This window comes from Spirillospora sp. CA-142024 (assembly GCF_050942325.1).
Taxonomy (GTDB): Bacteria; Actinomycetota; Actinomycetes; order Streptosporangiales; family Streptosporangiaceae; genus Spirillospora.
The window spans coordinates 2,640,867-2,696,403 of record NZ_CP192077.1 but is presented as its reverse complement, the minus strand read 5'-3'; the positions used below and the strand labels follow the sequence as shown (position 1 = coordinate 2,696,403).

At 72.3% G+C, this 55,537-nt stretch carries 57 protein-coding genes and 3 tRNA genes (2 of these 60 only partly in view); 11 read left to right on the top strand and 49 right to left on the bottom strand.

Annotated features, from left to right (window positions below):
• Window positions 1-138: the 5' end (the start) of a tyrosine recombinase XerC gene (locus tag ACQPZP_RS13075; protein ID WP_433477884.1), read on the bottom strand. 783 nt of this gene lie to the left of the window's left edge; only the first 138 of its 921 coding nucleotides appear in the window; it begins with the start codon at window positions 136-138; the stop codon falls past the left edge of the window.
• Between the two features lie 148 nt (window positions 139-286).
• On the opposite strand from ACQPZP_RS13075, the gene ACQPZP_RS13070 reads away from it, so the two are divergent.
• From ACQPZP_RS13070 to dprA, 3 genes are read left to right on the top strand one after another with little or no spacing between them, the layout of a single operon-like run.
• Complete coding sequence (locus ACQPZP_RS13070) at window positions 287-640, top strand: YraN family protein (protein ID WP_433468026.1); 354 nt, start codon at window positions 287-289, stop codon at window positions 638-640.
• Window positions 641-2,194: a YifB family Mg chelatase-like AAA ATPase gene (locus ACQPZP_RS13065; protein ID WP_433477883.1), complete on the top strand. Its 1,554-nt coding sequence runs from the start codon at window positions 641-643 to the stop codon at window positions 2,192-2,194.
• Window positions 2,191-3,375, top strand: coding sequence for a DNA-processing protein DprA (gene dprA, locus ACQPZP_RS13060; RefSeq protein ID WP_433477882.1), 1,185 nt, complete (start codon window positions 2,191-2,193; stop codon window positions 3,373-3,375). The genes ACQPZP_RS13065 and dprA overlap by 4 nt, the downstream gene beginning before the upstream one ends.
• Window positions 3,376-3,465: 90 nt before the next feature.
• On the opposite strand, the gene ACQPZP_RS13055 is transcribed toward dprA, so the two are convergent.
• The 26 genes from ACQPZP_RS13055 to rsmD form a co-directional block, all read right to left on the bottom strand.
• Window positions 3,466-3,780 (bottom strand): DUF2469 domain-containing protein, encoded by a 315-nt coding sequence (locus ACQPZP_RS13055; RefSeq protein ID WP_433468023.1) that lies wholly within the window; start codon window positions 3,778-3,780, stop codon window positions 3,466-3,468.
• A complete protein-coding gene (locus tag ACQPZP_RS13050; protein ID WP_433477881.1) occupies window positions 3,777-4,502 on the bottom strand; it encodes a ribonuclease HII in 726 nt (241 codons plus the stop codon). The genes ACQPZP_RS13055 and ACQPZP_RS13050 overlap by 4 nt, the downstream gene beginning before the upstream one ends.
• A gap of 195 nt (window positions 4,503-4,697) precedes the next feature.
• Window positions 4,698-5,582 (bottom strand): signal peptidase I, encoded by an 885-nt coding sequence (lepB, locus tag ACQPZP_RS13045; protein WP_433477880.1) that lies wholly within the window; start codon window positions 5,580-5,582, stop codon window positions 4,698-4,700.
• Between the two features lie 168 nt (window positions 5,583-5,750).
• Window positions 5,751-6,101: a 50S ribosomal protein L19 gene (gene rplS, locus ACQPZP_RS13040; RefSeq protein WP_433468020.1), complete on the bottom strand. Its 351-nt coding sequence runs from the start codon at window positions 6,099-6,101 to the stop codon at window positions 5,751-5,753.
• A 118-nt stretch (window positions 6,102-6,219) separates the two neighbouring features.
• Complete coding sequence (gene trmD, locus ACQPZP_RS13035) at window positions 6,220-7,266, bottom strand: tRNA (guanine(37)-N(1))-methyltransferase (protein WP_433477879.1); 1,047 nt, start codon at window positions 7,264-7,266, stop codon at window positions 6,220-6,222.
• Entirely contained in the window at window positions 7,263-7,775 is a 513-nt protein-coding gene (gene rimM, locus ACQPZP_RS13030; protein ID WP_433477878.1) for a ribosome maturation factor RimM, read from the bottom strand. Before rimM ends, trmD begins: the two co-directional genes overlap by 4 nt.
• A gap of 11 nt (window positions 7,776-7,786) precedes the next feature.
• Window positions 7,787-8,029, bottom strand: coding sequence for an RNA-binding protein (locus tag ACQPZP_RS13025; protein ID WP_021598307.1), 243 nt, complete (start codon window positions 8,027-8,029; stop codon window positions 7,787-7,789).
• Window position 8,030: 1 nt separating this feature from the next.
• The gene (rpsP, locus tag ACQPZP_RS13020) at window positions 8,031-8,480 is read right to left on the bottom strand and encodes a 30S ribosomal protein S16 (RefSeq protein WP_433477877.1); all 450 of its coding nucleotides are present in this window, start codon (window positions 8,478-8,480) and stop codon (window positions 8,031-8,033) included.
• 277 nt (window positions 8,481-8,757) lie between these two features.
• The gene (ffh, locus tag ACQPZP_RS13015) at window positions 8,758-10,341 is read right to left on the bottom strand and encodes a signal recognition particle protein (RefSeq protein ID WP_433477876.1); all 1,584 of its coding nucleotides are present in this window, start codon (window positions 10,339-10,341) and stop codon (window positions 8,758-8,760) included.
• A 135-nt stretch (window positions 10,342-10,476) separates the two neighbouring features.
• Window positions 10,477-13,017, bottom strand: a complete 2,541-nt coding sequence (locus ACQPZP_RS13010) for a [protein-PII] uridylyltransferase (RefSeq protein ID WP_433477875.1) — start codon at window positions 13,015-13,017, stop codon at window positions 10,477-10,479.
• An 8-nt stretch (window positions 13,018-13,025) separates the two neighbouring features.
• Entirely contained in the window at window positions 13,026-13,364 is a 339-nt protein-coding gene (locus ACQPZP_RS13005) for a P-II family nitrogen regulator (protein WP_347636836.1), read from the bottom strand.
• The gene (locus ACQPZP_RS13000; RefSeq protein ID WP_433477874.1) at window positions 13,361-14,710 is read right to left on the bottom strand and encodes an ammonium transporter; all 1,350 of its coding nucleotides are present in this window, start codon (window positions 14,708-14,710) and stop codon (window positions 13,361-13,363) included. The genes ACQPZP_RS13005 and ACQPZP_RS13000 overlap by 4 nt, the downstream gene beginning before the upstream one ends.
• A gap of 179 nt (window positions 14,711-14,889) precedes the next feature.
• Window positions 14,890-16,044: a signal recognition particle-docking protein FtsY gene (ftsY, locus tag ACQPZP_RS12995; protein ID WP_433477873.1), complete on the bottom strand. Its 1,155-nt coding sequence runs from the start codon at window positions 16,042-16,044 to the stop codon at window positions 14,890-14,892.
• Window positions 16,045-16,138: 94 nt separating this feature from the next.
• Window positions 16,139-16,804 carry a DivIVA domain-containing protein gene (locus ACQPZP_RS12990; RefSeq protein WP_433477872.1) on the bottom strand — a complete coding sequence of 222 codons (666 nt, stop codon included), beginning with the start codon at window positions 16,802-16,804 and terminating at the stop codon, window positions 16,139-16,141.
• A 5-nt stretch (window positions 16,805-16,809) separates the two neighbouring features.
• Window positions 16,810-17,961: a globin domain-containing protein gene (locus tag ACQPZP_RS12985; protein WP_433477871.1), complete on the bottom strand. Its 1,152-nt coding sequence runs from the start codon at window positions 17,959-17,961 to the stop codon at window positions 16,810-16,812.
• Window positions 17,962-17,966: 5 nt separating this feature from the next.
• Window positions 17,967-18,374, bottom strand: coding sequence for a globin domain-containing protein (locus tag ACQPZP_RS12980; protein ID WP_433477870.1), 408 nt, complete (start codon window positions 18,372-18,374; stop codon window positions 17,967-17,969).
• A gap of 320 nt (window positions 18,375-18,694) precedes the next feature.
• Window positions 18,695-22,357, bottom strand: a complete 3,663-nt coding sequence (gene smc, locus ACQPZP_RS12975; RefSeq protein WP_433477869.1) for a chromosome segregation protein SMC — start codon at window positions 22,355-22,357, stop codon at window positions 18,695-18,697.
• A 730-nt stretch (window positions 22,358-23,087) separates the two neighbouring features.
• The gene (locus ACQPZP_RS12970; protein WP_021598747.1) at window positions 23,088-23,285 is read right to left on the bottom strand and encodes a hypothetical protein; all 198 of its coding nucleotides are present in this window, start codon (window positions 23,283-23,285) and stop codon (window positions 23,088-23,090) included.
• Window positions 23,286-23,463: 178 nt separating this feature from the next.
• Window positions 23,464-23,769 (bottom strand): acylphosphatase, encoded by a 306-nt coding sequence (locus tag ACQPZP_RS12965; RefSeq protein ID WP_433468008.1) that lies wholly within the window; start codon window positions 23,767-23,769, stop codon window positions 23,464-23,466.
• Window positions 23,770-23,794: 25 nt separating this feature from the next.
• On the bottom strand, window positions 23,795-24,688 hold the full coding sequence (gene mutM / locus ACQPZP_RS12960) for a bifunctional DNA-formamidopyrimidine glycosylase/DNA-(apurinic or apyrimidinic site) lyase (RefSeq protein WP_433468007.1): 894 nt from the start codon (window positions 24,686-24,688) through the stop codon (window positions 23,795-23,797).
• Window positions 24,681-25,487 carry a ribonuclease III gene (gene rnc / locus ACQPZP_RS12955; protein WP_433468006.1) on the bottom strand — a complete coding sequence of 269 codons (807 nt, stop codon included), beginning with the start codon at window positions 25,485-25,487 and terminating at the stop codon, window positions 24,681-24,683. Before rnc ends, mutM begins: the two co-directional genes overlap by 8 nt.
• 281 nt (window positions 25,488-25,768) lie before the next feature.
• Window positions 25,769-25,948 carry a 50S ribosomal protein L32 gene (rpmF, locus tag ACQPZP_RS12950; protein WP_067632153.1) on the bottom strand — a complete coding sequence of 60 codons (180 nt, stop codon included), beginning with the start codon at window positions 25,946-25,948 and terminating at the stop codon, window positions 25,769-25,771.
• Between the two features lies 1 nt (window position 25,949).
• A complete protein-coding gene (locus tag ACQPZP_RS12945) occupies window positions 25,950-26,597 on the bottom strand; it encodes a YceD family protein (protein ID WP_433477868.1) in 648 nt (215 codons plus the stop codon).
• A 105-nt stretch (window positions 26,598-26,702) separates the two neighbouring features.
• A complete protein-coding gene (coaD, locus tag ACQPZP_RS12940) occupies window positions 26,703-27,185 on the bottom strand; it encodes a pantetheine-phosphate adenylyltransferase (protein WP_433468004.1) in 483 nt (160 codons plus the stop codon).
• 93 nt (window positions 27,186-27,278) lie between these two features.
• Complete coding sequence (locus ACQPZP_RS12935; RefSeq protein WP_433477867.1) at window positions 27,279-28,718, bottom strand: penicillin-binding transpeptidase domain-containing protein; 1,440 nt, start codon at window positions 28,716-28,718, stop codon at window positions 27,279-27,281.
• 42 nt (window positions 28,719-28,760) lie between these two features.
• Window positions 28,761-29,327, bottom strand: coding sequence for a 16S rRNA (guanine(966)-N(2))-methyltransferase RsmD (gene rsmD, locus ACQPZP_RS12930; protein ID WP_433477866.1), 567 nt, complete (start codon window positions 29,325-29,327; stop codon window positions 28,761-28,763).
• Window positions 29,328-29,633: 306 nt separating this feature from the next.
• Here rsmD and ACQPZP_RS12925 point away from each other — a divergent pair, with 306 nt between their 5' ends.
• Complete coding sequence (locus tag ACQPZP_RS12925; RefSeq protein WP_433477865.1) at window positions 29,634-30,380, top strand: hypothetical protein; 747 nt, start codon at window positions 29,634-29,636, stop codon at window positions 30,378-30,380.
• 51 nt (window positions 30,381-30,431) lie between these two features.
• Here the strand turns inward: ACQPZP_RS12925 and ACQPZP_RS12920 are convergent, their stop codons facing one another.
• The 4 genes from ACQPZP_RS12920 to ACQPZP_RS12905 form a co-directional block, all read right to left on the bottom strand.
• Entirely contained in the window at window positions 30,432-32,192 is a 1,761-nt protein-coding gene (locus tag ACQPZP_RS12920) for a serine/threonine protein kinase (RefSeq protein WP_433477864.1), read from the bottom strand.
• Window positions 32,193-32,417: 225 nt separating this feature from the next.
• On the bottom strand, window positions 32,418-33,287 hold the full coding sequence (locus ACQPZP_RS12915) for a HEAT repeat domain-containing protein (RefSeq protein WP_433477863.1): 870 nt from the start codon (window positions 33,285-33,287) through the stop codon (window positions 32,418-32,420).
• A gap of 183 nt (window positions 33,288-33,470) precedes the next feature.
• Window positions 33,471-35,669, bottom strand: coding sequence for an ATP-dependent DNA helicase RecG (gene recG, locus ACQPZP_RS12910; protein WP_433477862.1), 2,199 nt, complete (start codon window positions 35,667-35,669; stop codon window positions 33,471-33,473).
• Between the two features lie 33 nt (window positions 35,670-35,702).
• A complete protein-coding gene (locus tag ACQPZP_RS12905) occupies window positions 35,703-37,304 on the bottom strand; it encodes a DAK2 domain-containing protein (protein ID WP_433477861.1) in 1,602 nt (533 codons plus the stop codon).
• Window positions 37,305-37,521: 217 nt separating this feature from the next.
• Here ACQPZP_RS12905 and rpmB point away from each other — a divergent pair, with 217 nt between their 5' ends.
• A complete protein-coding gene (gene rpmB / locus ACQPZP_RS12900) occupies window positions 37,522-37,716 on the top strand; it encodes a 50S ribosomal protein L28 (protein WP_030164391.1) in 195 nt (64 codons plus the stop codon).
• Between the two features lie 280 nt (window positions 37,717-37,996).
• Here the strand turns inward: rpmB and thiD are convergent, their stop codons facing one another.
• The 3 genes from thiD to ACQPZP_RS12885 form a co-directional block, all read right to left on the bottom strand.
• Window positions 37,997-38,800, bottom strand: coding sequence for a bifunctional hydroxymethylpyrimidine kinase/phosphomethylpyrimidine kinase (thiD, locus tag ACQPZP_RS12895; RefSeq protein ID WP_433477860.1), 804 nt, complete (start codon window positions 38,798-38,800; stop codon window positions 37,997-37,999).
• A gap of 38 nt (window positions 38,801-38,838) precedes the next feature.
• Window positions 38,839-39,726: a cellulose binding domain-containing protein gene (locus tag ACQPZP_RS12890; RefSeq protein WP_433477859.1), complete on the bottom strand. Its 888-nt coding sequence runs from the start codon at window positions 39,724-39,726 to the stop codon at window positions 38,839-38,841.
• A 102-nt stretch (window positions 39,727-39,828) separates the two neighbouring features.
• Window positions 39,829-40,749, bottom strand: coding sequence for a thiamine-phosphate kinase (locus ACQPZP_RS12885; protein WP_433477858.1), 921 nt, complete (start codon window positions 40,747-40,749; stop codon window positions 39,829-39,831).
• Between the two features lie 133 nt (window positions 40,750-40,882).
• Here ACQPZP_RS12885 and ACQPZP_RS12880 point away from each other — a divergent pair, with 133 nt between their 5' ends.
• Window positions 40,883-41,116 carry an Lrp/AsnC family transcriptional regulator gene (locus ACQPZP_RS12880; RefSeq protein WP_433477857.1) on the top strand — a complete coding sequence of 78 codons (234 nt, stop codon included), beginning with the start codon at window positions 40,883-40,885 and terminating at the stop codon, window positions 41,114-41,116.
• Window positions 41,103-41,564, top strand: coding sequence for a DUF3515 domain-containing protein (locus tag ACQPZP_RS12875; RefSeq protein WP_433477856.1), 462 nt, complete (start codon window positions 41,103-41,105; stop codon window positions 41,562-41,564). The genes ACQPZP_RS12880 and ACQPZP_RS12875 overlap by 14 nt, the downstream gene beginning before the upstream one ends.
• Here ACQPZP_RS12875 and ACQPZP_RS12870 read toward each other — a convergent pair whose 3' ends face one another.
• From ACQPZP_RS12870 to ACQPZP_RS12835, 8 genes are read right to left on the bottom strand one after another with little or no spacing between them, the layout of a single operon-like run.
• On the bottom strand, window positions 41,565-42,116 hold the full coding sequence (locus ACQPZP_RS12870; RefSeq protein WP_433477855.1) for a hypothetical protein: 552 nt from the start codon (window positions 42,114-42,116) through the stop codon (window positions 41,565-41,567). It lies immediately after the preceding gene.
• The gene (locus tag ACQPZP_RS12865) at window positions 42,116-42,310 is read right to left on the bottom strand and encodes a ferredoxin (protein ID WP_433477854.1); all 195 of its coding nucleotides are present in this window, start codon (window positions 42,308-42,310) and stop codon (window positions 42,116-42,118) included. Before ACQPZP_RS12865 ends, ACQPZP_RS12870 begins: the two co-directional genes overlap by 1 nt.
• Complete coding sequence (locus ACQPZP_RS12860) at window positions 42,307-43,647, bottom strand: cytochrome P450 (protein ID WP_433477853.1); 1,341 nt, start codon at window positions 43,645-43,647, stop codon at window positions 42,307-42,309. The genes ACQPZP_RS12865 and ACQPZP_RS12860 overlap by 4 nt, the downstream gene beginning before the upstream one ends.
• Complete coding sequence (locus ACQPZP_RS12855) at window positions 43,644-44,423, bottom strand: SDR family oxidoreductase (RefSeq protein WP_433477852.1); 780 nt, start codon at window positions 44,421-44,423, stop codon at window positions 43,644-43,646. The genes ACQPZP_RS12860 and ACQPZP_RS12855 overlap by 4 nt, the downstream gene beginning before the upstream one ends.
• Window positions 44,423-45,634, bottom strand: a complete 1,212-nt coding sequence (locus ACQPZP_RS12850; protein WP_433477851.1) for a cytochrome P450 — start codon at window positions 45,632-45,634, stop codon at window positions 44,423-44,425. The genes ACQPZP_RS12855 and ACQPZP_RS12850 overlap by 1 nt, the downstream gene beginning before the upstream one ends.
• Window positions 45,635-45,644: 10 nt before the next feature.
• Complete coding sequence (locus ACQPZP_RS12845; RefSeq protein WP_433477850.1) at window positions 45,645-46,232, bottom strand: TetR/AcrR family transcriptional regulator; 588 nt, start codon at window positions 46,230-46,232, stop codon at window positions 45,645-45,647.
• A gap of 50 nt (window positions 46,233-46,282) precedes the next feature.
• Window positions 46,283-47,203, bottom strand: a complete 921-nt coding sequence (locus ACQPZP_RS12840; RefSeq protein ID WP_433477849.1) for a hypothetical protein — start codon at window positions 47,201-47,203, stop codon at window positions 46,283-46,285.
• 4 nt (window positions 47,204-47,207) lie between these two features.
• Entirely contained in the window at window positions 47,208-47,849 is a 642-nt protein-coding gene (locus ACQPZP_RS12835; protein WP_433477848.1) for a hypothetical protein, read from the bottom strand.
• A 228-nt stretch (window positions 47,850-48,077) separates the two neighbouring features.
• Here ACQPZP_RS12835 and ACQPZP_RS12830 point away from each other — a divergent pair, with 228 nt between their 5' ends.
• On the top strand, window positions 48,078-48,539 hold the full coding sequence (locus ACQPZP_RS12830; protein WP_433477847.1) for a hypothetical protein: 462 nt from the start codon (window positions 48,078-48,080) through the stop codon (window positions 48,537-48,539).
• Window positions 48,540-48,554: 15 nt separating this feature from the next.
• On the opposite strand, the gene ACQPZP_RS12825 is transcribed toward ACQPZP_RS12830, so the two are convergent.
• The 6 genes from ACQPZP_RS12825 to ACQPZP_RS12800 form a co-directional block, all read right to left on the bottom strand.
• The gene (locus ACQPZP_RS12825) at window positions 48,555-49,370 is read right to left on the bottom strand and encodes an AfsR/SARP family transcriptional regulator (protein WP_433477846.1); all 816 of its coding nucleotides are present in this window, start codon (window positions 49,368-49,370) and stop codon (window positions 48,555-48,557) included.
• Window positions 49,371-49,524: 154 nt separating this feature from the next.
• A tRNA-Tyr gene (locus ACQPZP_RS12820) sits at window positions 49,525-49,607 on the bottom strand.
• Window positions 49,608-49,631: 24 nt separating this feature from the next.
• Window positions 49,632-49,704: transfer RNA gene (locus tag ACQPZP_RS12815), tRNA-Leu, on the bottom strand.
• Window positions 49,705-49,709: 5 nt separating this feature from the next.
• Window positions 49,710-49,783 (bottom strand) — tRNA-Leu (locus ACQPZP_RS12810).
• A gap of 209 nt (window positions 49,784-49,992) precedes the next feature.
• Window positions 49,993-51,417: a protein kinase domain-containing protein gene (locus ACQPZP_RS12805; RefSeq protein ID WP_433477845.1), complete on the bottom strand. Its 1,425-nt coding sequence runs from the start codon at window positions 51,415-51,417 to the stop codon at window positions 49,993-49,995.
• A 105-nt stretch (window positions 51,418-51,522) separates the two neighbouring features.
• Window positions 51,523-52,098, bottom strand: coding sequence for a TetR/AcrR family transcriptional regulator (locus tag ACQPZP_RS12800; protein ID WP_433477844.1), 576 nt, complete (start codon window positions 52,096-52,098; stop codon window positions 51,523-51,525).
• Between the two features lie 73 nt (window positions 52,099-52,171).
• Between ACQPZP_RS12800 and ACQPZP_RS12795 the strand changes: the two genes are divergently transcribed.
• Complete coding sequence (locus ACQPZP_RS12795) at window positions 52,172-52,879, top strand: enoyl-CoA hydratase-related protein (protein WP_433477843.1); 708 nt, start codon at window positions 52,172-52,174, stop codon at window positions 52,877-52,879.
• A 1-nt stretch (window position 52,880) separates the two neighbouring features.
• Here ACQPZP_RS12795 and ACQPZP_RS12790 read toward each other — a convergent pair whose 3' ends face one another.
• The gene (locus ACQPZP_RS12790; protein ID WP_433477842.1) at window positions 52,881-53,552 is read right to left on the bottom strand and encodes a hypothetical protein; all 672 of its coding nucleotides are present in this window, start codon (window positions 53,550-53,552) and stop codon (window positions 52,881-52,883) included.
• A gap of 23 nt (window positions 53,553-53,575) precedes the next feature.
• Between ACQPZP_RS12790 and ACQPZP_RS12785 the strand changes: the two genes are divergently transcribed.
• Entirely contained in the window at window positions 53,576-55,036 is a 1,461-nt protein-coding gene (locus ACQPZP_RS12785) for an aldehyde dehydrogenase (RefSeq protein WP_433477841.1), read from the top strand.
• Window positions 55,033-55,537, top strand: partial view of an SDR family oxidoreductase gene (locus tag ACQPZP_RS12780; RefSeq protein ID WP_433477840.1) — the 5' portion only. 230 nt of this gene lie beyond the right edge of the window; the window shows 505 of its 735 coding nt (coding positions 1-505); it begins with the start codon at window positions 55,033-55,035; its stop codon lies beyond the right edge, outside the window. Before ACQPZP_RS12785 ends, ACQPZP_RS12780 begins: the two co-directional genes overlap by 4 nt.

The following is a 55,537-nucleotide window of genomic DNA, read 5'->3' as shown; positions in this document are numbered from 1 at the left end:
TGCGGCCGCGTAGCCGCACAGGTCGGCCAGGTCCCCGAGATAGGCCCGCAGTGTGTGCGGTGAGACGTCCCGTTCGGCGCGTAGCCGGCGCCCGAAATCCGAGACGGCGTCCTCCAGCGCGTTCGTCACAGGCGCCACGCTGCGCCACCGTCCCGGCCGAAGCAAGCACCGAACACCGGTTTCCGGCGGATCGCCGCATTTGCTCTCTCGCGTTATCCACAGAACGTCGTTCTATCGATACGCACCGTGACGTCCCGGCACTGTCGGAGACCGGAGGTGAGGCCCCATGAACGCCCACATCAGTCTCGGCCGCCGCGGCGAGGACGCCGCCGCCGAATACCTGTCCAAGCTCGGCTGGACGATCCTCGACCGCAACTGGCGGTGCCGCGAGGGCGAACTCGACATCGTCGCCCATGACGGCCGGCGGCACGTGGTCTGCGAGGTGAAGACCCGCCGATCGGCCAGGTTCGGAGACCCCCTCGAAGCGATCACCGCCGACAAGGCGGCCCGGTTACGCCGGCTGGCCTGGAAGTGGGCCGCCGCACACGGTGTCGGCGGCGCACCCGTGCGGGTGGACGTCCTCGGCCTGATCGGCGACGGCGACGGCTTCTCGATCGATCACCTGCGGGAGGTGTGCTAGATGACGCTCGCCAAGACGCGCTCGGTGTCACTGGTCGGGGTCGACGGCCTCGTCGTGGACGTGGAGGCGGCCATCACCAGCGGGGTCCCCGGCCTGCATCTGGTCGGCCTGCCCGACACCGCGCTCAGCGAGGCGCGCGACCGCGTCCGCGCCGCGATCTTCAACTCCGGCGAGGACTGGCCCAACCGCCATGTCACGGTCTCGCTGTTCCCGGCGAGCGTGCCCAAGAAGGGCTCGACCTTTGACGTCGCCATCGCGGTAGCCCTGCTGGCGGCGGCCGAGGTCGTACCGCCGCGCAGTTGCGCGGGGCTGGTGCTGATCGGCGAGCTTGGCCTGGACGGACGCATCCGTCCCATTCAGGGCGTGCTGCCCGCAGTGCTGGCCGCCGCCAACCGGGGCTGCCGCAGGGTGGTCGTCCCACAGGCGAACGCTGCGGAGGCCGAACTCGTCCCGGAAATGGAAGTGGTGTCCGCGAGCACTCTGCGCGGCCTCCTGTGCTATCTGCGGGACGAACCACCGCCCATAGAAGAGGCAGACGAAGACGACACGGACACAGTGGCCAACAACTTCGCCCTACGGCAGCAGGAGATCCCGCCCGACCTCGACCTGTCCGACGTCCGGGGCCAGGCAGAGGCCCGGCGCGCCCTGGAGATCAGCGCCGCGGGCGGCCATCATCTTTTCTTCGCGGGCCCTCCGGGATGCGGCAAGACGATGCTGGCGGAGCGGCTTCCGACCCTCATGCCGCCCCTGGAACCCGAGATCGCGCTCGAGGTCACGGCGATCCACTCCGTCGCCGGAACCCTCCGGCCGGGCCAGCCGCTGGTCACCCAGCCGCCGTTCTACGCGCCGCATCACACCGCCTCCCGCGCCTCGATGGTCGGCGGCGGCTCGGGCCGCGTGCTCCAGCCGGGCGCCGTGTCCCTCGCGCACCGCGGCATCCTCTTCCTGGACGAGGCCCCGGAGTTCATGCACGGGACGCTCGACGCCCTCCGCCAGCCACTCGAAGAGGGCGTGGTGCGGATCAACCGCATCGAAGGGATGGCGCACTTCCCCGCACGGTTCACGCTCGTCCTCGCGGCGAACCCGTGCCCGTGCGCCGCGGCGAAGCAGATCGACTGCTCCTGCGCCCCGGGCATCCGCCGCAAGTACACCAGCCGCGTCTCCGGCCCCCTTCTCGACCGCATCGACCTCAAACTGGAGCTCACCCCGGCCAGCCGCGCCGAACTCCGCTACGACCTGGAGTTCGCGGAATCCAGCAAGGTGGTGGCCGAACGCGTCCTGCTCGCCCGCGAACGGACGCTCAGCCGCCTGGCCGGCACCCCGTGGCGGTCCAACTCCGAGGTCCCCGGGCCGGAACTGCGCCGCCGCTTCACCCCGCCCCAGGAGGCGATGCGGGGGGCCGACGAAGCCCTGCAGAGAGGAGCGCTCAGCGCGCGGGGGCTGGACCGCGTCCTGCGGGTCGCCTGGACGATCGCCGACCTGGCCGGCCACGACGAGCCCGGGCCGGACGACATCGGCGGGGCCCTCGCCCTGTGGTCGGCGGGGCGCCAGTGAGCGACGAGCGAACCGCCCGCGCCACCCTGACCGCGGTCGCGGAACCCGGCGACGCCTTCCTCAACCGGATCATCGACCACTGCGGTCCCGAGGAGGCGCTCGAAACGATCCGTACCACCCGGCTCCCCGACGGTCTGCCGGCCACCCCCAAGGAGCTCCAGCGTCTCGGCAACTGGCGGATCCGCCTCATCGCCGCGGAGCCCGACCAGGACATGGCCGTCTGCGCACAGTTCCGCGGCCGCCTCATCTGCCCGGGAGACCCCGAATGGCCGACGACCCTCGACGATCTCGGCGCCGGCCGGCCGTACGCCCTGTGGCTGCGCGGTCCCGGCGACCTGCGCTACGGCTGCCTGCGTTCGGTCGCCATCGTCGGTTCCCGCGCCGCGTCCCCCTACGGCCTGCGCACCGCCGCCGACTTCGCGTCCGAGCTCGCCGACGACGGCTGGACGGTGATCTCCGGCGGCGCCCTCGGGATCGACGCGGCCGCCCATCGCGGCTCGCTGGCCGCCGACGGGCCCACCGTCGCGGTCCTCGCCAACGGCGTCGACGTCCCCTACCCGGCGTCCAACGAGGGCCTCTTCGCGGAGATGGCACGGCGGTCGCTGCTGGTGAGCGAGTCACCGCCGGGTACCCATCCGCACCGGCTCCGCTTCCTCGTCCGCAACCGCGTGATCGCGGCCCTCTCCAGGGGCACGGTCATCGTCGAGGCGGAGGCGCGCAGCGGCGCGCTCAACACCGCGAACTGGGCGGCGAAGCTCGGCCGCATCGTCATGGCGGTGCCGGGCCCGATCACGTCCCGCTCGTCGGCCGGCTGCCACCGGCTCCTGCGTGAGGAGGGCACCACCCTGGTCACCCGCCCCGAGGAGATCATCGAGGCCGTCGGCCGAATCGGCGCCGACCTGGCCCCGCTCCCGGACACACCCGTCCTGCCGCGCGACCGCCTGGAACCGGTCACCCGGTCCGTCCTGGAGGCATTCCCGGCCCGGGGCGCGACCGGGCCCGCCCAGCTCGCCGTCAAGGCGGGCGTGGACCTGAACACCGTCAACGCCAAACTCGGCCTCTTGGCCGCCGCCGGCTTCATAGAACGCGCCCCCGCCGGCTGGCGCCTGACAAAGTCCGCCAAATCCCCCACCGGTCCCCCGGCGAAGCAACCACCCGACCCCGGCGAGGCACCGCAATGAACCGCGCCCAATTCCGCCCTCGCAACCCGGATCACGCCCGGTCGGGGCAGGCGCGGTCGGGGGCGCTGGCGCAGGGGGAGGGCGGGGCGGTTATTGGTCGGAGGGGAGTTCGAAGTCGCTCTTTGCCAGTTCCTCGACGTTGACGTCCTTGAAGGTGACGACGCGGACGTTCTTGACGAAGCGGGCGGGGCGGTACATGTCCCAGACCCAGGCGTCCTGCATCGTGACCTCGAAGAAGACCTCACCGTTGTCGACACTGCGCACCTGGAGGTCGACGGAGTTGGTGAGGTAGAACCTGCGCTCGGTCTCGACGACGTAGCTGAAAAGGCCGAGGACGTCCCGGTACTCGCGATAGAGCTGCAGCTCCATCTCGGTCTCGTACTTCTCGAGATCCTCGGCGCTCACGCTCGTGCCCCTTCCGTGCGGTCCTCTCCAGGGAGCTCCCCCTCGGCCTCCTCCTCCAGGACCACATCTCCATTGTTACGCAAGGCACGTCCGACGTTGACGTAGGAGAACCGATGCTCCGCACAAGGTCCGTGCAAGTCGAGCGCCTTGCCGTGCGCGCGGGTGACGTAGCCCTTGTGGACGTCGAAGCCGTACTCCGGGTAGCGCTCGTGGAGTTCGACCATGATCCGGTCCCGGGTGACCTTCGCGATGATGGACGCCGCGGCCACACAGGCGGCGGCCTGGTCTCCCTTGATCATGGCAAGGCCGGGGACGTCCAGGCCTGGGACCGGGAAGCCGTCACTGAGCACGTAGGCGGGCCGCTCGTCCAGGGCGGCCAGGGCCCGCCGCATCCCGGTGATGTTGCACCGGTGGAGGCCGATCCGGTCGATGTCATGACAGGGGATGACGATCGCGCTCCACGCGTACGCACGCTCGGTGATCTCCGCGTACAGCTCCTCGCGGCGTGCGGGGGTGAGCAGCTTGGAGTCCGCAAGGCCGTCGATCCTGCCGCGTCCACCCTGAAGGATCACCGCTCCGACGACCATGGGCCCCGCGCAGGCGCCCCGTCCCGCCTCATCGACTCCGGCGACGGGGCTGAACCCGGCGTGGCCCAGGGCACGCTCGTACGCGAAAAGCCCTGCGTCCCGGCGCGGCGTGAAGCGGAGTGGACGACCCTTCATGCTCCGCAGCGTACGTCCCCGGGGGCCCCGGCCGCTCCCCGAACACCCCTTGCCGCCATATGTCCCACTACGTCGAGACCCGCCGGCCGCCGGAGACCTGAGACACGGCCGCTCACCGCATGCCTACCGGTCCCGTTGAAGCCCCAAAGTCCGTCAGGTGCCGGGTCGGACCCCGTCGGGTGGTGTTCGCTTCCGTCAGGTGTTTCTCAGGCGATGGCGGCGACGGAGGTAGGCGAAGGGAAGGGTGCCGAGGATGCCCAGCGCGTAGGGGGTGGCGGGCAGGGCGGCTGCGGCCGGCTTCTCCAGGGCGTGCTGCTTGAAGGTGCCGGGGATCGGGAGCGTGTCCATGCGGTTCAGCGGCCAGACGATTACGAAGGCGCGGCCGATGACCCGGTCGATGGGGATGGTGCCGCCGCCGGGGTCGCCGCGGTGGGAGCGGGAGTCGTAGGACAGTTCCCGGTGGTCGCCCATCACCCAGAGCTGGCCCGGCTTCACGGTGACGTCGAAGGGGTCGTTCGACGGCTTGTTCTGCTCGTGCGTGATCGGGTCGGTGAAGATGTAGGACTTCTCGTCCAGCGGGACGCCGTTGACGGTGACGCGGCCCTGCGCGTCACAGCATTTGACATGGTCGCCGGGGATGCCGATGACGCGCTTGATGTAGTCCTTCTCGTTGGGCGCCACGCCGAAGGCGGTGCCGACCGCGCGCAGGGCCTTGGAGATCGGGTTGCTCGGCTCCTCGACCTGGACCTCGGGGTCCCAGGAGTCCAGGCCGTTGAAGACGATGACGTCGCCGCGGGCGATGTCCCGGGTGTGGTAGACGATCTTGTTGACGAGGACGCGGTCGCCGACCTGGAGGGTGTTCTCCATGGAGCCGGACGGGATGTAGAACGCCTGGACCGCGAACGCCTTGATGACGAGGGCGAGCACGACGGCCACCACGATGAGGACGGGAAGCTCTTTCCAGAAGGAGCCCTGCTTCTTCTTGCGCTTGCCGTCCTCTTCGGAGCCATCGGCCGTCTCCTCGGCCGAGTCCACGGGCTCCTTCTCTTCGGGCACCGCGCCCTCGGCTTCGGATCGCACGTCTCTCCGATCGTCCTCGTCAGTCATCAGAGCGAAAGCCTAGCGGCGCGGGGCCCATGGGACGCTGCGCCTGGGCGTGTCGCCGACGGCCAAGCCGATCTTCTCCGTCCAGAACGGGCAACGCCCCGGTCACCGTCGAGGGTTCCCGGGGCGTCGGCGTTCATCGGCTCAGTGCTCGCGCTTCTCCTTGATGCGCGCGGCCTTGCCGCGCAGGTTGCGCAGGTAGTAGAGCTTGGCGCGGCGGACGTCGCCGCGGGTGACGACCTCGATCTTGTCGATGGAGGGGCTGTTGATCGGGAACGTCCGCTCGACGCCGACGCTGTAGCTGACCTTCCGGACGGTGAAGGTCTCGCGGGCGCCGCCGCCCTGCCGCCGGATCACCACGCCCTGGAACACCTGGATACGGCTCCGGTTGCCCTCGGTGACGCGCACGTGCACCTTCAGCGTGTCGCCCGGGCGGAAGTCCGGGACGTCGGCGCGCATGGCGGCCTTCTCGATCTCCTGGATCAGGGTGTGCATCGCAGCGGTTCCTCGTGGTCGAACGCGGGCGTCGAGAGGCCCCGGTGGGTCTTTCGTGGGGGCGTCGCGCCGCGGAAAGTGGTCTTGGGGTGCCGTGCAGTCTGCACGCACGGACGCTCTAGTCTGCCATATCTTCGCCGTCAACCGGAAAACCGGCCTCGCGCAGCACGGCCCGGTCGTGCTTGTCGAGGACCTCCCGGTCGAGGCGATCGAGCAGTTCGGGACGGTGCCGCGCCGTCCGCCGGAGCGCCTCGTCGCGCCGCCAGCGGGCGATCGCGCCGTGGTGGCCCGACAGGAGAATGTCCGGAACAGGCCGCCCACGCCAGACGGGAGGCTTGGTGTAGACGGGCCCTTCCAGGAGCGACTCCATGGCGCCGGGAGCGAAGGAGTCGTCCGCGATGGAGTCGGCGTTGCCGAGGACACCGGGCAGGAGACGCCCGATCGCCTCCACCATGACCAGGACGGCGACCTCTCCCCCGGCGAGCACGAAGTCGCCGAGGCTGACCTCGTTCACGGGCATCCGCGTGCGGGCCTCCTCGGCGACACGGGAGTCGATGCCCTCGTAGCGCCCGCAGGCGAACACCAGCCAGGGCTCGGCCGCGTACCGGACCGCGTCGGCCTGCGTGAACGGACGTCCGCTCGGCGTCGGAATGATCAGCCGCGGCACCTCCCCCGCCCCCGCACCCGCCGACCCCTGCGACCCCGCACCGACCGCCTCACCGGATGACGGACGCTCGGAGGACACCCCACCAAGTGACGGACGCTCGGAGGATGGCCCGCCAGGTGACGGACGGTCGGAAGGTGGCGCGCTTGGGGAAGGGTGGTGGGATGGCATTTCGCGCGGGAGCGGGGCGTCGGGTGGTGACCAGCCTGGGGGGACACGTTCGGGCTGTGGGCCGCCAGGAGGTGGGGTCGGGGTTTCGGCTGGGGCCGAGGGCGGGGGGAAGAGGGTGTCGAGGGCTTCGCCCCAGGGGTCGGGTTTCATGACCATGCCGGGGCCGCCGCCGTACGGGGTGTCGTCGACGGTGCGGTGCCGGTCGCGGGTCCACTCGCGCAGGTCGTGGACGTGGACGTCCAGCAGCCCGGCGCGCCGGGCCTTGCCGAGGAGGGAGATCTCCAGCGGAGCGAAGTACTCGGGGAAGATCGTGACGATGTCGAGTCTCATGATGGGTCGAGCAGTCCGGGGGGCGGGTCGATCACGAGCCGCCCCCCGGAAACGTCCACCTCGGGGACGAGCGCGGTCACGAAGGGGACCAGCGTCTCCCCGGCGGTTCCGCGCACGACCAGGAGGTCCTGGCCGTGGTGCAGGACCTCCGCGACCCGGCCGACATCGGCCCCGTCCGCGGTGACCACGGCGAGCCCGATCAGTTCCTGGTCGTGGAAGTCGTCCGGGTCGGCGGACGGGGGGATGTCGCCGGGGTCGACGACGAGCCAGGCGCCGCGGAGGGCCTCCGCGGCGTCACGGTCGCCGATCCCGGCGAAGCGCACGAGCAGGCGTCCCGAATGCCGGCGTGCCCGCTCGATGGTGAGCGGACCGGCGGTGACGGGGTCGGTGGCGATCACCACGCCGACGGCGAACCGGGACTCCGGATCGTCCGTGCGGACGTCGATGGCGACCTCACCGCGAACCCCGTGCGGCCGTCCGATCCGTCCCACCACGAGCGGTTCGCTCATCGGGACGCCACTCAGCGGACCTCGTTGACGTCGAGGAGGTCGACCCGCACGTAGCGGCCCCCGGACAGGGCGCTGATCACCGTGCGGAGGGCCTTGGCGGTGCGACCGCTCCGGCCGATGACCTTCCCGAGGTCCTCAGGGTGCACGCGCACCTCGAGGACCCGGCCGCCCCTGATCCGGCGGGCGCGGACCCGGACGTCGTCCGGGTTCTCCACGATCCCGCGGACCAGGTGCTCGAGCGCTTCTTCGAGCACGTCAGCCCTCGCTCTTGGCTTCGTCGGTCTCGGCGGCCTTCGCCTCGGACTTCTTCGGCTCGGCCTTCTTCTTGCCCCGGGTCGCGGTGCCGGCGGCCTCGTCGTCGCCCAGCGACTCCTTGACGGCGGCCTCGAACGTGGCCTTCTTGTCGGCCTTCGGCTCGGCGACCTTGAGGGTGCCCTCGGCGCCCGGCTCGCCCTTGAACTTCTGCCAGTCGCCGGTGATCTTCAGCAGGTTGAGGACGGGCTCGGTCGGCTGCGCGCCGACGCCGAGCCAGTACTGCGCCCGCTCGGAGTCGATCTGGATGAGCGACGGCTCCTGCTTGGGCTGGTAGAGCCCGATCTCCTCGATGGCGCGCCCGTCACGCTTGGTGCGGGCGTCGGCGACGACGATCCGGTACTGCGGGTTCCGGATCTTCCCCAGACGCTTGAGCTTGATCTTGACTGCCACGGGTGTGGTGTACTCCAACTTCATTACGGATGGACGAGCCCGCGCCAGGTGGGGAACACCGGCTCGCGGCCGTCCGATGGACTCCGGCCGCGCAGGACGAGAGAGGGCGCCTCGCGAGTCCGGGTTTCCAGCCTGTCATTCTGCCAGACGCCCGGCGCAAAAGCGCAATCGCATGCGCGGGTGTCGCCCCTGCCGCACCATCGGTCAACCGGACATCAAAGCGATACCCGGCCCCACCGGAACCCGGCGGCTCACAAGGCGGCCGCCGGGCGGCGGTTCACTTCTTCTTGCGGCCCTGGAGCTTGTTCAGGTCGGGCATCTGGAAGCCGGGCGGGAGCTGACCGCCGAGACCCGGCGGGAGCCCGCCCGCCGGGCCGCCGCCGAGGCCGGGCGGGAGGCCCTGCGGCGTGCCGTCGGCCGCCGGCTGCTGGTCCGGCCGGCCCTTGCCCCCGGCGCGCTTGCGCGGGTCGCCGCTGCGCTGCTTGCCCTTCTTGCTCTTGGCCGCCTTCGCCGCCTTGGCCGCCTTGCGGCGTCCGCCGGGCATGCCGGGCAGGCCCATGCCGCCGGCCATCTGCCGCATCATCTTCTGCGCGTCGAAGAAGCGGGTGACGAGGCTGTTGACCTCGCCGACGCCGACGCCCGAGCCGCGCGCGATGCGGGCCCGCCGGGAGCCATTGATGATCTTGGGCTGGGCGCGTTCCTGCGGGGTCATCGAGCGGATGATCGCGGCGATCCGGTCCAGGTCCCTGTCGTCGATCTGGCTGATCTGGTCGCGGACCTGCCCCATGCCCGGCATCATCCCGAGCAGGTTGCCGATCGGGCCGAGCTTGCGGATCATCATCATCTGCTCGAGGAAGTCCTCCAGCGTGAAGTCCTCGCCCGAGGCGAACTTGCTGGACATCTTCTCGGCCTGCTCGGCGTCGAACGCCTGCTCGGCCTGCTCGATCAGGGTGAGGATGTCGCCCATGTCGAGGATCCGGCCCGCCATGCGGTCCGGGTGGAAGACGCTGAAGTCCTCCAGCTTCTCGCCCGTCGAGGCGAACATGATGGGACGCCCGGTGACATGCCGGACCGACAGCGCCGCGCCACCCCGCGCGTCGCCGTCGAGCTTGGTGAGGACGACGCCGTCGAAGCCGACACCGTCCATGAACGCCTGGGCGGTGTTGACCGCGTCCTGGCCGACCATGGCGTCGACGACGAACAGCACGTCGTCCGGCTTGACGGCGTCGCGGATGTCGATGGCCTGCTGCATCATCTCGGCGTCGATGCCGAGCCGGCCGGCGGTGTCGATGACGACGAAGTCGTGCTGTGCGTGCCTGGCCTGGTCGATCGAGCGGCGCGCCACGTCCACCGGGTCGCCGACGCCGCTGCCCGGCTCGGGCGCGAACACCGGCACCCCGGCCCGCTCGCCCACGACCTGGAGCTGCTGGACGGCGTTGGGCCGCTGCAGGTCGGCGGCCACCAGCATCGGCGTGTGGCCCTCCTGCTTCAGCCACCGGGCCAGCTTGCCGGCGAGGGTGGTCTTGCCGGCGCCCTGCAGGCCGGCGAGCATGATCACGGTCGGCGGAGTCTTGGCCAGCCGGATCCGCCGGGTCTCGCCGCCGAGGATGGTGATGAGCTCCTCGTTGACGATCTTGACGACCTGCTGCGCGGGGTTCAGCGCCTGCGAGACCTCCGAGCCCCGCGCCCGCTCCTTGACCCGCGCGATGAAGTCCTTGACCACGGGGAGCGCGACGTCGGCCTCGAGCAGCGCGATCCGGATCTCGCGGGCCGTCGCGTTGATGTCTGCCTCGGAGAGCCGGCCCTTGCTGCGCAGCGACGAGAAGACCGTCGTCAACCGGTCGGAGAGCGTCTCGAACACGTGTCTGGACCGTCCTTGGAAAGCTTCTGGGATCGCCTATCAGCGTATCGGGTCACCGGCCGGGCCCCGCCCTTCTCGCGGACGCCTTTCCAGCCGGGCGTTCCGGGCGCGGCGAAAGGCCCCGGCCACGTCCGGTCAACGCAGGGCCGCGAGCACCTCTTCCCGCACCGCGGCGAGCCCGGCGGCGTCCTCCGGCGGACGGCCCTGCTCGTCGACCACGTAGAAGACGTCCACGGCCTCGGCGCCCAGCGTGTCCACCTGGGCCGCCCGGATCTGGAGGCCGCACGACCCGAGTGCCTGCCCCACGCGCCACAGCAGGCCGGGGCCGTCGTGGGCGCGCACCTCGATGACGGTCGCGGTCCGCGACGCGTCTTCGAGGATCATGACGCGCGGCGGCGGCACGGTGATCCCGGGCCGGGTCCGCACCGACCGCGCGCGCCGTTCCAGGCGGGCGGCCACGTCGAGCCGTCCGGCGAGCATGCGCCGCAGATCCGCCTCCAGGCCGGCCGGGTCCGGCGGCGTCCCGTACTCGGGGACGGCCGTGAAGTCCAGCACCGCCGTCCCGCCCTCACCGTCGAGGGAGGACATCGTGCGGGCGGTCTTCACGGCCAGGCGGTGGAGGGCGAGGACGCCGGCGGCGCGCCAGAGGAGGCCGGTGCGGTCGGGCGCGGCGATGGTGATCCGGGAGCCGGTGACGCGGACGGCGGCGCCGTCGTGCCGGGACAGGGCGAGGTGGTCGGGTGCCGGCGCGGGGACGGGCGGGAGCGTCCCGCCGGAGAGCGCGGCGGCGGCGCGGCGGGCGAGCTCGGCGACGAGGCCGGCCTTCCACGCGCCCCAGGCGGCGGGGCCGGTGGCGCCGCCGTCGGCGATGGCGAGGGCGGCGAGGAGGTCGAGGATCTCGCGTTCGCGTCCCGGCACCTCGGAGACGGCGGCCGTGACGGTCTGGACGGTCACGGGGTCGTCGATGTCGCGCCGGGTCGCGGTCTCCGGGAGCAGCAGGTGGTGGCGGACGAGCGTCTCCAGGACGCGGACGTCGCCCTCCGGGAAGCCGAGCCGGGTTCCGATGTCGCGGGCGACGACGGCGCCGCTCGTCGAGTGGTCGCCGGGCCAGCCCTTGCCGATGTCGTGCAGGAGGGCGCCGACGAGGAGCAGGTCGGGACGGGCGACCTCGCGGGTCAGCGCGGCGGCGCCGGCGGCGGTCTCCACGAGGTGGCGGTCCACGGTGAAGCGGTGGACGGGGTTGCGCTGCGGACGGTTGCGGACGCGTTCCCAGTCGGGCAGCAGCCGGACGATCAGCCCGGCCTGGTCGAGCGCCTCCCAGACCGCGATCGCGGCGGGCCCGGCGCCGAGCAGGGCGACGAGGGCGTCGCGGGCCACGGCGGGCCACGGGCTGCGCGGCAGCGCGGCCCGTTCGGCGAGCCGGGCGACCGTGGCGGGCGCCGGCGGCAGCCCCGCCTGCGCGGCGGACGCGGCGAGCCGCAGGACGAGGGCCGGGTCGTTCAGGTCGGCGTTCCGGGCGAGCACCACCTCCCCGTCATGCTCCACGGCCCCGTCCCCGACGGGGCGCCGCTCGACACCGCGCCGTTCGGAGCCGCGCCCGTCCCCGTCGCGCCGGGCGGCGCCCCGGCGCCGGCCGACCCGGTCGACGCGGCGCCACAGGTGGGAGCCCGCGTAGGTGACGGTGCGGGCGGCCTCCGCGATCGCGCGCAACAGGACGTCGGCGTCCAGCAGGCCGAGGGCGTGGGCGACGGCCTCCTGCTCCTGCAGCACGAGCTTGTCGGAGGAGCGGCCGGTGACCTCGTGCAGCGCGTGCCGGATGTCGAGGAGCAGATCGTGGGCGGCGCGTACCCGTCCGTCCGGGGCGGACGCCACCCAGGACGCGGCGACGGCGTGCATGATGTGGACGTCCCGCAGGCCGCCGTGGGCTTCTTTCAGATCCGGTTCGAGCAGGAACGCCAGCTCGCCCTGGGTTTCCCAGCGTTCGCGGCACATCGCCGACAGCTCGGGCAGCCGGACGGGGGCGTCGGCACGCCAGTCGGTGAGGACGGCGGCGCGCAGCTCGTCCACGAGGGCGTGGTCTCCCGCGATCCGCCGCGCGGACAGCAGCCCGAGCGCGGCCTTCATGTCGCCCCGCGCCACGGTGCGCGCCTCGTGCACGGTGCGGACGGAGTGGTCGAGCCGCAGCCCGGAGTCCCAGACCGGGTACCAGACCTGGTCGGCGATGGCCGCGACGCCGGCGAGGCCGCGGTGCAGCAGGACCAGGTCGAGGTCGCCGCCGGGGGTCAGCTCGCGGCGGGCAAGGCTGCCGACCGCGACGAGCGCGACGCCGTCCGGGAGCGCACCGCCGCCCTGGGAGCGCGCGGAGCCGCCTGAGCCAGTGCCCGGGCCGGGCGCGACGTTCGTCCGGCCGAGCGCGCTGTCCGTCCAGCCGAGCGCGCTGTCCGTCGGGCCGGGGGCGCTGTTCGTGGAGCCGGGCCCGCCGTCCGCCGGGACGGGGGCGTGGGTGTTCTGTGGTCGGGGGGTGGTGAGCAGGGAGGCCAGCCAGCGGTCCAGGTCGTCGGCGCGGGAGGCCCGCGCCGCCGCGAGGGCGGCGCGGGCCGATTCCGGCGTTCCGTGCCCGGCGGCCGGAGCGGCCTCGAGGGCCTGGTCTCCGGCCGGTGGGCGGGCGAGGGTCACCGTGCTCCCTAGAGGGCGTCCGGGCCGGTCTCGCCGGTGCGGACCCGGACGACGGTGTCGACCGGGACGGCCCACACCTTCCCGTCGCCGATCTTGTCGGTGCGGGCCGCCTTGACGATCACGTCGATGATGTCGTCGGCGTCCTCGGCGTCGACCAGGACCTCGATCCGCAGCTTGGGCACCAGGTCGACCTGGTACTCGGCGCCCCGGTAGACCTCGGTGTGGCCCTTCTGCCGCCCGTAGCCGCTGGCCTCGCTGACGGTCATCCCCTTGACCCCGAAGGTCTCCAGGGCCTTCTTGACCTCGTCCAGCTTGAACGGCTTGATGACCGCCGTGATGAGCTTCATCCCTTCGCCTCCACCTTCTTGGCCGCGCCCTCGGAGACGGCGGCCGGTGCCGCGATGGTCGCACCGGAACCACTACCCGCGCGGATGGTGCCGAAGTCGTAGGCCGTCTCCGCGTGCGCCGTGCTGTCGATGCCGGCGGCCTCGTCGTCCTCGCTGATCCGGAAGCCCATCACCAGGTCGATGACCTTCGCGATCAGGTAGGTGACGACGAACGAGTAGGCGAGGGTCGCGAGGACCGCGACCGCCTGCTTGCCGAGCAGCGCGAGCCCGCCGCCGGCGAACAGCCCGTCCGCGCCGGCGTCGTTCACCGCGGTGGTGCCGAGGAAGCCGATCAGCAGCGCGCCGACGATGCCGCCGACCATGTGGACGCCGACCACGTCGAGCGAGTCGTCGTACCCGAGCTTGTACTTCAGGCCGACCGCGAACGCGCACACCGCGCCGGCGATCAGGCCGAGGGCGATCGCGCCGAGCGGTGTTATGTACGCGCAGGCCGGGGTGATGGCGACCAGCCCGGCCACGACGCCGGACGCGATGCCGAGCGTGGTGGACGAGCCGTCCCGCAGCTTCTCGACGACGATCCACGCGAACGCGGCGGCGCAGGTCGCGACGAGCGTGTTGATGAACGCGACGGCCGCGGTGGAGCCGGCCGACAGCGCCGACCCGGCGTTGAACCCGAACCAGCCGAACCACAGCAGCCCGGCGCCGAGCAGGACGAACGGCAGGTTGTGCGGGCGCATCGGCTCCTTCGGCCAGCCCCTGCGCTTGCCGAGGACGAGCACCAGCGCGAGCGCGGCCACACCGGCGTTGATGTGCACGACCGTCCCGCCGGCGAAGTCGAGCGCGCCGAGGTGGAACAGCCAGCCGGACTTGCCGCCGTCCTCGCCGTCGGACCACCACACCCAGTGCGCGATCGGGAAGTACACCAGCGTCGCCCAGACGAGCGTGAACACGACCCAGGCCCCGAACTTGGCACGGTCCGCGATGGCGCCGCTGATCAGCGCGACGGTGATGATGGCGAACGTCGCCTGGAACGCGACGAACACCAGCTGCGGGATGCCCGTCCCGTCGTCGGCCGTTGCCGCCTTCTCCAGGCCGACGAGTCCCCAGTCACCGAACCCGCCGATGAACGAACTGAGTGGGCCGCCGTCGCCGAACGTGAGGGAGTAGCCGTAGACGACCCACGCCATGCCCACCACGGCGATGCTGACGAAGCTCATCATCATCATGTTGAGCACGCTCTTGGCCCGGCTCATGCCTCCGTAGAAGAAGGCAAGCCCGGGTGTCATCAGCAGGACGAGCGCTGTGCTCGTCAGCATCCAGGCGGTACTACCGCTATCGATCTTCATCTCTGAGAGAGTCCCTCCTCGCCAGGAACTTCGAACTGCTCAGAGACTCTTGTGCGGCGGTTTCGCCCGGTGTGCCGCTACGTTTCCGGGGTGTGAAAACCGGCCCCGGCGTGTTTCACAGGTGTTTCCGAATCCTCACATGCCGCATTTCCCGGATGTGAGGCGATTCCGGTGCCGTTTCAGTCGCCGAGGACCGCGTCCACAAAGGCTTCGGGCTCGAACGGCGCGAGATCGTCCGGACCCTCGCCGAGCCCGACCAGCTTGACCGGGACGCCCAGCTCCCGCTGCACCTGGACGACGATGCCGCCCTTCGCGGTCCCGTCCAGCTTGGTCAGCACCACGCCGGTGACGTTGACGACCTCGGCGAAGACGCGGGCCTGCTGCATGCCGTTCTGCCCCGTGGTCGCGTCCAGGACGAGCAGCACCTCGTCCACCGTGGCCTGCTTCTCCACGACGCGCTTGACCTTGCCCAGCTCGTCCATGAGCCCGGTCTTGGTGTGCAGCCGGCCGGCGGTGTCGACGATCACCACGTCGACCTTGGAGTCGATGCCCTGCTTGACGGCGTCGAAGGCGACGCTGGCGGGGTCGGCGCCCTCGTCCTTGCGGACGACCTGCGCGCCCACCCGCGTCCCCCACGTCTCCAGCTGGTCGGCGGCGGCGGCGCGGAACGTGTCGGCGGCGCCCAGCAGCACGGTGTTGCCGTCGCCGACGAGGACGCGGCCGAGCTTGCCGCACGTCGTCGTCTTGCCGGTGCCGTTCACGCCGACGACCATGAGCACGGCGGGACGGTCGCCGGGGGCCTCGGTGCGCAGGGACCGGTCCAGGTCCGTGCCGATCTGCTTGAGCAGCTCGTCCTTGAGCAGCCCCCGGACCTCCTCCGGGCTGCGCGTGCCGAGGACCTGCACGCGGGTCCGCAGGTCCTCGGTGACCTGGCGGGCCACCGACGTGCCCATGTCGGCGGCGATCAGGGTGTCCTCGATCTCCTCCCAGGCGTCCTCGTCGAGCGTGTCGCGCGACAGCAGGCCGAGGAGGGTCTTGCCGAAGGTGTTCTGGGAGCGGGCGAGCCGCGCCCGCAGCCGGACGAGCCGGCCGGCGCCGGGCGGCGGCTTCTCGATCTCGACCGTGGGCCGCGGCGGAGGCACCTCGGTCGGCGGCGCCTTCTCGATGGTCGGGGCGCCGGCCTCCGCCTCGCCGGCGGCGGTCGCGCCGCCCGCCCGTTCGGAGGGCCGCTCGACCGGCGGGCGCGGGCGGCCACGGCGAGGCCGCAGCAGCGTGACGCCGCCGACGATCAAAGCGACGGCGGCCAGCGCGGCGATGACGATCACAATTTCCATAGCGCCCCCAGTTTTCCAGAAGGTGTCCACCCCGGGGGACGACCCCCTGGAACCCCGTTGCGCGCCGGCTGGGGCCGAACCCCTGCGGGACGGGTCAGTCCGGAACTCGCCCCGGTAGGGATGCCCGTTCGGAGGATTCCCATTCGTCGACGTTGCGGAGGAGTGCCTCCAGGTAGGAGCGCAGGTGGGTGCGGTAGACGTCGCTGTAGGTTCGCAGGTAGGCGATCTCCCGTTCCATGGCGCGGCGCTCGTCGTCCGGCAGGGCCTGCACGCGGACGGGCGGCGCCTGCTGCTCGGCGGCACGGACGGCCGCGTCGGCGACGGCGGCCGCCTTGCGGTGCGCCTCCTCCAGCAGTTGCTCCGCGCGGCCCTTCGCGTCGGACAGGATCGCCTCCCTGTGCAGGCGGGCCTCGTGGGCCAGTTCCCGGGTGTAGCGCTCGGCGTCCGCCACGTACAGGTCCGCGGTCTGCTGGGCCTGGGACAGGATGCGGACGGCCTGGAAGTGGGCGTCCTCGGGCGCCATCACGCCTCGCGTGCCCTTGGCCGCGATGGCGCGCAGCCGGTTCACCTCCTCGGCGAGGGCGGCCTTGTCGGTGAAGATCTGGACGAGTTCCCGCTCCACGTACTGCAGGAAGTTGCGGACCTGCTCTTCGTCGTATCCGCGGCGCCCCAGGGCGGCCCGGGCGAACACCACCGAGTGGAGTTCGCCCGGGGTCAGCCGCGAGCCCTCGGAGACGACCGGAAGGTTGGGAGAGTTCAACGCGCTCACCTCTGTGCGTCTGCGAAGGTTTCCAGGCGGATCCGGTCACGCGGGACGCCGAGCCGCGTCAGCTGCTCGACGGTGTGCCCGACCATGGCGGACGGCCCGCACACGTAGGCGTCGTGACCGTCCCAGGGGCCGCGCCTGGCGACCACGTCGGACAGGTTGCCGTGCTCGACTCCGTCGTCCCCGGACTGGAGCATCGAGGAGAACCCGTGCCCGCCGGGCTCGTCCGACACGGCCGGGACGACGGTGAGCCATGTGAACTCGCCGGCCAGCTTGGTCAGGTCCTCCAGGTCGTAGAGGCCGTCCCTGGTGCGGGCACCGAAGAACAGGTGCACGCGCGGCGGTACCGGGCGGCCGGCGATCTGCTCAAGGATCGCCTTGAGCGGCGCCAGGCCGGTGCTGCCCGCGATGAGCAGGACGTCGCGTCCGGAGCCCTCGTCCAGGGTGAGGGTTCCGATGGGGGCGCCCATGCGGACGCGGTCGCCGGCCTGCATTCCGCGCACCAGGACCGGGCTGACCGGACCGCCGTCGACCAGCCGGACGTGGAAGTCGACGGTCTGGTCGGGACGCGGCGCGTTCGCCATCGAGTAGTACCGCCAGTGCCGCAGCCGGGACGGCACCTCCAGCGCCACCGACTGGCCGGGCGTGTACGGCAGCGGCCGGTCGGGCTGGACGCGCAGGACGCTGATGTCGAACCGGCGCCGCTCGACCGCGACGACCTGCCCGTTCCACCAGGCGGGGGTGCTGAGGGCGTTCTCGTCGGCGGCCTCCAGCATCACCTTGGCGACCAGGGTGTAGGCGGCGGTCCAGTCGCTCTCGATCTCGTCGGTCCAGGCCGTTCCGGAGAAGTGCCGGAGGGTGGCGAGGAGACTGGCCCCGACGTGCGGGTAGTGCTCGGCCACGATGCCGAACCTGCGGTGGTCGCGGCCGAGTTGCTGCAGGAACGGGACGAGGGCCGGCAGGTCGTCCACCCGGGACACGATGTGCCCGAGGGCGCGCAGCAGCTTGTCGCGCTGGCCCGTCATCCCGATCGGGAACATGTCGCGAAGGTGGGGGTTGCGTACGAAGAGGTCGGAGTAAAAGAACAGGGCCACCGCGTCGCCCTCTCCGGCGACCTGGTCGAAGCTGTCCTTCAGTCGCTGGGCGTCCACGTAGATCAGGCGACGGGTTCCGCCGCGGCCTCCGTCATGATCTTGGCGACGAGGCCGTAGGCGGCCGTCCAGTCGCGTTCGAGGTCCTCGTTCCAGGCCGGGCCGCTGAAGTAGGCGAGGGTCGCGAGCAGGCTCGCGCCGACCGGACCGTAGTGGTCGGCGACGACGCCGAAGCCGTAGTGCCGCCGGCCGAGGTCCTGCAGGAACGGGACGAGCGTCTCGGTGTCGTCGACCGACGAGACGATCTGCGACAGCGCGGCGAGGAGCACCTCGTGCTGCTTGGCCATCGCCGCCGGGAACATCGACCTGAGCTGCGGCTCCCGCGCGAAAAGGTCGGCGTAGAAATATTCGGCGACCTCCACGCCGTTAGCGCCCACCAGGGCGAAATTGTCTTTGAGTTTCCCGGTCTCCACGGGCATCCACCTCTCCAGGGGTTCTCCGTACCGGACGGGGGGAGCCCGGTGAGGGGAGCCGGAGAACCGCCGGTGCATATGGGTAGTGGATCACCACTCGGACGCACAAGCCCGCGAGCGTCGCCACGTCATCACGGTCGGTGGCGGTGACCCCCTCCGATTCCCCGCAACCACCGCAAATGCGTGGTAACCAAACAGTTATTGGACGGCAAAAATAACTGGGACCAGTTTTCCCGTCCGCCCGAAATGCAGAACATCGGGCGGTGTCACGTTCCACGTCACGGGACGGATATTGCCGTCATCTGAAAATCGGGCCCGTCTCAGTCGTGGTCGCGGAGCCGCTGGCTGACCACCTGGGTGACGCCGTCGCCGCGCATGCTGACCCCGTAGAGCGCGTCGGCGCCCTCCATGGTGCGCTTCTGGTGCGTGATGACGATCAGCTGGGACGACTCGCGCAGCTCCTCGAACACGGTGATCAGCCGCTGCGTGTTGGTGTCGTCCAGCGCGGCCTCGACCTCGTCCAGCACGTAGAAGGGGGACGGGCGGGCCTTGAACACGGCGACGAGGAACGCGATGGCGACCAGGGAGCGCTCCCCGCCGGACAGCAGCGACAGCCGCTTCACCTTCTTGCCCGGCGGGCGGGCCGCGACCTCGACACCGGTGGCGAGCATGTCGCCGGGCTCGGTCAGCGAGAGGCTGCCCTCGCCGCCGGGGAACAGCCGCGCGAAGATCCGCTCGAACTCGCGGGCGGTGTCGTCGTAGGCGGCGGCGAACACCTGCTGGACGCGGTCGTCGACCTCCTTGACGAGGCCGAGCAGCTCCCGCTGGGTCTTCTTCAGGTCCTCCAGCTGCGAGGTGAGGAACGCGTGCCGCTCCTCGAGCGCGGCGAACTCCTCCAGGGCGAGCGGGTTGACCTTGCCGAGCTGGTTGAGCTGCCGCTCGGCGGACTTGGCGCGCTTCTCCTGGACGGCCCGGTCGTACGGGACGGGCCGCGCGTCCTCCCCCTTGTCCGGGTCGGGCGGGACGAGCTGGTCGGGCCCGTACTCCGACACCAGCGACTCGACCTCCAGGCCGAACTCCTCCAGCGCCCGCTGCTCGTACTGCTCCAGCCGGAGCCGCTGCTCGGCGCGGGCGACCTCGTTGCCGTGCACGACGTTGACCAGGCGTTCGAGGGTCGCCGACAGCTCGCGCACCTGGTTGCGGACGACCTTCAGCTCGGCCTCGCGCGCCGCCTTGGCCTGCTCGGCGGCCTCACGGCGGCGGACGGCGGCGGCCAGGGAGTGCTCGATGCGCTCCAGCGCCGTCCGAGCGCCCCGCAGGACGGCCTTGGCGACCCTGGCCTGCTCCTCACGGCGAGCACGGCGGTGCGCCGCCCGGGCACGCTCCTCGCGCTCCCGCCGCGCCCCGCGTTCGAGGGCGTCGGCGCGGCCGGCGATGGCCTGGACCCGCTCCTCGGCGGTGCGGACCGACAGCCGCGCCTCCATCTCGGCGGTGCGCAGCTCCTGGCAGCGCGCGTTCAGCTCGTCGCGCGTCTCGGTGTCGTGCCCGGCCTCGTCGGCGACCTCGGCGGCCTCCTCCGCCTCGGCGAGCCGCATGGCCAGCTCCTCGGCGGCCTCGGTGTCGCGCTCCAGAGACTCGTTGGCCGCGTCGAGCGCCTTGGTCAGCCGCTCGGCCTCGCCCTGGGCGGCACGGACGTCGGCCTCCAGGCGGGCGGCGCGCTTGGCCTCCTGTGCGGCCTGCGCATCGAACTCCCGCAAGCGCGCGCGGACGCGGTCAAGCTCGGCCTGCGCCTGGTTGACCCCTGCCTGGGCCTCGGCAGCGGCGCCTTCTGCGGCCTCCACCGCCGTCTGGGCGGCATGCTCGCGCTCGACCGACGCGGTCAGCCCGTCAGCAGCGGCGGCGGCCGCGGTCTCGGCCGCGGCGAGGTCCTCGGTGGCCTCATCGAGCGTCGCGCGCATCTGCAGCAGGCTCTGGCCGCCGCCCGCCGCGCCGCCCTGCGCCCAGTGGGCGCCGACGAGTTCGCCGTCCCGCGTGACGGCTCGCAGAGAGGACTCCCTGCGGACGAGCGCGACGGCGGCGGGCACGTCGTCCACCACGGCCACGTCGCGCAGGAGATGGTCAAGCGCGGGCCGCACCGCGTCCGGCACGCTCACCGCGTCGAGCGCGTAGTCGATCCCCGCGACCCGCTGGGACGTCGCGGCCGCTCCCCCGCCGATGAGCAGCCCGGCCCGCCCCGCATCGCGAGAGCGCAGCAGCGACAGTGCGGCCTCGGCGGTGTCCAGGGAGCCGACGGCGATGGCCTCGGCGGCGTTCCCGAGCGCGGCGGCGACGGCGGTCTCGTATCCGGCGCGGACGTTCAGCAGTGACGCGACCGTGCCCAGCACCCCGTCCAGCGAGCCGTCGGACCCCGCCGACAGCAGGGCCTCCCCGCCGTCGGCCGCGCTGGCGAGCGTCAGGTTCAGGGCCTCGATCCGCGCCTGAAGCGCCGTGACCTTCTTCTGAGCGGCCTGGTCGGCGGAGCGGGCCGACCCCACGGCCGCCCGGGCCTCCTTCAAGGCGCCTCTGGGGCCGTCGACGGCCGCGCGCGCGGATTCGGCCGTGTCCTTGGCGGTGGCGAGCGCCTCCTGCACGACCTCGTGCTCGGCGGCCAGAGCGGGGTCTTCGACGACCTCGGCCTCGAACGCCTCGAACTCGGCCTGCGCGGACTCGGCGCGCTGCCCGGCCTCCTCCCGCGCGTCCGTGAGCCGCCCGATCTCCGACCGCCCGGCCTGGGCCTTGCTGCGCAGCGCCTCGACCCGGCCGCGCAGCCGGGCCAGTTCCTCGCGGCGGTCGGCCGCGGCGCGGGCGGCGGACTGCAGGCGGCGCTCCTCGGCGGCGAGGCCGTCCTCGGCGGCCGACCGCTCGTCCACGGCATGGGACAGCCCGTCCTGCGCCTCGTCCAGGGCGGCGCGGAGCATCTCCTCCTGCTCGCGGATCTCGGCGGCCTCGCGCTCCATGTCCTCCGGATCACGCCCGCGCCGCTCCTCCTCGCGTGCCTCCGCCGCGTTGCGGTGCCGCTCGGCGGCGAGGTCGGCGACGCCCCGCAGCCGCTCCTTCAGCGCCGACAGCTGGAACCACGTGTCCTGAACCTGCGCGAGCTTCGGCGCCTGCTCCGCCTCCTCGGCCTCCAGGACGGTCTCGCGCTCCTGCGCCTCGCCGAGCGCCCGCTCGGTCTCGGTGCGCCGCTCCCGGATCGCGGCCTCGTCGGCGGCCTCCTGCTCCAGCCTCGTCCGCAGGGTCACCAGATCGTCGGCCAGCAGCCGGAGCCGGGCGTCCCGGAGATCGGCCTGGATCACCGCGGCCCGCCGCGCGATCTCCGCCTGCTTTCCGAGCGGCTTGAGCTGCCGCCGCAGCTCACCGGTGAGGTCCTGGACGCGCGTGAGGTTCCCCTGCATCGCGTCCAGCTTGCGGAGCGCCTTCTCCTTGCGCTTGCGGTGCTTGAGGACGCCGGCCGCCTCCTCGATCACCGCGCGCCGCCCCTCCGGCCCCGAGTGCAGGACGCGGTCGAGCTGCCCCTGCCCGATGATCACGTGCATCTCGCGGCCGATGCCGGAGTCCGACAGCAGCTCCTGGATGTCCAGCAGGCGGCACGAGTCGCCGTTGATCGCGTACTCGCTCGATCCCGACCGGAACATGAGCCGGCTGATCGTGACCTCGGTGTAGTCGATCGGCAGCGCGCCGTCGGAGTTGTCGATCGTCAGCACGACCTCGGCGCGCCCGAGCGGAGCCCGGCTCGCCGTCCCGGCGAAGATGACGTCCTCCATCTTGCCGCCGCGCAGCGACTTGGCGCCCTGCTCCCCCATCACCCAGGCCAGCGCGTCCACGACGTTGGACTTGCCGGACCCGTTCGGCCCGACGACGGCGGTGATGCCCGGCTCGAACTTGAGGGTGGTGGAGGACGCGAAGGACTTGAAGCCGCGCAGCGTCAGATTCTTCAGGTACACGCGCTAGCCGTCCCCCTCCTGCGGTTTCGGCGCCTGGAACATCCGTCGAACGATACCGGCCGCGGCCCCCCGGAGCACGGCACACGCACGCCCACGCCCCAAAAACCCGGACACGGACCCCACGATCGACTAAATATCCCCAACGCCGGAAATCAACGCACAAGACGAAGAATCGGACGCCCAAAACCCGCACCGAAGCTTGACCACGACATGGCCGCCAGGCACCCCAAGCGCCGCAGATGACACTGGACGACCACCGCGCCGGCCTCAAATGGCCTCAGACGGGTCCGAGCGAGGTGACGCTGAGTCGCCCCCAGCACCACGCGAGCACGACCGGCGGCCACCGATGCACTCACCCCAAGCGCCGACCGCGACACCAGCCGGGCACCGCCCGGCCTTCGAAGGCCTGATCGAAATGACGCTGGATCGGCCGCAGCACCACACGAGCACACCCCGCGCGACCAACGCACCGACCTCAGCCACCGCCGCAACCACGCGACGACCTGGGCCATCGCGATCGCGTCCGAAGGCAGGTTCGAGCCTGCGAGAACCTGATCGCGCAGTGAGCCGCCAGGCGAGCCGGAGCGATGCAGCGATCGCACGCAGCGCCCGACGATGGAGGGCCGCCAGGCCCGAAGGAGGAGTGCACTGCCATAAGCACAGCACCGACAAACAATAGGGACGCCTGGTAGCGGCGTCCCTGTCTGCTTGAGAGAGAAGAAGGCGCTGATCAGGTCAGCGCCGGTTCACGGTCCTTTACCGCGAGCGACATCACGTCGTCGTCCGTCGCCGTCGCAAGCGCGTCGTTCTCCGCCTGAAGCCGTACGAGCTCGGCCTCCAGATCCCGTACGCGCTGCTGCAGGCGCCGCATCTCCGCGACCATCCGGGGGTCGGGACCGCCGACGTGGCCGAGTAGAGCCTTCGCCATGACTAAGGGTCCTCCACGCTGAGTAACCAGCAGGATCCGCGCACGAGAATCAGCTGAAGTCGGTGCGCGTACCGTCTAGAGTCGCACCGGCCGGTGTCCTGGTCAAGACGCACATCACAGGCCGGTAACAACCTTCCTCTACTAGTTTAGCAGGTACAAACCGGTACTCCCTACCCGGTCAGCGTTCGCGGAAACCGGCGGTCTCGCCGCGCGGCTCGCTCCAGCGCCCGGCGACGCCGGTGACCTTGCCGGGACGCCCGGGGAGCCCGGCGGGAGCGTCGCCGTCCAGCAGCTCCAGGAGGCGCCTGCACCTGCCGCGCGGCCCCTCCGCCACGACCTCGACGCGCCCGTCGCTCAGGTTCGTCGCGCTGCCGGCCAGGCCGAGTTCGAGCGCCCGGGCCCGCACCCACCAGCGGAATCCGACGCCCTGGACGCGTCCGCGCACCCATGCGGTGAGCCGCACGATCTCGTCGTCCTCGTCCATCACGTCCCCCCTCGGTCCCGGCACCCTAGTACCGTGCCCGCCGGGGGCGCGGCTGGCACACCGGGCAGGTGTAGGACGAGCGGTTCATGAACTCGTCGCGGCGGATCGGCGAGCCGCAGCGGCGGCAGGGCTCGTCCCGCCGCCCGTAGGCGTCCAGGGACCGCTCGAAGTAGCCGCTCTCGCCGTTCACGTTGACGTACAGGCTGTCGAAGGACGTGCCGCCGACCGCCAGGGCGGCCCCCATGACCTCCCGCGCGGCCTCCAGGACGCGCGCGGCCTCCGCCCGGGTCATCGTCTCGGTCGGCCGCGCCCAGTGCAGCCTGGCCCGCCACAGCGCCTCGTCGGCGTAGATGTTGCCGACCCCGCTGATCAGCGACTGGTCGAGGAGGGCCCGCTTGATCCCGGTCTTGCGGCGGCGCAGGGCGCGGAAGAACGCCTCCGCGTCGAAGGCGTCCTCCAGCGGGTCGGCGGCGATGTGCACGATCGGCTCGGGGACGAGCGCCCGCCCGTCGAACGCGTCGGGGACGAGGTCGGCGACCATGAGGTGCCCGAACGTCCGCTGGTCGACGAACCGCAGGTCGTGGCCGCCGTCGTCGAACTCGACCCGGACGCGCAGGTGCTTCTCGCGTTCCCGGCCGGGTTCGCCCACGAGCAGCTGCCCGCTCATCCCGAGATGCGCGAGCACCGCCTCCCCGGGAGGGTCGTCCGCTCCGCCCCGGAGGGGGATCCACATGTACTTGCCGCGGCGGCGGGGGGCCAGCATGGTGCGGCCGGCGAGCCGCCCGGCGAAGTCGGCGGAGCCCGCCTCGTGCCGGCGCACCGACCGCGGATGCAGCACCTCGGCCGAGGCGACGGTGCGGCCGGTCGTCCAGCGCTCCAGGCCGCGGCGGACGACCTCGACCTCGGGGAGCTCAGGCACCGGCCTGGGCCGCCTGCCCCGCCTCGCGGGCCTTCCGCTTCGCCTGCCCGTCCTGTGCGGCCTGCTCGCCCTGCGCCTCGGCCTGGCGCTGGACGACGATCTCCCGGATGGCGTTCCAGGCCGCCTCGGCGGCGTGCTGCTCGGCCTCCTTCTTGCTGCGGCCCTCGCCCGACCCGTAGGTCTTCCCGCCGACCCGCACGGACGCGCGGAACGTCTTCTGGTGGTCGGGGCCGCTCTCGGCGACGTGGTACTCGGGGACGCCGAGTTCCTCCACGGCGGTGAGCTCCTGCAGCGAGGTCTTCCAGTCCAGGCCGGCGCCGAGGGCCGCCGACCGGGTGATCAGCCCGTCGAAGAGCCGGTGCACGAGGGCGGACGCCTCGTCCAGGCCGCGGTCCAGGTAGACGGCGCCGATCAGCGCCTCCAGCGTGTCGGCGAGGATCGAGGCCTTGTCCCGGCCGCCGGTGCCCTCCTCGCCGCGGCCGAGCCGGATGTGCGCGCCGACGCCGAGGCCGCGGGAGACGCCGGCGAGGGCGCGCATGTTGACCACGGCGGCGCGCAGCTTGGCCAGCTGCCCCTCGGGCAGGTCGGGGTGGCTCCGGAACAGGGTGTCGGTGACGACGAGCCCGAGCACCGAGTCGCCGAGGAACTCCAGGCGCTCGTTGGTGGGCAGGCCGCCGTTCTCGTACGCGTACGAACGGTGTGTCAGGGCGCGTTCGAGCAGTTCGTCGCCGACGTCCACGCCGAGCGCGGCGGTCAGTTCCGCGCGGTCCGGCGCGGGTTCGGATTTCTTGGCGCTCACAGGCCCTCCTCGCAGGCCGTGCGCCGCGCATGGCGCGGTCGCGTCTGTGGCGCGCGGCCGGGGAGGCCGGTGCGGCGAGGACGCTCGGCGGGGAGGGTCCGCGAAGACGAGGTGCGCGCCGGTCGGATCGTCCCGGCGTGCACCACGGCTCCGGGCGCAGTCTCCGCGCCGGTCACCACGCCGACGGGACGCGCCGGGTGGTCGGGGGTGCTTGCCCTTCCGCACCATGAGGGGCGGCTCGCGCCGTACGCGCGGATCCGCCCCCCAGGATGCGAGAAGTCTCAGGCCGACGGGGCGATGACCTGCCGCCGGTCGTAGGTTCCGCACGTCGCGCACGCGGTGTGCGGCAGCTTGTGGTCGCGGCACGTCGGGCACTCGACCAGGTTCGGCGCCGCGGTCTTCCACTGCGAACGCCGGTGCCGCGTGTTGCTGCGCGACTTCTTCCGCTTCGGGACGGCCACCTCAGCCCTCCTGCTTTCCTTCTCGTCGGTCGAATGAACCACGGGAGCCGGAGCTCCCGTTCCCCCGGTCGGGGTTCGCCGCCGCCATGTCGCCGGCGAGGTCCCGCAACGCCGCCCATCGGGGATCGGCGATGTCGTGGTGGTGCCCCGGCCCGGCGTCCGCCAGCCGTGCACCGCAGTCCGGGCACAGGCCCGGGCAGTCTTCCCGGCACAGCGGGGACAGCGGCAGCGCGAGCACCACCGCGTCCCGCAGGACCGGTTCGAGGTCGATGAGGTCGCCCTCGAGGCGGAGCTCGTCGTCGTCGGCGTTCCCGCCCGAGCGGGTGTCGTCGTAGACGAACAGCTCCTGGAAGTCCGCCTCGAAGGTCGAGGCGATCGGATCGAGGCAGCGGGAGCACTCCCCCTCCAGGGGGACCGTCGCCGTGCCGGTGACGAGCACCCCCTCCAGGACCGCTTCGAGCCGGAGGTCCAGCTCGATCGCGGCGCCCTCGGGGACGCCCACCAGCCGGGCGCCGAAATCCTCCGGTGCCGGCACGGACAGGTGCTCCTCCCGCGACGACCCGGGTTGCCTGCCCAGAGCCCGCGTGTCGAGCTTGAGAGGGGCACTGGAGTCGTGGCGTGTCAGCGGATTCCTGCTTTCGTGCGGCATGGTGAACTGCGGCCGCCTGTGATGGCCGATGTCCCAGAGTACCGAACCCGGGCCGATGACCCAACTCGCGCCCCGCCTGCCAGGGCCGGGCTCACGACCGGTCCGTCAACCGGACTTCTGGAGCCGGTCCACCAGCCGCTCGTGGACGCTGTCGGGGACGAGCCCGGAGATGTCCCCGCCGAACTTCACGACCTCTTTCATGAGGCTGGACGACAGGAACGCGTATTCGGGGTTCGTCGCCATGAACAGCGTCTCCACGCCGGCGATCCGGTGGTTCATCTGCGCCATCTGCAGCTCGTACTCGTAGTCGCTGACCGCCCGCAGGCCCCGGACGATCACCGGGATGTCCTGTTCCCTGCAGTATTCGACGGTGAGCCCGTAGAAGGTGTCCACCGAGACGTTGCCGTACTCCCGGGTGACCTCGGTGATCATGTCGGCCCGCTCGTCCACGGTGAACAGGCTCTTCTTGTTCTTGTTGATCAGCACCGCGACGACCACCTCGTCGTACAGACGGGAGGCGCGGCTGATGATGTCGAGATGCCCGTTGGTGACGGGGTCGAACGATCCCGGACAGACGACACGGCGCACGACGCGAACCCCTTCGGTCCCGGTTTCTGACCTGCGGCGTGAACGTACCAAATCGCATTCGGGACGGTTTCCACCGGGCTCGCCGGGCCGTCCTCAGCCCGGCAGCGCGTCGACGATCCGCGCCGCGATGGGCCCGGACTCGATGCCGTATCCGGGCGCCTCGGTCAGCACCGCGACGGCGTACCGCGGGTCGCTGCGCGGGCCGAAGCCGATGAACCAGCGGTCGTTGTAGGAGGCGCCCTCGATGTCGGCGGTCCCGGTCTTGCCGCCGAGGATGGACGTCCCCTGCAGCGACTCGCCGGTGCCCCGCTCGACGACGGCCTCCATCATGTCCCGCATCTGCTGCGCCTGGCCGGAGGTGAGCGCGCTCGACATCCGCTGCGGCGAGATGGTGTCGACCGTCACGCCGTCCGGAGCACGCAGCTTGTCGACGAGATGGGGCCGCATGACCTCGCCGTCGTTGAGGACCCCGGCGGCGACCATCGCCATCTGCAGCGGCGAGGCGACCGTGCTGCCCTGCCCGATGGAGCCGAGCGCGCTGAGCGACGCCTGGCCGGTCTCCGGGAAGGAGCTGGGGGCGCTGGTCAGGCCGTCCGCGAACTCGATCCCGTCGCCGAACCCGAACTTTCCCGCCTCAGCGCGGACGGCGTCGTTGCCGGGCGCCTCTGCGCCCATGTAGGCGAACGTGGTGTTGCAGGACTGCGCGAACGCCTCAATGAGCGGGATCTGGCTCAGGTCGCAGGAGCCGCCGATGTCGCCCGCGTCGTTGCTGATCGACTGCCCGGCGTCCGGCGGGGTGTAGGAGCGTCCGGCCCGGACCAGCGTGTCCTCGCTCGCGTCGGCTTTGAGCGCCGACGCCGCGACCACGGTCTTGAACGTGGAGCCGGGCGGGAACAGCTCGTAGGCGGCCTTGTTGAGCAGCGGCTTGAGCGGCTGGTCGCCGAGCCGGTCGAACGCGGTCGTGGCCTCCTCCCGGTCGAGCGACGACACCTCGTTCGGGTCGAAGGACGGGGTGGACGCCATCACGAGGATCGCGCCGGTCTTGGCGTCCAGCACCACGGCCGCCGCGCGACGGGAACCACTGGACGTCAGCGCGTCGTAGGCGACACGCTGCGCATTGACGTCGACGGTGGCCTCGACCGTCCCGCCCGGGACGGGGTTGCCGATGAGCTTGTCGACGATGCTGGTGGCCTTGAGCCGGGGGTCGGTCCCGTCGAGGAAGTGGTTCTCGGCGTCTTCCAGGCCGGTCTGGGAGAACACGGAGAAGTACCCGGTGACGGGGGCGAAGGCGGGGCCGTCCTGGTAGTGGCGCTGGTAACGATCGTCGCCGGTCTTCTCCGACCAGGCGAGCCGTTCGCCGTCCGCGACGATGGGACCCCGGTCGATCTTGAAGCGGTTCTCGAACTGGCGGGCGTTGAGGGAGTCGTCCCGGAGAGACTGCGCCTTGAAGCCCTGGACGTAGGTGATGTTCACGAGGAGGGCTATGGACATCACCAAGGTGATGGCCCAGGCGCCTCCCAGCGCGCGATCCATCCCGGGCTTCATGCGCATGCCCGTACCCGAACTCCGGTCCTGTCAACGGCCGGCGGCGCGGCCGTACCAGAACACCGCCTCTCCGTACCGCCGGTCCCGTTCGGCTTCGTAGCCTTCCGGCCAGATCAACGCCTGGCCGCGGGCGGAGCGTTCCACGACGACCAGCGCGTCCGGGGCGGCCCAGCCGTGGTCGCGCAAGTCTTCCAGCAACGCGGTGACGGATGCGTCCGCCAGCGCGTACGGCGGATCGGCGAAGATCAGGTCGTACGGTTCGTCGGGCTTCCGCCGCACGAGCCGCTCGACCTTGTCCGCGCACGGGACGGCGCCGGGCAGCCCGAGCGCCCCGGCGTTCTGCCGGATCACCTTCATGGCGCGCGGATGCGACTCGACCAGCAGCGCGTGGCCGGCGCCGCGGGAGAGCGCTTCGAGGCCGACGGCGCCCGATCCCGCGTACAGGTCGGCGACCCGCAGCCCGTCCAGGGGCCCGAGCAATGCCAGCACCGTCGAGAAGAGGCCCTCCCTGGCGCGGTCGCTGGTCGGCCTGGTGTCCCGTCCGGGCGGGACGGCCAGCCGCCGTCCTCCCGCGCTGCCCGCGATGACCCTGCTCACTCCCCCAGTATCGAGGGCCTCCTCCGGTTTTCGCGCATCGGGCGCGAATCATGCACAACCGGCGCCGCCGTCGTTTGTGAACCTCTACCTAAATGGCCCGAACGCTGTTCACATCGACTACTTGACGTGTAAACGTGCTCGCAGGTTGTGCAACCCAGTAACCCAGGAGTACCCGTGCATCACGGAAGGAGACTGGCGGTTACGGCCGGAGCGACGGTTCTCGGCATTGCCGCCATGGGCGGCGTTTCCCACGCCGACACCTCACGGCCCCCTGCCAGGCACGCTGCGCATCCACTCGGAGACGCGGTGCGCACGCTGACGGCGCAGAAGACGGCGACCCCCAGGAAAACGGTCACCCCGAAATCGACTAAAACTCTCAAAAAGGCGAAAACCCGAAAAGCAGCAACAAAGAAGACGACGACTGTCAAAAAGGCCGCCGCCACGAGCTCCCGGCCGACGGTCGATCTTCATCTCGGCGCCACGCTGAAGTACGACGAGAAAACCAGGACCGCCGCCGCCGGGCTCGATCTCGGCGCCGGTCTGAACACGCCGCAGGGCGGTGCGGGAGTCCAGGTCAAGACCGGCGCCACGGTGTCGGCGAGCCGACAACTGCTCAGCGCGCGGACCGAGCTGGGCGCCTCGGTGACCCCGGCAGGCGGCGCACCGATCTCGGCGCACCTGACGGCGGGCGCCTGCGTCGGCGCGAGCTGCGAGGCGCCGGCCCCGCCGACTCCTCCGACGCCGCCGACCCCGCCCACGCCGCCGACACCCCCGGTGCCTCCGGGTGGCCCGACGCCCCCCGGTGGGCCGACGCCTCCCGGCGGGCCCTCGCCCGCGCCACCGTCGCTGCCGTCGTCTCCGCTGCTGCCGGAGCTCCCGTCCGGGAAGTCGCTCGGCCCCGGCGCCACGGCCGGCGGGGAGTTCACCCCGCCGAAGGAGCTGCCCTTCACCGGCACCGACGCGCTGCCGCTGGCGGCGCTCGGGCTCACCGCCATCGCCGCGGGCAGCGCCGCGGTGGCCGCGACCCGCAGGCGGCACGCCCGCGAGTCCTGAGCAACCCCCGCCGAAGGGGCGTCTCCCGGACGGGAGGCGCTCCTTCGGCGTTCAGAGCACCTCGGACCCGGCGACCTTCCACGCGCCGCCCGCGTGCCGAAGCTGGAGACGGCGAACCTCGATCTTGTCGTTGTCGGTGCAGCCGCCCTCGCACTCGCCGACCAGGGCCAGCGCGGTGAGCCGGTCACCCGACCCGCGCAGGCCGACCTCAAGCGGCGTCCCCCGCGCGACCGCCGGGTCGCGGGACACGGCGTCGATCGCCTCGCGGGCCGGCGCGCCCGGCCAGGTGGCGCCCGACATGTCGGCGCGCGGCGAACCGGCCTTCAGCGAGTACAGGCTGTCGAGCAGCCACCCGTTCCCCTGCTTGACCATGGTCGCGCGCATCGGGTCCTGGAGCCGGGTCGGATCGGCGTTCTCGGCGCGGACCGTCCGCCTGACGTACGACAGCACGGTGACCTTGCCGGACGCGGCGGACACGACCGCAGAATCGAGCACCTCCGTGGCGACCGAGCCCTTCTTGGACGTGAGCTCCTTGCGGTAGTCGCGGGTCGCGAGCTGGCGGTCGTAGTCGGCGCCGTAGCGGGGGGTGGACACCTTGTGCGCCGAGGCCACGTTCTTGTCGAACGCCGCATGGTCGAAGCTGAGCACCGTCTTGATCGCCTCCGCGGCCGGCGCGACGGCAGCGGCCTCCGCGGCGGGCGGGGCGGCCGCGCCGACGTCGGCCTCCGCGCGCTCGTCCCCCGAGCCGCTCGACATCAGCGCCCACGCCGTCCCTCCGGCGGCGAGCGCGACGAGCGGGGCCACGATGGCGGCGGCGATGCCGAGCCCGCGCCGCCGGCGCCGCGCCGGCGGGACGGTGTGCGGCGGCGGCGCCTGGTACGTCCCACCCGAACCCGTTCCGGCCAGATGCCCGGAACGGCCCACGGTCGGCGGCGCGCTGGGCGCCCGCGCGTCCCCGGCGAAATGGGCGCCGGTGCTGAGCGGCCCGTCGTCGTCGGGGACGTCCTGCCCGCCGAGCAGGTTGAGCAGCACCTGCTGCGCCTCGGGCCGCGTCGCCGGATCCTTCGCCAGGCAGGACGCGACGGCGCCGCGCAGCGAGTCGGGCAGCGGCGACAGGTCCGGCTCGTAGTGGAGGATCCGGTTGAACACCGCGGAGATCGTGTCGTTGCCGAACGGGTGCCGTCCCGTCGCCGCGAACAGCATCGTCGCGGCCCACGTGAACAGGTCCACGCCGGTGCCGAGCTCGGCGTTGGTGACCTGCTCGGGCGCCATGTACGACGGTGTCCCGACGACCCCGCTGCCCTTCGCCGACGCCGCGCCGATCACCCGCGCGATGCCGAAGTCGATGACACGCGGGCCGTCCGGCCCCATCAGCACGTTGGACGGCTTGAAGTCGCGGTGCAGGATCCCCGCCCGGTGGATCGCCGCCAGCGCCGTCACGGTCCCGACCGCCAGCCGGTCGAGGTCGGTCCCGGTGCGCGGTCCCCGCTGGTTCACCAGTCCGCTGAGCGACGGCCCGGGGATGTACTCGCTCACCACGTACGGAAGATCGCCCGAGATGTCGGCCTCCACGACCTGCGCCGTGCAGAACCCGGCGACCCGCCCGATCATCCGCATCTCGCGCTCGAACCGCGCCCGCCACTCGGGGCTGCGGCTGAGCTGGTCGCGCAGCAGCTTCACCGCCGCCTGCCCGCCGTCCTCCCGCCGTCCCAGGTAGACGACGCTCTGCCCGCCCTCCCCGAGCCGCCCGACGAGTTCGTACCGCCCGAGCCTGGCCGGGTCGCCGGACACCAAAGGACCAACGACCGCCATGGGAGCTCCTCCGTCGCATCCGGCCCCGCCACGGGAGATCTACCCGCACGGCCCCGGATGGCCACTTGCCATCCTGTACAGGTTAGACGTGCGTGATCAACCATGTGTTCTGAGTAAGCCCGAGGTCAACACACGGAACTGCACAGAGGCCCTGAGGTAGCGCTCCCGGCAGAGGCGGACCGCCGACACCGCGCCGGGTCGGCGGCCCGCCTGGCCGTTCGCTGGTCAGGCGAGGGACCAGCGGGCCTGGGTTCTCACGCCGGGGTCCGGGTCGGCGAGGGTCTCGGTGAGGGCCGCCACCACCTCGGGGTGGTCGGCGGCCCACTGTTCGAGGGCCTGGACGGCGGCCCGGCGGACGTCCACCGTGCGGTCGCCCAGGGCCTTGATCAGCGGCCGGACGGCGACCTCGGGACGGGACTTGGCCAGGGCCAGGACGGCCCGGCGGCGGACCTGCCAGTTCGCGTGGGCCGTCGCGGTGACGACCCGCCCCGCGAGGGGCTCGGGGAGACCGAGTTCGGCGGCGGCGTCCAGGGCGGCCAGGCGGACGATCAGGTCGTGGTCGGCGAGGAGATGTTCCAGGGCCGGCAGCCCGGCGGGACGGGCCAGCCGGCCGAGGCCCTCGGCGACGGCGACGCGGACCTCGCGGGACGGGTCGTCGGCCGCCTCGGCGACGCGGGCCGCCTCGCGCAGGGCGACCAGGCCGAGGACCGCCTGGATCCTGACGTGCGGCTCGTCGTCCTGGAGGCCGTGTGCGTACAGTTCGGCGGTCCCCTTGGCCAGGACCTCGATGAGGTCGGCGGCGGCCCGGCGGACGGTGGCGTCACGGCCGCGGGCGGCGGCGAGGAGCAGCGCGTCCACGCCGTCGTCGCCGAAGTACAGCTCGGGCAGGGCGCGCAGCGCGTCGGCGGCGGCCCGGCGGACGTCCTCGTGGTCGTCGGCGAGCGCCCAGGCGAGGGTGTCGCCGGTGCCACTCGGCGCTTCCCCCGCCCGGGCGGCCCGTGTGAGCACCGCGAGCGCGGCCGTGCGCGTCGCGGGCTCAGGATCGCGGAGGAACTCCTCCACGTCGTCCAGCCGGATGGTGTCGATGTGAGTCATGCCTGCTCCCGATGTCCGTCGGATTCTTGTGCGCGTGGGTTCAGCGACGGGAACACAGGGCGCTGGCCTGCCGCCGGAGGTCGACGTGCAGGCGCGCGATCAGGGCCTGACTCGGGGTCACGTGTTCATCGTGACCCGCCCAGGAAGGTAATGTCAACTTAATAAGTAGAGAATGTCTGGAGCTTAGGTCTTCTCCAGGAAGCCGGCGCGGTCCTCGTCCAGGAGCGAGGACAGGACGGTGGCGAGGCCCGGGTGGTCCGCCAGGTCGGGGTCGGCGTCGACCAGCGACGTCGCCTCCTCGCGGGCGTCGCGGATCACGTCCTCGTCCCGCTGGAGGGTGAGCAGCCGCAGGCTGGACGCGCGGCCGGCCTGCGCGGCGCCGAGGACGTCGCCCTCGCGGCGCTGCTCCAGGTCCAGGCGCGACAGCTTGAACCCGTCGGTGGTGGAGCCGACCGCGTCGAGCCGCTCGCGTGACCTGCTTCCCGGCGCGGCGTCGGTGACGAGCAGGCAGAGGCCGTGCAGGGAGCCGCGCCCGACGCGCCCGCGCAGCTGGTGGAGCTGGGAGACGCCGAACCGGTCCGCGTCCATGATCACCATGACGGTGGCGTTGGGGACGTCCACGCCGACCTCGATGACCGTGGTGGCGAGCAGGACGTCCAAGTCCCGGGCGGTGAAGCGGCGCATCACCGAGTCCTTCTCGTCCGGGTGCAGCTTGCCGTGCAGGACGCCGATGCGCAGCCCGGCGAGGAGCTCCTCCAGCTTCGGCAGCACCTCCATGATCCCGAGCGGCGAGCGGCGTTCGCCCTCGTCCGCCTCGACGGTGTCGCCCCCGTCGCCCTCGTCGCCCTCCTGCTCGCCGATGCGCGGGCAGACGATGTAGATCTGCCGCCCGTTCGCCGCCTCCTCCTTGATCCGTTCCCAGGTGCGCGCGAGGAACGCGGGCTTCTCGGGCGGGACGACATGGGTCCGGATCTCCGAGCGTCCGGCCGGAAGCTGCCCGAGCACCGAGGTCTCCAGGTCGCCGAACACGGTCATCGCCACGGTGCGCGGGATCGGCGTCGCCGTCATGACGAGAACGTGCGGACGGCCGCCACCGGTCTTCTCGCGCAAGGCGTCGCGCTGCTCCACGCCGAAACGGTGCTGCTCGTCCACGACGACGAGCCCGAGGTCGGCGAACTGGACGGTCTCCTGGAGCAGCGCATGGGTGCCGACGACGATCCCGGCGGCACCGGATGCCGCGTCCAGCAACGCCTCCTTGCGCGCCTTCGCCCCCAGCGACCCGGTCAGCAGTGCGACACGCGTGGCGTTCTCGGCACCGCCGAGCTGCCCCGCCTGAGCCAGGTCGCCGAGCATTTCGCTGATGGACCGGTAGTGCTGCTGCGCCAGAACCTCGGTGGGCGCCAGCAGCGCCGCCTGCCCGCCCCCGTCCACCACCTGCAACATGGCCCGCAACGCGACCACCGTCTTGCCGGATCCGACGTCGCCCTGGAGGAGGCGGTGCATGGGGTGTTCCTTGGCGAGGTCGGCGGCGATCTCGTCGCCCACCTCGCGCTGGCCCTTGGTGAGCTCGAACGGCAGGCGGGCGTCGAACTCCGCCTGGAGGCCGCCGAAGGACGGGGGGCGCGGTCTGGCCGGGAGCGCGGCGGCGGCGACGCGGCGCTGGGCCAGGGCGATCTGGACGACGAACGCCTCGTCCCATTTGAGGCGGGCCTTGGCGCGGCCCAGTTCGTCCCATGTCCGGGGGCGGTGGATGCCTTCGTACGCCTCGCGCAGGCCGATCAGGTCGCGCCGCTGGAGCAGGGCCTCGGGCATCGGGTCGGCGGGCAGGTCCAGATGGTCGAGGACGGTGCCGACGGACATGCTGATCGCCTCGATGGGCAGCGCCTTGGTGGACGGGTAGATCGGGATGATCTCGTCCGCCCACTCCTGCGCGGCCGCCTCGGCGCCCTTCTCGTGGACGACCTTGTACTGCGGATGCGCGAGCTGCCGCACGGCCCTGCCGCTGCGGGGCCGGTAGGTACTGATCTTCCCGGCGAACAGCCCGCGGGTGCCGGGCGACAGTTCCTTCTCGGCCCGGTAGGAGCCCTTGCGGCCGAAGAAGCTGAGCTTCAGCTCGCCGGTCCCGTCGGTGACGGTGATCTCCAGGACGTAGCCGGGGTTGCGGGTCAGGGTGCGGCCCTGCACCTTGACGACCTCCGCCATGACCGTGACGTGCTCGCCGTCCTGCAGGCCGCTGAGCTGGGTCAGCTCGCCGCGGTGGGCGTAGCGGCGCGGGTAGTGGTGCAGCAGGTCGCCGACCGTGTGCAGGTCGAGGCCCTTGGTCAGGGCGTTGGCCGTCTTGTCGCCCAGGGCCTTGCGCAACGGTTCGTCGAGATTCGCCACGCAGTCCTTTCTAGCCCATGGGGGCGACGGGAATCACTCGACGCCGATGAGCAGCGGGAAACGCTCCTGTCCTCCGTCGTACACGCCGACCTCCACGTCGGGACGCACGCGCCGCAGATGCGCTTCGAGGTCGCCGGTGAGGCCGGGCGGCGCGTGCCGGCCCGCGATCAGCGTGACCAGCTCGCCGCCGCCGGAGAGCATCCGGCCGAGGACGTTCCGGGCCACGTCCGCGATGTCCGCGCCGATCGTCGCGACGTCGCCCTCGATGAGCCCGAGGACGTCCCCCGGCTGGCACAGGCCCACGCTCGTCACCGCCTCCTGCGCGGCGACCTCCAGGTGGCCGAAGCGGGTGGCGCCGGCGGCGCGGGTCATCTCGATGACGTCCTCGGCGAAACGGCGCAGCGGATCGTGCACCGCGAGCGCCGCCATGCCCTGGACGGACGCCTTCGTCGGCACCACCGCGATCCGCGCCCCGCCGTCCCGCGCGCGCTCTGCGGCGGCCTCGGCGAGCGACAGGACCTCGGGTTCGTTCGGCAGGACGGCCACCTCGTCCCCCGCGGCGAGGATCGCCTCCGCCAGCACGGCGAGCGGCGGCACCGTGCCGGGCTCGCGCCGGACGACCCGCGCACCGCACTCCTCGAACAGCGCGGCCAGCCCGTCGGCGGCGGTGACGGCGATCACCGCGCGGCCGGTGTGCGCCGCGTGCGGCTCGCCGCCGGCCGCGTGCAGGTAGGTGACGCGGATCCGGTGCGGCCGCCCGGCGGCCATGCCCGCCTCGATCGCCGCCCCGGCGTCGTCCACATGGACGTGGACGTTCCACAGCCCGTCGCCGCCCACCACGACGAGCGAGTCACCAAGGCCGTCGAGCCTCTCCCTCAGGGCGTGGACGGCGTCGTCGGGCGCGTCCAGCAGGTACATGACCTCGTAGCCCGGGCCCTGCGGCTCGGGCCGCTCCTCCACGGGCGCGGGCGTCCCCGCGACGCGGGCCGGGATCTCGTAGCGCTCTGGGAACTCCTCGGTGATCACGGCGACGAGGGCGTCGAGCACCACGCAGAGCCCGGCGGCGCCCGCGTCCACCACGCCGCTGCGGGCGAGGACGTCCAACTGGCCGGTGGTGCGGCGGAGCGCCCGCCGGGCCCCTCCGGCGGCGGCCCGCGCCGCCGCGGCGAGGTCGGCCGCCGCCCCGGCGGGCTCGGCCGCCGCCGCGCAGGCCGCGGCGGCCTCCGCGAGGACGCTCAGGATCGTCCCCTCGACGGGATGCTCGACGGCACCGCGCGCCAGCCCGGACGCGTGCCCCAGCGCCGCCGCGAAGGCCGCGCCGTCCGGCGGCGCCTCCAGGGGCCCGAGCGTGTCCGCGAGCCCGCGGAACACCTGGCTGAGGATCACGCCGGAATTGCCCCGCGCCCCGAGCAGCGCCCCCTGCGCGAGCGCCCGCCAGGCCGCCGCGCCGCCCTCCGGCGTCCCGTCGAGGGCGTCCGCCGCCGCGATCACGGTCAGATGCAGGTTGGTGCCGGTATCGCCGTCCGGGACGGGGAACACGTTGAGGGCGTCGATCTCGGCCCTGGTACGGCCGAGCGCGTCCGCCGCGAGCCGGCACCACCGCCGCACCGCACCGTCGTCGAGAACCTGGCCCACAGCGCTCCTCTCCCCGCGCAAAGCTTCGCACGCCGTGCCCGGAACGCCGCCTGTACCCGGGACGCCGTCCGATTCGCCTAGCCGACGGGCTGTCGGCTACTCTGATCCATGCGCCTCGTCCGAGGCGTTCATCGGTGAGCGCCCATGATGCCCGGCCCGCCCGCGGCGGCACGGGGCGGCGCTCCGGTCAGAGCATCGACACCACTTGGAGTTTCCCGTGGCTTCCGTCTGCGACGTCTGCGGCAAGGGACCCGGTTTCGGCATGCGCGTCTCCCACTCGCACCGCCGCACCCCGCGCCGCTGGAACCCCAACATCCAGCGCGTGCGCGCCGTCGTGAACGGCAGCACCAAGCGGATCAACGCCTGCACGTCCTGCATCAAGGCCGGCAAGGTCGTCAAGCCGACCGTCTGAGCGGCGCCCGCGGCGGAGCGCGGCCCCGGCCTGGGAGGTAGTCCCTCCAGAGACGGCACGCCCGCTCCCAAGGCTTCGGCCGGTTCACCGAACTCACCCGGTGAACCGGCCTTTTGACTTACCCGGCCCGCGACTTCACCCGGCCCGCGGCTCACCCGGCCCCCGCCTTGCCCGCGCCCGCGCCTCACCCGCGCCACGGCTTGCCCGAGCCCGGGGCTGGCCTGACCCGCGGCTGATCCGGCTCATGGCTGACCCGGCCCACCTTGCGGGGGTTGGGAGGTTAGGGGCGGTGGCGCCAGGCGTGGTCCACGGGGCCTATGCCGGCGCCGAGTGGGAAGCCCGCTGCGATCGCGCCCGTCACGTACTCCTTGGCCTTCGCCACGGCCGCCGGGACGTCCTCGCCGAGCGCAAGGTGGGACGCGATGGCGGACGCGAGCGTGCAGCCCGTCCCGTGGGTGTGCCGGTTGTCGTACCGCGGCGCGGTGAACCGGTGCTCGCGCTCCCCGTCGAACAGCAGGTCGGCGGGCTCCCCCGGCAGGTGCCCGCCCTTGATCAGCACCCACGCGGGGCCGAGCGCCCTGACGGCCTCGGCGGCCTCGCGCAAGCCCGCCTCGTCTACCACCTTCACGCCGGTGAGCTGCTCGACCTCGTACAGGTTGGGCGTGACGACGGTCGCGGCCGGCAGCAGCACGGACCGGACGGCGTCCACGGCCTCGGGGGCGAGCAGCGAGTCGCCGTGCTTGGACACGCCCACCGGGTCGACGACGGCGGGCGCGTCCGACGCGGCGAGGGCCTCGGCGACGGTCTCGACCAGCACGGTGGACGCGAGCATGCCCGTCTTGATCGCGTGCACGCCGATGTCGGACAGCACCGAGTCGAGCTGCGCGCGGACGGCCTCGGGCGGCAGCTCCCAGTAGCCCTGGACGCCGAGGGAGTTCTGCGCCGTGACGGCGGCGATGACGCTCATACCGTGGACGCCGAGGGCGAGCATCGTCTTCAGGTCCGCCTGGATTCCGGCGCCGCCGCCGGAGTCGGAGCCCGCGATGGTGAGCACGAGGGGCGGGGCCACGGGAGTGCGCGTCATACCGCCCACTTTATGGCGGTCCGGGAAGCGCGGCGATCTCAGACGAGGGCGCAGGGCAGCTTGTTCAGCACGCAGCTGGACGGCCGGGACGCGGTGCCGCGCGCCGCGAACACGATCCGCACGGTGCCGCCGGGCGCGATACCGGAGCCGCCGCGGACGAACGCGAGCTCGCCGGTCCGGACGACGGTGGCGCCCTGGACGGCGGTGACCGAGGCGCTCGGGAGCTTGAAGGCGAGCGCCCATCTGGTGACGGGCTGCCGTCCCTTGTTGGCGATGGTGGCGGTGGCCTTGAAACCGCCGGGCGTCCGGGAGGCGACCCGGAAGGCGATGATGAGGCCGTCGGGGCGCCCGGCGCCGCGGCTCGCCCGCTCGCCGGGGCCGCGCTGGGAGACCTGGCTGTCGCGCGGATCGGTCTGCGTGGTCTTCGGCGAGCCGCCCGCGAAGTTGAGGGAGATCTGCTGGGTGCTCAGCGCGTAGGAGACGATTCCCACCGCGATGACGAGCGCGACGATCGGCAGCAGCGGCAGGGGGAGCATCGAGACGAACTTCGACCAGCCCCCCGTGCCGGACGCGCCGGACGCGTCGGAGGGCTTCGCGGGCTCCGGCGGGTCGGGCGGATCGGGCGGCCGTTCACGCGGCTGCTCGGGGAGGGTCTCGGACGGGGCGCCCGGGTAGTCGCCGGGATAGTCCCCGGGAAGAGGCTCGAACGGGTACTGCCTGGCCGGCGCGTCGCGGCGGCGTTCCGCGACGGGGGCCGGGCCCGACCGGACCTGTTCGTGCGGAGACACGTACACCTGGTCGTCGGTCGGCCCGGAGAAGATCTCGTAGGAGGGGTCGACCGGAGCCCCGTAGTACGGACCCTGGGACGCGTCTGCGCCCGTTTGGGGTCCGTCGTCCGGTTGCTCAAACCTGGAGTGTCGTCCCATCCCATTCCTCTTCGATCACAGGATGTATACCAAACCCGTCCCAAACCTGCCTACCGGATGCGTAAACGCACACGGCTGTACGCGCAGCGTGTACCAGGGCGTTCAGGCCGGGAAATGGTCCCACGCGCCGGCCGGGGGTTCCCCTCCGTCCACCCGGACGCCGGTCCCTTCCACGACGTCGCCGATCCGCGTCCAGGACGAGGGCAGGGCGGCGGACGAGGGGAAGGTCGCGGCGAACGCGTGGTCCTCGCCGCCGGTGAGCGCGTGCCGGAGCCCGTCGGGGCCGAGGATTCCGGGGACGGGCACGGCCGTGGAGTCGACGTCGATCCGGACGCCGCTCGCGCGGGCCATGTGCCCGAGGTCCTGGACGAGCCCGTCGCTCACGTCGAGCAGCGCGGTGGCGCCGTGCGCCCGCGCCTCCTCGCCGGCCGCGTAGGGGGGCCGCGGGCGGCGGTGCGCCGCGACCAGCTCCGCCGGCTCGTCCCGTCCCGCGCCGAGGAGGGCGAGTCCCGCGGCGGCGAAGCCGAGCCTGCCCCGGACGGCCACCACGTCCCCCGGCCGCGCCCCGGAGCGGGTGAGCGGCGCGGCGCCGCCGAGATCGCCGAGGGCGGTGACCGCGAGGGTGACCTCGGGGGCGCCCACGACGTCGCCGCCCGCGACGGACGCCCCCGCAGCGCGGCACTCGTCGGCGAGCCCGTCGTAGAGCCGCTCGGCCCAGTCCACGCCGGTGCCCGGCGGGGCCGCGAACCCGACGAGCAGCGCCGTGGGGCGGGCGCCCATCGCGACGACGTCGGCGAGGTTCTGCGCGGCGGCCTTGCGCCCGATGTCGTAGGGGCCGGACCAGTCGCGGCGGAAGTGCCGTCCCTCCACGAGCAGGTCGGTCGTGGCGACGACGCGCCCGTCCGGCGCCGCGATCACCGCGGCGTCGTCGCCGGGTCCGAGCCGGACCGCGGGGCCCTGCGGCAGCCGCCGCGTCAGCCGCCCGATCAGCCCGAATTCGCCCAGCTCGCCGATCGTCCCCATTCGTGCGGTTCCCCCGTGTTCACGCGTTTCCCACCGGTCTCACCGGGCACGCCCTACCCCGGCCGCCCGCCGCGGCGCGTAACACGATACGGTGAACCGTCCGACGGTTGATTCTCCGCCCGGGGAGGACGTGATGGTGCAGGCCTACATCCTCATCCAGACCGAAGTCGGCAAGGCGGCCGATGTGGCAACCCACATCTCCGGCATAACGGGTGTCACTCTGGCGGAGGACGTCACCGGACCCTACGACGTGATCGTCCGAGCGGAGGCGCGCAATGTGGACGAGCTGGGCAAGCTCGTCGTCGCGCAGATCCAGGCGGTCGAAGGCATCACGCGGACCCTCACCTGCCCGATTGTCCACATCTAGGCGGCTCGCGGCCGTCCTCGCCGGCGCGGCACTGCTGGCGGCTGGGTGCGGCGACGGAGCGGTGCAGGTGCCCGTGCCGAGTCCGGACGCGGCCACGCAACGGCTGTGCCAGGGGCTGCGGCTGCCCGAGAAGGTGCACGGGAAGGAACGCCGCGACACCGACCCGAGCTCGCCGCTGACGGCCGCCTGGGGGTCGCCCGCGATCGCGCTGCGCTGCGGCGTCCCCCGGCCCCCCGCGCTGCGGCCGACGTCGGAACTGGTGACGATCAACGGGATCGACTGGTTCGGGCAGCCCACCGGCCGGCCGGTCACCTTCACCGCGGTCGGGCGGCAGGCCTACGTCGAGGTGACGGTGCCGCCGAAGTACAACCCCGCCGGTGACGTGCTGATCGAGCTCGGCCCGTCCATCAAGGCGACGATCCCGGCGAAGCCGGAGGGGCAGATCTGATCACCAGATGGGGACGGAGCTCTCCCCGCGCGGGTAGTAGCCGGGGATCGGCTCCCCTGACGCGGCCCGCTCCAGCCGCCGCCTCATCCCGTCCGACAGCACGTCCGCCTTCATCATCTCGACGAACACCGACGTGACGTTGCCGAGGTCGAACCAGTCGCGCTGCCACGACCACCGCCGGTTCCCCGCGTACCGGAACCAGGACCCGCCGATGCCGAGCACCTCGTAGGGCGTCCCGTCGGGACGGCGGGCGTCGGCGACCTGCTTCCAGAATCCGACGACCTCGCCTTTGCGCTCGTCGATGAGGATGCTCTGGTACGGGTACGTCCAGCCGTCCAGGCCGCCCATCTCCGAGCCGAGCGCGAGGTCGCGGATCTCGTCCCGGCCGACGGCCATGAAGTCCTGGTCGGGGCCGATGTTCCAGCCGTAGGTGGCGTCCTCGGTGTAGAGGCCGGCGAGGGGGCGCCAGTCGCCGGCCTCCTCGCAGCGGCGGTTCTCGGCCAGCCAGTGCTCCACCATCGCGTCGAGTTCTTCTCGGGGGAAGGACGGCATCACGTCTCCAGCAGTCTCAGGGCCTGGGTGGGGCAGTAGCGGACGGCGGCGGTCACCTCGGCGCGCGTGTCCTCGGGCGGCTCGGCGTCGAGGACCCGCACCTTGCCTTTGCCCGGCACCTCGAAGACGCCGGGCGCCTCCAGCTCGCACATGGCGTGTCCCTGGCACAGGTCCAGGTCGGCCTCGATCCTCACCGGCGCCTCCTGCGGTAGCGGGCCGCGCACGGCTGGGCGAGCTGGACGACCATCTTCGAGTGGTCGTTGCGGTAGCTCTCCGGCGGCTGCGCGAGCTCGAACTCCCAGTCCCGCAGCAGCACCGAGAAGATGGCCTTGAGCTGCATCATCGCGAAGTTGGCGCCGACGCAGCGGTGCCGGCCGGCGCCGAACGGCACCCACGTCCACCGGTTGAGCAGGTCCTCCTCGCGGGGCGCGGCGTAGCGCTCGGGGCGGAAGGCGTCCGGGTCGGGGAAGTCGGACTCGATCCGGTTGGAGACGGCGAGGCTGCAGCCGACCATCGTGCCGGCCGGGATCCGGTGGCCGAGCACCTCCTGGTCGGACTGCGCGACCCGGAGCAGCAGGATCAGCGGCGGGTGCAGCCGCAGCGCCTCCTTGACCGCCGACTCCAGCCTCGGGATGGCGCGCAGCGCCTGGAACGACACCTCGCGGCCGTCGGCGTACAGCTCGTCCAGCTCCTGGACGACGCCCTCCAGCACGCCGGGGTGGCGGAGCAGTTCGATCAGCGTCCAGGCGGCGGTGCCGGACGTGGTGTGGTGCCCGGCGAACATCATCGAGATGAACATGCCGGTGACCTGGTCGGCGTCGAACTTCAGCGTCCCGTCCGCGTCCCTGATCGACATCAGGACGTCGAGCAGGTCGCGGTCCTCCTTGGGCGGGGTCGGGGGCCGGCCGTCCATGATCTCCTGGACGAGGGCGACGAGCGCCGCCCGTGCCTTGTCGCGCCGCCGGAAGCTCTCGATGTCGGCGTAGGGGTCGACATAGGCGAGCGCGTCGGTGCCGCGTTCGAGGTCGTGGTAGAGGTCGGCGAACCGGCGGTCGAGCTGCTCGCGGAACTTGCGGCCGATCAGGCACGCGGACGAGGTGTAGATGGTCAGCTCGGCGAAGAAGTCGAGCAGGTCGATCTCGCCGTCGTCGCCCCAGCCGGCCACCATCCGGTCGACCTCGGCGGCGATCGTCGCGGCGTGCCCCTTCAGGAACGAGCCCTTGAGCGCCTGGTTGTGCAGGGCCTCGCGGCGCTGTTCGGGGGTGGCGTCGAACACCACGCCCTCCCCGAAGATCGGCGTCATGAACGGGTACGCCTCGGCCTGGTCCAGCTCCTCGTCGGGGGCGCGGAAGAAGAACTCGTTGGCCTCCGCGCCGGACAGCAGCACGACGCGCCGCCCGGCGAGCCGGAACTCGCCGACGTCGCCGCACTCGTCCCGGACCCGGCGCATCAGCCCGATCGGGTCGGAGCGCAGCTCCTCCAGATGGTCGGGCCCGCCCGACACGACGCGCGGCTCCACCAGTGCGGTCACGACTCCTCCAACGGTGCTTCGGGCTGTACTTCGACGAGCCGGAGATGGGCGCCGCGCGGGGCCGCGACGATCGCGGCGACGGCGGCGGCGACGTCGGACGGGCGCAGGAAGTACGGGTGCCGGGCGTGGCCCCACTTCACCCAGTCCTCAAGGACCGCGCCGGTCGTCTCCGCGTCCCAGGTCATGCCCATGCCGGTCGCGGTGGGTCCGGGCCGGACGATGGACGCCCGGACTCCCGTCCCCTCCAGCTCCATCTGCATGGTGCGCGCCATGCCCTCCACGCCGTTCTTGGCCGCGACGTAGGCGCCCGTCCACGAGCGGGGCGCGGGGACGGTGTCGGAGGAGATGAACACGATGTCGCCGCGCCGCCGCGCCACCATCGGCGGGACGAAGTGCGACACGAGCCGATGCGCGCCGACGAGGTGGACCTGCACCTGCGCGAGGAACTCGGCGGAGTCGAGTTCGTGGAGGCGTCCGGCGGACAGGTCCCCGGCGCCGGAGACGACGATCTCGATGGGGCCGAGCGCGTCGGCGGCGGCCGCCGCGAACGCCTTGACGGAGTCGGAGTCGCCGACGTCCAGCGGGTGCGCGAACGCCTCTCCCCCGCCGGCCCGGATCGTCGCGGCCAGTTCCTCGCACTTTTCGAGGCGTCGCGCGCCGAGCGCGACCGGGTGCCCGGCCATGGCCAGCGCCGTCGCCGTCGCCGCGCCGATCCCGGACGAGGCGCCCGTCACCACGGCCGGGCGCCGTTCGGGATGCGGGTCGAACCGGGGCATCAGCTCTCCCTCCGCCCTCGGACGGCCACGCGCACGGGCAGCGATGCGAACCCGCGGACGTTGACCGAGTGCACCCGTTCGGCGGCGTCGTGATCGACCTCGAAGGAGGAGACGCACCGGACCAGCTCCGTCAGCGCGATGCGGGCCTCCAGCCGGGCGAGGTTGGCGCCGAGGCAGAAGTGCCGTCCGCCGCCGAAGCTGACGAGCTGCGACGTGTCGCGGTCGAGGTCGTAGGCGTCGGCTTCCTCGAAGACGCGCGGGTCGCGGTTGGCCGACCCGGCGAGCAGCAGCATCCGGTCGCCCGCGGGCACCCGCCGCCCGTGCATCTCGACGTCCCGCTCGACTTTGCGGGCGAGCATCTGGCTGGACGTGTCGTAGCGGAGCGTCTCCTCCACCCAGTCGTCCACGCGGGCCGGGTCGCGGAGCGGCTTGGCGGCCTGGTCCGGATTCCGCGCCCCCCAGTACAGGGCGTTGGCGAGCAGCTTGGTGGTGGTCTCGTTCCCGGCGACGACCATCAGGAACAGGAACGCGATGATCTCGGTGTCGTCCAGCCGGTCGCCGTCGACCTCGGCCTCCAGCAGCGCGGACGTCAGATCGTCCGACGGCCGGCGGCGCCGCTGGGCCACCATGTCCTGGTAGTAGCCGACGAGGGTGAGCGCCGCGTCCATCCCGGCGGGCGGGACGTCGTTGAGCCCCTCTTCCCGGTGCACGACCGTGTCGGCGAGCCTGCGCACCTCCACCCGGTCGGCCTCGGGGACGCCCATCATCTCGGAGATGACGTCCATGGGCAGCAGCCCGGCGAAGTCGGACACGAAGTCGAACTCGCCCTTCTCCAGGGCGGGCTCCAGGTGGCGCCTGGTCAGCGCAAGGATGCCGTCGCCCAGTTCCTTCACGCGCCGCGGCGTGAAGCCCTTGGACACCAGCGCCCGCATCCGCGTGTGACGCGGCGGGTCGAGCGCCAGGAACGACATCGTCCGGTGGGCCTGCGGGCCCCAGGCGCTCGGTTCCACCGAGACGCCGTGGGAGTTGGAGAACGTCGCGTGGTCGCGGAAGGCCGCCGAGACGTCGGCGTGCCGGGACAGCGCCCAGAAACCGATCTCGTCGTTGCGGTACAGGGGCGCCTCCTCGCGGAGCCGCGCGTAGAGGGGATAGGGGTCTTCGTGGACGGCGTAGTCGAACGGGCTGTAGGAGACCTGCGCAGCAGGGTCCACGGCCGTCACCTCACTCGGGGGGTTCGGGCAGGATGAGCTCCGCCATCTCGGCGAGCCGGTCGGCCATGCGGGCGTAGGAGGTGTAGCCCATGCCCGCGTGCACCAGCGCGCCGGTGTAGGCCAGCTCCAGCGCACCGAGGATCTTCGGGTCGTCGTGGTCGCGCAGCGCCGCGCGGAGCCGCTCGCGGATCGCGTAGCCGATCCGCATCCGCAGTTCGCGGACGTCGGGGTCGGTGCCGAGCAGCGCGGTGGTGCACGCCGCCGCCAGCTCCGGCTCGTCCGACACCAGCAGCGCGATCTCCCGGAGCGTCCCCTCCACCCGCGCGTGCAGCGCGCCGTCCGCCCGCACCGGCGGCAGGGCGCTGAGCCGCCGCCAGAACACCTCGGTGATCAGGTGGTTCTTCGAGGCGAAGTAGGTGTAGGCGGTCGCGGGCGCGACCCCGGCGCGGCGCGCCACGTTGCGGACGGTCAGTCCCTCGTAGCCGGACTCGCCGACCTCCGCCACGGCGGCGTCGGTCAGCCGCCGCACCGTGTCGGCCTGCCGCTCGGTGAGGCGGCGGCGGGTGGGCTCGGTCGCCTGCTGCTGGTTTCCGGACACGTGTCCAGACATTAGTTCAGAAACACCCGCCGCGCAACGGCCGCTCCCGCTCAGGGCGCCAGATCGACCCGGACGTTCTTCGCGGAGTCGGGCAGCAGGACCACCGTCGCCCCGTTGCCGTGGGTCCATCCGGCCGGCAGCAGGAACCAGCGGCCGCCCGCGTGCGCGAGCGCGCGCAGGCCGTTGTAGCGGTAGCCGAACGCGGCGTCCGCGCCGCTCAGCCGCACAACGCCGACACCGGGCCCACTGATGAACTGCCGGTCCTGCGAGTACACGACGGCCTGCGGCCTGGTCAGCAGCGACAGCTCGATCGCGCGGGCGGCGTCGAGACCGTGCCGCTGCGCCGTGTTGGCCGTGGACCAGAACGCCGCGATCAGGGCGAGCGCGATGAGCAGCAGCCGCCGGACGGCCCGGGTGGATCCGAGCAGCTCCGACCATCTGCCCCGCGCCACCCCGTACCGCGTCGCGGCCTCCGCGACGTACTCCAGCAGCAGCGCTCCGGCGCCGAGTGCGGCGGGCGACAGGAACGGCCCGCTCAGGGCGTCGTCGCCATGCCGGTGCAGGCTGACGGCGCCGATGGCGAGCAGGACCAGCGCCAAGGCCGCGAGGCACCCGCACACGACCACGCGCAGGCGGTGGGAGGCATCGCGCATCAGGTGCAGGAGCAGGTGGTGGAGGATGAGTGCTCCCACGCCGATGACCATCACCGACGCCAGCGGAGAGAACACGGGTCCCGCGCTCAGCAGGATGTAGTCGGTGGTGGTGAAGCCGACGGTGCCGAGGTCGACGCCGAAATAGGCGAACAGCGCCTGCTCGCGCACGTAGCCGAAGTAGTACAGGATCGCCGTGAGCACGCCGGTGGACGCCAGCACCCGCCCGGCGATCTCGACGATCCTCTCGACCGACCGCCCTTCCCCGGACTCCCCGGACTCCCCGGACTCCCCGGACTCCCCGGCCGGCTCCCCCGCCATCGGGTCAGGGACTCGTGCTCGTGCCGGGTCCGTCGCTCCCGTGCCCGCCCCCGCCGCCAGGGCTCGCGGGTGAGGACTCCTCCGGCTCCCCCGAATGGTCACCTGGTTCCGGCGATCCCGCCGTCTCCTCAGGCGATCCCGCCGTCTCCCCAGGTGAGCCCGCCGTCTCCTCAGGCGAGGCGCCTTCGATGACCTTGGCCAAGTCGGCCTCGTGCAGCAGGCCGATCCGCAGGCACACGCCACCGCATGGAGAGGCACTGGCCTCGACGAGGCCCTGCATCTCGCCGGGGGCCCGCGTCTTGCCGCCCTTCGTCCGTCGCACCCTCATGCACGGCGCACCCGCGACGCAGGGCCGGACGTGCCTGAACTGTTCCCGGACGGCGCGGGCGCAGGGGTCCGCGTCCGCGTCGGTGATCTCCACGGCCTTGCGGCAGGCGGCCGCGATCCTGTGCAGCTGCGCCTGGGTGATGCGGGTCCGGGCCACGTCCGTCGCCTGGGGCTGGGCGTCCCCTCCCATCGCCAGACCGCTCGCCTGCATCGGCAGCGGAGTGGTCGCCGGCGCCGCCTGCTTCTCCCCGCCGCAGGAGGCACAGAGGAGCAGGGCCACCCCGCCGAGGACGCACCTTCGCCGGAAACCCATACCCACCCCCGCAATCACAGAACGTCATCGGACGCACACTCTGAGGAGTTTCCCCGGGGTCGGCGCGGCAAAACCGAGCGCATGGCGTGCGCCTCCCCCTGAGTTCCGAAGTCCCTGATCGGCGGTGACGCCGGCGTGAAGCAGATATGAAGCGGCGGACGGCTAGAAAGAAGCGGCCAGGTCGAGGCGAACACGTCTCTCCTGTCACCCGCGACCGAAAGGAAGTAGTGGGCGATGAAGACCGTCAAAACGGCAACCGCAACAATGGCGCTCGGCGGCAGCCTCCTCGCCGGGGTCGTCGCGGCCTCCCCGAGTGAGGCGGCGCCGATCCAGAAGACCGCGGGCGCCAGGGCCCTGCCCTTCGTCACCGTCACCCCCGACCCGGAGTACATCGCGGACCCGATCCGGATCGATCCGTTCGACTGGGTGAACAACTGCACGCCGGGCAGGTTCTGCGCCTATCAGGCCGACAGCGCGAGCCAGGATCGCTATCTCGGATTCCAGTTCTACAAGTGCAGGGAGTATGCCCTGAGCAATTGGGGCATATACGGCAGCAACTTCCGGGCGGTGTTCAACAACCAGAACGTCACCGTGAAGTACCTCAACGAGCGGCACGCCGTGATCGACTCGACTCCCCCGTACCAGCGCGATGTGGTGGGCTGGAAGGCCGTCTGGTACATCAGCCTCTGCAACTGACGGAGCAACCGCCGATCACACGCCGGCCTCAAGGCTCGGTACCCGGCTTGCCAGCAGATCCGCATGGATCCGCGTCAATGCCGGATGGGGGTCCGTGCCGAGCTCGGCGGCGATGCGCGCTCGGATCTCCTCGTACCGGGCCAGCGCGTCGGCCTGGCGACCCGAGCGGCAGAGGACGATGAGCAGCCGCGCCCACAACGACTCGCGCAACGGATACCGCGCGGTCAGCTCACTCAGCTTCGCGACCAGCTCCCTGTGCAGGCCGGCGGAGACGTCAAGGTCGATGAGCCGCTCCAGCGCGGCGAGGTACCGCTCGACCAGCCAGGGCGTCTCCGCCTCCTGCAGCCAGGGGGACGGCACACCGTCGAGCGGCCTGCCGCGCCACAGTTCGAGCGCCTCCGTGAGCCGCGCCCGTTCGTCCGCGGGATTGGACGCGCCGGAGGCGGCGTTCAGCAGCCTGACGAACCGCAGGACGTCGACGTGTTCGGGAGCGGCATGCAGAACATAGCCGAGGGGCCCCGAACGGATCGATTCCGCTCCGAGCAGGCTCCGCAGCCGAGCGATATAGGTCTGCACGCTGCGCCGGACGTTGCCCGGTGGTCTCTCATCCGCCCACACCGCCGTGGCCAGGCGTTCGACCGAGACGACCTGACCGGACGACAGCGCCAGCGTCGCCAGCACCGCCCGCAGCCTGCCCGCCGACAACGAGACAGGATGCTCGTCCACGGAGACGGCCAGCGGGCCGAGCAACCCGATGGAGAGCACCCCCCGCGGCCCGCCGTTCAGATCGCCTTCGAATGCGACGCTCGATTCCCCGCTGCGCGTATGCACATTGGCCCCCGCGGTCCATCCGATGCCTTCGGCGTTTCGTTCACCAAGGTAGCCATTCATCCGCTCTCCGCTTCGGTGTCCGAATGTGCGGGACAGAACGAGACAAAGCGGGACACCCGAAAGCGTGCGCGGGCGTTGATATCGGACCGGGGAGTGGGGCGGGTGGGATTCGAACCCACTCAGCGCATGGCAACCGGGTTACAGCCGGACCCGACTCTCCTACGTCGGCGCCGCCCCTTGCGCGGATATCGTCCGCGCCAGTACCTCCGGAGGGATTCGAACCCCCAGCACACGGCACCTCATGCCGCTGTCTCTACCGTTGGACTACGGAGGCTTGCGTGCGGCTCCCGGGATTCGAACCCGGAACATCCACTTCCTGAGAGTGGCCTCTCTACCGGTTGGAGTAGAGCCGCAAGGAGATCGCGAGGGTGGCGTCACTCGCGGCGGCTCGTCCGGGAGGTCTCTAGGAGACGCGATACCGGCCGGGGCGGGCGTGCGACGCCGAGGGCAGTCGAAGTCGATACTGCTCCAGAGCCATGGCCGGTCCTCCTCTCGGGTGCTCCGTCTTGGACGGGCTGACGTCGTCCACGGTGCCACCGGCCCTGCGGCGGGTGCAACGCATTTATTGATCAGGGGTGTCCGGCAGGGACGCGCCGAACGCGATCAGGGCCCAGAACGCGACCATGATCCAGCCGAGCGCGATCCCGGTGACCGCGAGGCCCAGCCCGCGCTCGCCGGAGCGCCGCAGCCGCACCCACGCCATGTGCCCGGCGACGATCGCGGGGATGGACGGCAGCCCGCACGTGATCAGGCCGACCGCGCCCATGGAGACCGCGTAGATCGCGAGGCTGTTGACGGGCGGCTTGGCGTGCGGGTGGTGCGCGGCCGGGTACTGGTGCGGCGGCTGCGTGGGGTGGCCGTGGTAGCCCGTCGGCTGCTGGTACACGGCCGCACGGGCGTCGATCGCGTCGGCGTAGCGGTGCCAGGACTCCGCCTCGGCCGTCCGGCCCTGCCCGCTGAGCAGCACGGCGAGGTTGCGCATCGCGCCCGGGTCGCCGGCCTGCGCCGCCTGCCGGTACTGCCCCTCGACGAGCGCCGCCGCCTCCCCCGCGGCGAGCGCCGGAGCCGGCGGCGGGACGATCGCGGACGTGTGCGCCCCCGGGGCCTGCGTCGGCGGCTGCGCGGGCGCCTGGGTGCGGGACCCGGCGGGCGCCTGGGTGCGGGGCCGGGGCGGCGCGGCCTCCTGCCGGACGCCGCTGGAGATGAGTCCGTCCAGCAGCGACTGGGCGGACGGCCGCCGCGCCGGGTCCTTCTCCAGCGCCGCCCGGACGGCGCTGAGCAGCGTGCCGTCGAGCCCGCTCAGGTCCGGTTCGCCGCTGATGATCTGGTGGATGACCGCCGGCAGCGAGTTGCCGCCGAAGCACGGCCCGCCGCGCGCCGCGAACGCCACCGTCGCGCCCCAGGCGAACACGTCGGACGCCGGGGTCGCGCCGCGTCCGTCCAGTTGCTCGGGGGCCATGAACGCGGGCGTGCCGACGATGCCGCCGGTCGCGGTGAGGCGCGTCCCGTCCAGGGAGCGGGCGATGCCGAAGTCGATGACGCGCGGCCCGAACGTGGACAGCAGCACGTTGGCGGGTTTCAGGTCCCGGTGCACGACGTCCGCGTCGTGGATCGCGGTCAGCGCGGTGGCGATGCCGACCGCGACCGCCTCCAGGTCGGCGCCGCGCAGCGGGCCCTCCTTGGCGACGGCGGCGTCGAGGCTCGGGCCGTTGACGAACTCCGTCACGAGGTAGGGCGGCTCCGCGGCGGGGTCGGCGTCCAGGACCGGGGCGGTGCAGAACGGCCGGACGCGCTGCGCCGCCGACACCTCCGCCTCGAACCGTGCGCGGTACTGCCGGTCGGCGGCGAACTCGCGCCTGATCACCTTGATGGCGACCTTGCGCCCGGACGCGTCCAGCCCCGCGTACACCGTGCCCATTCCGCCCTCGCCGAGGCGGTCCACGACCCGGTACGGGCCGATGCGGTCCGGCAGGTCGACGTGCGGCACGGGACGTTCTCCTCAGGACGGGAATCGGCCCGACAAGCCTGGCACATCCGGACGCTTCGCGTGCCACCGTCCGCGATCATTCTGCGGCGGGCCCGGCGGGCCGCCTCAGGCGAGCTCGGCGCGCAGCGTCCCCGCCACGACCTCGGCGGTCACCTCGAGCGGCCGCAGCTCGTGCGCCGCCCGGCCGAGCACGAGCGCCCCCTCGAAGGCGCTCAGGACGAACGTGGCCAGATCCCGGGCACGCGCCTCCGGAATCCCGGCCCCGGCCAGCCGCCGCGCGACGGAGACCTCCCACGACGCGAACACCTCGGCGCACGCGTGCCGCAACGGCTCGCTGGTGCTGGCGGCCTCCAGCGCCACCGTCGCGATCGGGCACCCGTCGCTCCAGTCGGACTTCCGCAAGGCGTCCGCGCTCAGCGCGAAGAAGTCGCGCACCGACTGGACGACGTCCTGCTCGGTCCGCTCGAAGACAAGGTCGAACAGACGCAGATAGCGATCGCCGGAATGCCGGACGGCCTCGGCGCCCAGCTGTTCCTTCCCGCCCGGGAAGAAGTGGTACAGCGACCCCCACGGCGCCTCGCCGGCGGCGGTGATCTGCTTGAGCCCCGTCCCCGCGTACCCCTGCTCGCGGAACAGCTGGGCGCTGGCCTCCAGCAGCCGGGTCCGTGTATCGCGCGTCATGCCGACACCCTAGCCATTGCCCTCACTAGATCGATCTATCTACTATGACGATCGATCTAGATATGGAGGACGCATGACCGTGCGCAGCGAACGCCGGGGACCCGTCGAGGTCATCACGCTCGACCGGCCGTCCCGCCGCAACGCCGTGGACGCCCCGACGGCCCGCCGGCTGGCCGGGGCCGTGCACGACTTCGAGACGGGCGGCGCAAGGGTCGCCGTCCTGACCGGCGCCGGCGGCACCTTCTGCGCGGGCAACGACCTCAAGGCGATGGCCGCGGGCGAATTCCCCGCCCCCACCGCCGACGGCCCGCCCCCGATGGCGGTCACGCGCGCCCGCCCGTCCAAGCCGGTGATCGCGGCGATCGAGGGCTACTGCTTCGGCGGCGGCTTCGAGCTGGCCCTCTGGTGCGACCTCCGCGTCGCCTCGCAGACCGCCGAGTTCGGCCTGCTCAACTTCGAGCACGGCCTTCCGTCCCTCGACGGCGCCACCGTGCGCCTTCCCCGCCTGATCGGCACGTCCCGCGCCCTGGACGTCCTCCTGACGGCCCGCCGCGTCCCTGCCCGGGAAGCCGCGGACTGGGGCCTGGTCACCACCCTCACCCCACCAGGCGAAGCTCTGAAAGCAGCCATGGCCCTGGCCGAACGGGTGGCGGCTCTCCCAGAACCTGCTCTCCAGGCCGCCCGAACCTCACTCCTGACCCAGTCGTCCCTGCCCGAACCGGAAGCGTTGAAGGACGAAACGCTTCTCGCTCTGGCCGCCCTCGCCCCGTCAGATCGGTGAGTTAGACGGGTACGTGGGGGGTGCCGTCGCGGAAGGGCGGGAACCGGAACTTGGCGGCGGTGGTGCCGGCGGTCATGCGGGTGATGTCGGCCTCGGCGAGGACCTCGGTGTCCTCGTCGATGACGACCTCCCAGCGGCAGTGCGGGACGCGGCCGGCGGGGACGCGGGGCGGGCGGTGGACGGGCCGGATGCGGGCCTTGGGATTGACGGCCTGGGCGGTGATGTCGAACGTGCCGTCCTCGATGGTGTGGCACATGCCGCGGACGGAGCGCTCACCGAAGGGCTCGACGTCGAGGAGGGCGCCGCAGGAGCGGAGCTGGAAGTAGCCGTGGGTCTCCGAGACCAGCTCGTACTCGACGTCCATGTAGTGCTGGGCGAAGCCGGGGTCGAGCTGGAGGCACTTGAAGATGGCGGAGACGCCGTTCCCCTCGATCTTCATGATCTCGCGGATCCGCCGGGTGTAGACGGGGCTCGCCCCCTTCCACTCCTCGATCGCGATCTCCTCCACGACCTGCTGGCCGTAGCGCAGGCCGACGGCGGCCAGACCGGAACGGTCGAGGATCTGCGCGATCAGCGCGTACTCGCGGACGAGCCGGACGAGCGCCTCCTTGGAGAGGTCCTCGAAACGGAAGTCGGGATCGAATTCGCCGGAATAGTCCTTGCGTTCGGTCATGGCCTGAACTGTAGTCTGGACAGGTGTCCAGAACAACCGATCGCTTGCTTCTGCTGGACGGGCGGCTCGTCCCCGGCACGGGCGGCGCCTTCGAGACGATCGATCCCGCGACCGAGGAGGTGCTCGGCACGGCCGCCGACGCCACGGCCGCCGACATGGACCGCGCGATCGGCGCGGCCCGCCGGGCGTTCGACGAGACCGGGTGGGCGGCCGACCACGCGTTCCGGGCGCGGTGCCTGCGGCAGCTCCGGGAGGGGCTGCGGCGGCGCGCCGACGAGCTCCGTGAACTCACGATCAGGGAGGTGGGCGCGCCCAGGTTCCTGACCTTCGGGGCCCAGCTGGACGCGCCCGTGGACGATCTCGGGTGGTTCGCCGACCTCGCCGAGGGCTACGAGTGGGAACGGGACCTCGGGCGGGCCGAGCCGATGGGGATGCCCAGCCTGCGGCGGGTCCGCCGGGAGGCCGTGGGCGTCGTCGGCGCCATCACCCCGTGGAACTTCCCGCACCAGATCAACCTGGCCAAGCTGGGACCGGCGCTGGCGGCGGGGAACACGGTGGTGCTGAAGCCGGCGCCCGACACCCCCTGGTGCGCGGCCGTCCTCGGCGAGGTCATCGCGGCGGAGACCGACATCCCGCCCGGCGTCGTCAACGTGGTGACGTCGTCCGATCACGGGCTCGGTGCGCAGCTCGCCGAGGACCCGCGCGTCGACCTGGTGTCGTTCACCGGGTCGACCGCGACCGGGCGGAAGGTGATGACCGCCGCCGCCGCGACGCTCAAGCGGGTGTTCCTGGAGCTCGGCGGCAAGTCGGCGTTCGTGGTGCTGGACGACGCCGACCTGCGGGCCGCCTGCTCCTACGCGGCGTTCGCCGGGGTGGCCCATGCCGGTCAGGGCTGCGCGATCACGACCCGGATCCTCGTCCCGCGCGAGGACTACGAGAAGGCCGCGGAGATCACGGCGAAGGCGCTCGCGAGGCTCGGCGCCGGCGACCCGCGGGACGACCGGACGATCTGCGGCCCGGTCATCTCCGCGAAGCAGCGCGAACGGGTCGAGGGCTACCTGGAGCTGGCCGCCGCGGAAGGCGGCGAGTTCGCGTGCGGCGGCGGCCGCCCGCAGGGCCGCGACCGGGGCTTCTGGATCGAGCCGACCCTGATCACCGGGCTGACCAACGACGCCCGCGCGGCGCGCGAGGAGATCTTCGGGCCCGTTCTGGTGCTGCTGCCGCACGACGGCGACGACGACGCGGTCCGGATCGCGAACGACTCGCCGTACGGGCTGTCGGGCGCGGTGCACGCCGGCGACGCCGAGCGGGCGCGGGCGGTCGCCCGGCGGCTGCGCACCGGGACGGTCAGCGTGAACGGCGGCGTCTGGTACGGCGCGGACGTCCCGTTCGGCGGCTACAAGCAGTCGGGCATCGGCCGCGAGATGGGCGTGGCCGGGTTCGAGGAGTACCTGGAGACCAAGGCGATCGCGGAGGGCGCATGAGGTTCGAGGGAAAGGTCGCGGTCGTCACCGGGGCCGCGCAGGGAATCGGCGAGGCGTACGCGCGGGCACTGGCGTCCGAGGGCGCGAGCGTGGTCGTGGCGGACGTGCACGAGCGCGGCCAGGGCGTCGCCGACGACATCAAGGGCCTGTTCGTGCGGACGGACGTGTCCGACCCGGCGTCCGTGGAGGCGATGGCGGCGGCGGCCAAGGAGCGGTTCGGCGGGATCGACCATCTCGTCAACAACGCCGCCATCTTCGGGACGATGAAGCTGGACTTCCTCTTCACCGTCGACTGGGACTACTACAAGAAGTTCATGTCCGTGAACATGGACGGTGCGTTGCTCTGCGCACGCGCCTGCTACCCCCACATGCAGGCGCGCGGGGGAGGCTCCATCGTCAACCAGTCGTCCACTGCCGCGTGGCAGTACTCGGGCTTCTACGGGCTGGCCAAGGTCGGCGTCAACGGGCTCACCCAGCAGCTCGCGCACGAGCTGGGCGGCA

Excerpts from the sequence above, each read along its gene's own strand:
- ACQPZP_RS13070 (WP_433468026.1), top strand. The coding sequence starts at position 287 with ATGAACGCCCACATCAGTCTCGGCCGCCGCGGCGAGGACGCCGCCGCC.
- ACQPZP_RS13065 (WP_433477883.1), top strand. The coding sequence starts at position 641 with ATGACGCTCGCCAAGACGCGCTCGGTGTCACTGGTCGGGGTCGACGGC.
- ACQPZP_RS13050 (WP_433477881.1), bottom strand. The coding sequence starts at position 4,502 with ATGAAGGGTCGTCCACTCCGCTTCACGCCGCGCCGGGACGCAGGGCTT.
- rplS (WP_433468020.1), bottom strand. The coding sequence starts at position 6,101 with ATGCACACCCTGATCCAGGAGATCGAGAAGGCCGCCATGCGCGCCGAC.
- trmD (WP_433477879.1), bottom strand. The coding sequence starts at position 7,266 with ATGAGACTCGACATCGTCACGATCTTCCCCGAGTACTTCGCTCCGCTG.
- rimM (WP_433477878.1), bottom strand. The coding sequence starts at position 7,775 with ATGAGCGAACCGCTCGTGGTGGGACGGATCGGACGGCCGCACGGGGTT.
- ACQPZP_RS13005 (WP_347636836.1), bottom strand. The coding sequence starts at position 13,364 with ATGAAGCTCATCACGGCGGTCATCAAGCCGTTCAAGCTGGACGAGGTC.
- ACQPZP_RS13000 (WP_433477874.1), bottom strand. The coding sequence starts at position 14,710 with ATGAAGATCGATAGCGGTAGTACCGCCTGGATGCTGACGAGCACAGCG.
- ftsY (WP_433477873.1), bottom strand. The coding sequence starts at position 16,044 with ATGGAAATTGTGATCGTCATCGCCGCGCTGGCCGCCGTCGCTTTGATC.
- ACQPZP_RS12970 (WP_021598747.1), bottom strand. The coding sequence starts at position 23,285 with ATGGCGAAGGCTCTACTCGGCCACGTCGGCGGTCCCGACCCCCGGATG.
- ACQPZP_RS12965 (WP_433468008.1), bottom strand. The coding sequence starts at position 23,769 with ATGGACGAGGACGACGAGATCGTGCGGCTCACCGCATGGGTGCGCGGA.
- ACQPZP_RS12945 (WP_433477868.1), bottom strand. The coding sequence starts at position 26,597 with ATGCCGCACGAAAGCAGGAATCCGCTGACACGCCACGACTCCAGTGCC.
- ACQPZP_RS12935 (WP_433477867.1), bottom strand. The coding sequence starts at position 28,718 with ATGGATCGCGCGCTGGGAGGCGCCTGGGCCATCACCTTGGTGATGTCC.
- ACQPZP_RS12920 (WP_433477864.1), bottom strand. The coding sequence starts at position 32,192 with ATGGCGGTCGTTGGTCCTTTGGTGTCCGGCGACCCGGCCAGGCTCGGG.
- ACQPZP_RS12915 (WP_433477863.1), bottom strand. The coding sequence starts at position 33,287 with ATGACTCACATCGACACCATCCGGCTGGACGACGTGGAGGAGTTCCTC.
- thiD (WP_433477860.1), bottom strand. The coding sequence starts at position 38,800 with ATGACGCGCACTCCCGTGGCCCCGCCCCTCGTGCTCACCATCGCGGGC.
- ACQPZP_RS12890 (WP_433477859.1), bottom strand. The coding sequence starts at position 39,726 with ATGGGACGACACTCCAGGTTTGAGCAACCGGACGACGGACCCCAAACG.
- ACQPZP_RS12885 (WP_433477858.1), bottom strand. The coding sequence starts at position 40,749 with ATGGGGACGATCGGCGAGCTGGGCGAATTCGGGCTGATCGGGCGGCTG.
- ACQPZP_RS12880 (WP_433477857.1), top strand. The coding sequence starts at position 40,883 with ATGGTGCAGGCCTACATCCTCATCCAGACCGAAGTCGGCAAGGCGGCC.
- ACQPZP_RS12870 (WP_433477855.1), bottom strand. The coding sequence starts at position 42,116 with ATGCCGTCCTTCCCCCGAGAAGAACTCGACGCGATGGTGGAGCACTGG.
- ACQPZP_RS12855 (WP_433477852.1), bottom strand. The coding sequence starts at position 44,423 with ATGCCCCGGTTCGACCCGCATCCCGAACGGCGCCCGGCCGTGGTGACG.
- ACQPZP_RS12840 (WP_433477849.1), bottom strand. The coding sequence starts at position 47,203 with ATGGCGGGGGAGCCGGCCGGGGAGTCCGGGGAGTCCGGGGAGTCCGGG.
- ACQPZP_RS12830 (WP_433477847.1), top strand. The coding sequence starts at position 48,078 with ATGAAGACCGTCAAAACGGCAACCGCAACAATGGCGCTCGGCGGCAGC.
- ACQPZP_RS12800 (WP_433477844.1), bottom strand. The coding sequence starts at position 52,098 with ATGACGCGCGATACACGGACCCGGCTGCTGGAGGCCAGCGCCCAGCTG.
- ACQPZP_RS12795 (WP_433477843.1), top strand. The coding sequence starts at position 52,172 with ATGACCGTGCGCAGCGAACGCCGGGGACCCGTCGAGGTCATCACGCTC.
- ACQPZP_RS12790 (WP_433477842.1), bottom strand. The coding sequence starts at position 53,552 with ATGACCGAACGCAAGGACTATTCCGGCGAATTCGATCCCGACTTCCGT.